General features: G+C 28.0%; 42 protein-coding genes and 1 pseudogene (1 of these 43 running past the window's edge). 30 read left to right on the top strand and 13 right to left on the bottom strand.

All coding sequences use genetic code 11. The features are described 5' to 3' along the window. The 11 genes from infB to BLA33_RS00165 all read left to right on the top strand — a co-directional run. Positions 1-1,372, top strand: the 3' portion of a protein-coding gene (infB, locus tag BLA33_RS00215; RefSeq protein WP_075226293.1) for a translation initiation factor IF-2. 1,115 nt of this gene lie to the left of the window's left edge; only the last 1,372 of its 2,487 coding nucleotides appear in the window; its start codon lies off the left edge, out of view; its stop codon occupies positions 1,370-1,372. Positions 1,373-1,395: 23 nt separating this feature from the next. Next, complete coding sequence (gene rbfA / locus BLA33_RS00210) at positions 1,396-1,758, top strand: 30S ribosome-binding factor RbfA (protein WP_029346647.1); 363 nt, start codon at positions 1,396-1,398, stop codon at positions 1,756-1,758. 2 nt (positions 1,759-1,760) lie between these two features. Further along, on the top strand, positions 1,761-2,609 hold the full coding sequence (truB, locus tag BLA33_RS00205) for a tRNA pseudouridine(55) synthase TruB (protein ID WP_029346646.1): 849 nt from the start codon (positions 1,761-1,763) through the stop codon (positions 2,607-2,609). Between the two features lie 169 nt (positions 2,610-2,778). Further along, positions 2,779-3,045: a 30S ribosomal protein S15 gene (rpsO, locus tag BLA33_RS00200; protein WP_004793474.1), complete on the top strand. Its 267-nt coding sequence runs from the start codon at positions 2,779-2,781 to the stop codon at positions 3,043-3,045. Positions 3,046-3,059: 14 nt separating this feature from the next. After that, positions 3,060-5,225 carry a polyribonucleotide nucleotidyltransferase gene (gene pnp / locus BLA33_RS00195; protein WP_029346645.1) on the top strand — a complete coding sequence of 722 codons (2,166 nt, stop codon included), beginning with the start codon at positions 3,060-3,062 and terminating at the stop codon, positions 5,223-5,225. Between the two features lie 7 nt (positions 5,226-5,232). Then, the gene (locus BLA33_RS00190; RefSeq protein ID WP_029346644.1) at positions 5,233-6,744 is read left to right on the top strand and encodes a ligand-binding sensor domain-containing protein; all 1,512 of its coding nucleotides are present in this window, start codon (positions 5,233-5,235) and stop codon (positions 6,742-6,744) included. Further along, positions 6,719-8,008 carry an LptF/LptG family permease gene (locus BLA33_RS00185; protein ID WP_029346642.1) on the top strand — a complete coding sequence of 430 codons (1,290 nt, stop codon included), beginning with the start codon at positions 6,719-6,721 and terminating at the stop codon, positions 8,006-8,008. The genes BLA33_RS00190 and BLA33_RS00185 overlap by 26 nt, the downstream gene beginning before the upstream one ends. Continuing rightward, entirely contained in the window at positions 8,005-9,072 is a 1,068-nt protein-coding gene (locus BLA33_RS00180; protein WP_075226292.1) for an LptF/LptG family permease, read from the top strand. Before BLA33_RS00185 ends, BLA33_RS00180 begins: the two co-directional genes overlap by 4 nt. A gap of 29 nt (positions 9,073-9,101) precedes the next feature. Beyond that, positions 9,102-10,229 carry a tRNA guanosine(34) transglycosylase Tgt gene (gene tgt / locus BLA33_RS00175; protein ID WP_075226291.1) on the top strand — a complete coding sequence of 376 codons (1,128 nt, stop codon included), beginning with the start codon at positions 9,102-9,104 and terminating at the stop codon, positions 10,227-10,229. Further along, positions 10,222-11,742 (top strand): murein biosynthesis integral membrane protein MurJ, encoded by a 1,521-nt coding sequence (murJ, locus tag BLA33_RS00170; protein ID WP_075226290.1) that lies wholly within the window; start codon positions 10,222-10,224, stop codon positions 11,740-11,742. The genes tgt and murJ overlap by 8 nt, the downstream gene beginning before the upstream one ends. Further along, complete coding sequence (locus tag BLA33_RS00165; RefSeq protein ID WP_075226289.1) at positions 11,739-13,145, top strand: HEAT repeat domain-containing protein; 1,407 nt, start codon at positions 11,739-11,741, stop codon at positions 13,143-13,145. The genes murJ and BLA33_RS00165 overlap by 4 nt, the downstream gene beginning before the upstream one ends. Positions 13,146-13,170: 25 nt before the next feature. On the opposite strand, the gene coaBC is transcribed toward BLA33_RS00165, so the two are convergent. Beyond that, positions 13,171-14,343: a bifunctional phosphopantothenoylcysteine decarboxylase/phosphopantothenate--cysteine ligase CoaBC gene (gene coaBC, locus BLA33_RS00160; RefSeq protein ID WP_075226288.1), complete on the bottom strand. Its 1,173-nt coding sequence runs from the start codon at positions 14,341-14,343 to the stop codon at positions 13,171-13,173. 72 nt (positions 14,344-14,415) lie between these two features. Between coaBC and BLA33_RS00155 the strand changes: the two genes are divergently transcribed. Genes BLA33_RS00155 through miaA form a run of 9 tightly spaced genes read left to right on the top strand, consistent with a single transcriptional unit; the run spans position 14,416 to position 21,842 of the window. Then, positions 14,416-14,610 carry a DUF997 family protein gene (locus tag BLA33_RS00155; protein WP_075226287.1) on the top strand — a complete coding sequence of 65 codons (195 nt, stop codon included), beginning with the start codon at positions 14,416-14,418 and terminating at the stop codon, positions 14,608-14,610. A gap of 59 nt (positions 14,611-14,669) precedes the next feature. Then, the gene (panF, locus tag BLA33_RS00150; RefSeq protein ID WP_233436592.1) at positions 14,670-16,004 is read left to right on the top strand and encodes a sodium/pantothenate symporter; all 1,335 of its coding nucleotides are present in this window, start codon (positions 14,670-14,672) and stop codon (positions 16,002-16,004) included. Between the two features lie 12 nt (positions 16,005-16,016). Further along, positions 16,017-16,964: an RluA family pseudouridine synthase gene (locus BLA33_RS00145; protein ID WP_029346640.1), complete on the top strand. Its 948-nt coding sequence runs from the start codon at positions 16,017-16,019 to the stop codon at positions 16,962-16,964. Then, a complete protein-coding gene (locus tag BLA33_RS00140; protein WP_029346639.1) occupies positions 16,939-17,880 on the top strand; it encodes a hypothetical protein in 942 nt (313 codons plus the stop codon). The genes BLA33_RS00145 and BLA33_RS00140 overlap by 26 nt, the downstream gene beginning before the upstream one ends. Next, complete coding sequence (gene murC, locus BLA33_RS00135; RefSeq protein ID WP_075226285.1) at positions 17,870-19,276, top strand: UDP-N-acetylmuramate--L-alanine ligase; 1,407 nt, start codon at positions 17,870-17,872, stop codon at positions 19,274-19,276. The genes BLA33_RS00140 and murC overlap by 11 nt, the downstream gene beginning before the upstream one ends. 10 nt (positions 19,277-19,286) lie before the next feature. Next, on the top strand, positions 19,287-20,153 hold the full coding sequence (locus BLA33_RS00130; protein ID WP_029346638.1) for a YicC/YloC family endoribonuclease: 867 nt from the start codon (positions 19,287-19,289) through the stop codon (positions 20,151-20,153). Further along, positions 20,150-20,686, top strand: a complete 537-nt coding sequence (gene cmk, locus BLA33_RS00125; protein ID WP_004792457.1) for a (d)CMP kinase — start codon at positions 20,150-20,152, stop codon at positions 20,684-20,686. The genes BLA33_RS00130 and cmk overlap by 4 nt, the downstream gene beginning before the upstream one ends. 48 nt (positions 20,687-20,734) lie before the next feature. Further along, positions 20,735-20,935, top strand: coding sequence for a DNA-directed RNA polymerase subunit omega (locus tag BLA33_RS00120; protein ID WP_004792432.1), 201 nt, complete (start codon positions 20,735-20,737; stop codon positions 20,933-20,935). Next, the gene (miaA, locus tag BLA33_RS00115) at positions 20,922-21,842 is read left to right on the top strand and encodes a tRNA (adenosine(37)-N6)-dimethylallyltransferase MiaA (RefSeq protein ID WP_075226284.1); all 921 of its coding nucleotides are present in this window, start codon (positions 20,922-20,924) and stop codon (positions 21,840-21,842) included. The genes BLA33_RS00120 and miaA overlap by 14 nt, the downstream gene beginning before the upstream one ends. Before the next feature lie 141 nt (positions 21,843-21,983). Here miaA and BLA33_RS00110 read toward each other — a convergent pair whose 3' ends face one another. After that, entirely contained in the window at positions 21,984-22,355 is a 372-nt protein-coding gene (locus tag BLA33_RS00110) for a hypothetical protein (RefSeq protein ID WP_029346637.1), read from the bottom strand. 80 nt (positions 22,356-22,435) lie between these two features. Here BLA33_RS00110 and BLA33_RS00105 point away from each other — a divergent pair, with 80 nt between their 5' ends. Continuing rightward, complete coding sequence (locus BLA33_RS00105; RefSeq protein ID WP_029346636.1) at positions 22,436-22,981, top strand: hypothetical protein; 546 nt, start codon at positions 22,436-22,438, stop codon at positions 22,979-22,981. On the opposite strand, the gene BLA33_RS00100 is transcribed toward BLA33_RS00105, so the two are convergent. The 4 genes from BLA33_RS00100 to topA form a co-directional block, all read right to left on the bottom strand. Further along, positions 22,974-23,756 (bottom strand): phosphodiester glycosidase family protein, encoded by a 783-nt coding sequence (locus BLA33_RS00100; protein WP_029346635.1) that lies wholly within the window; start codon positions 23,754-23,756, stop codon positions 22,974-22,976. The two genes, BLA33_RS00105 and BLA33_RS00100, sit on opposite strands and share 8 nt — an antisense overlap. Further along, positions 23,749-24,264 carry a hypothetical protein gene (locus BLA33_RS00095; protein WP_029358694.1) on the bottom strand — a complete coding sequence of 172 codons (516 nt, stop codon included), beginning with the start codon at positions 24,262-24,264 and terminating at the stop codon, positions 23,749-23,751. The genes BLA33_RS00100 and BLA33_RS00095 overlap by 8 nt, the downstream gene beginning before the upstream one ends. A 127-nt stretch (positions 24,265-24,391) precedes the next feature. After that, positions 24,392-26,863, bottom strand: a complete 2,472-nt coding sequence (locus tag BLA33_RS00090; RefSeq protein WP_029346634.1) for an ATP-dependent RNA helicase — start codon at positions 26,861-26,863, stop codon at positions 24,392-24,394. 2 nt (positions 26,864-26,865) lie between these two features. After that, a complete protein-coding gene (gene topA, locus BLA33_RS00085) occupies positions 26,866-29,415 on the bottom strand; it encodes a type I DNA topoisomerase (protein ID WP_075226283.1) in 2,550 nt (849 codons plus the stop codon). 74 nt (positions 29,416-29,489) lie between these two features. Between topA and BLA33_RS00080 the strand changes: the two genes are divergently transcribed. From BLA33_RS00080 to BLA33_RS00070, 3 genes and pseudogenes are all read left to right on the top strand, one after another. Continuing rightward, positions 29,490-30,731, top strand: coding sequence for an exonuclease SbcCD subunit D (locus tag BLA33_RS00080; protein WP_075226282.1), 1,242 nt, complete (start codon positions 29,490-29,492; stop codon positions 30,729-30,731). Then, the gene (locus BLA33_RS00075) at positions 30,718-33,558 is read left to right on the top strand and encodes an AAA family ATPase (RefSeq protein WP_075226281.1); all 2,841 of its coding nucleotides are present in this window, start codon (positions 30,718-30,720) and stop codon (positions 33,556-33,558) included. The genes BLA33_RS00080 and BLA33_RS00075 overlap by 14 nt, the downstream gene beginning before the upstream one ends. Positions 33,559-33,591: 33 nt before the next feature. After that, positions 33,592-34,529, top strand: a pseudogene (locus BLA33_RS00070) (ROK family protein). A 3-nt stretch (positions 34,530-34,532) separates the two neighbouring features. On the opposite strand, the gene BLA33_RS00065 reads toward BLA33_RS00070, so the two are convergent. From BLA33_RS00065 to BLA33_RS00050, 4 genes are read right to left on the bottom strand one after another with little or no spacing between them, the layout of a single operon-like run. Next, positions 34,533-35,354, bottom strand: coding sequence for a hypothetical protein (locus BLA33_RS00065; protein WP_075226280.1), 822 nt, complete (start codon positions 35,352-35,354; stop codon positions 34,533-34,535). After that, the gene (gene ileS, locus BLA33_RS00060; RefSeq protein ID WP_075226279.1) at positions 35,348-38,476 is read right to left on the bottom strand and encodes an isoleucine--tRNA ligase; all 3,129 of its coding nucleotides are present in this window, start codon (positions 38,474-38,476) and stop codon (positions 35,348-35,350) included. The genes BLA33_RS00065 and ileS overlap by 7 nt, the downstream gene beginning before the upstream one ends. Positions 38,477-38,490: 14 nt before the next feature. After that, positions 38,491-40,710 carry an AAA family ATPase gene (locus BLA33_RS00055; protein WP_075226278.1) on the bottom strand — a complete coding sequence of 740 codons (2,220 nt, stop codon included), beginning with the start codon at positions 40,708-40,710 and terminating at the stop codon, positions 38,491-38,493. 22 nt (positions 40,711-40,732) lie between these two features. Then, entirely contained in the window at positions 40,733-42,442 is a 1,710-nt protein-coding gene (locus BLA33_RS00050; RefSeq protein ID WP_075226277.1) for a phospho-sugar mutase, read from the bottom strand. A gap of 148 nt (positions 42,443-42,590) precedes the next feature. Between BLA33_RS00050 and uvrB the strand changes: the two genes are divergently transcribed. Genes uvrB through BLA33_RS00035 form a run of 3 tightly spaced genes read left to right on the top strand, consistent with a single transcriptional unit; the run spans position 42,591 to position 50,858 of the window. Beyond that, a complete protein-coding gene (gene uvrB, locus BLA33_RS00045) occupies positions 42,591-44,585 on the top strand; it encodes an excinuclease ABC subunit UvrB (RefSeq protein WP_029346633.1) in 1,995 nt (664 codons plus the stop codon). 16 nt (positions 44,586-44,601) lie between these two features. Beyond that, the gene (uvrA, locus tag BLA33_RS00040; protein ID WP_075226276.1) at positions 44,602-47,454 is read left to right on the top strand and encodes an excinuclease ABC subunit UvrA; all 2,853 of its coding nucleotides are present in this window, start codon (positions 44,602-44,604) and stop codon (positions 47,452-47,454) included. Continuing rightward, positions 47,409-50,858, top strand: a complete 3,450-nt coding sequence (locus tag BLA33_RS00035; RefSeq protein WP_075226275.1) for an LPS-assembly protein LptD — start codon at positions 47,409-47,411, stop codon at positions 50,856-50,858. The genes uvrA and BLA33_RS00035 overlap by 46 nt, the downstream gene beginning before the upstream one ends. A gap of 8 nt (positions 50,859-50,866) precedes the next feature. Here the strand turns inward: BLA33_RS00035 and BLA33_RS00030 are convergent, their stop codons facing one another. The 3 genes from BLA33_RS00030 to BLA33_RS00020 are packed head-to-tail and all read right to left on the bottom strand — an operon-like array spanning position 50,867 to position 53,629. Beyond that, the gene (locus BLA33_RS00030; protein WP_075226572.1) at positions 50,867-51,424 is read right to left on the bottom strand and encodes a hypothetical protein; all 558 of its coding nucleotides are present in this window, start codon (positions 51,422-51,424) and stop codon (positions 50,867-50,869) included. Continuing rightward, positions 51,393-51,995, bottom strand: a complete 603-nt coding sequence (locus BLA33_RS00025; protein ID WP_029346632.1) for a ribonuclease H family protein — start codon at positions 51,993-51,995, stop codon at positions 51,393-51,395. Before BLA33_RS00025 ends, BLA33_RS00030 begins: the two co-directional genes overlap by 32 nt. A gap of 8 nt (positions 51,996-52,003) precedes the next feature. After that, the gene (locus BLA33_RS00020; RefSeq protein ID WP_032989175.1) at positions 52,004-53,629 is read right to left on the bottom strand and encodes a hypothetical protein; all 1,626 of its coding nucleotides are present in this window, start codon (positions 53,627-53,629) and stop codon (positions 52,004-52,006) included. A 188-nt stretch (positions 53,630-53,817) separates the two neighbouring features. Between BLA33_RS00020 and arcA the strand changes: the two genes are divergently transcribed. From arcA to BLA33_RS00005, 3 genes are read left to right on the top strand one after another with little or no spacing between them, the layout of a single operon-like run. Next, on the top strand, positions 53,818-55,053 hold the full coding sequence (gene arcA / locus BLA33_RS00015) for an arginine deiminase (RefSeq protein WP_029346630.1): 1,236 nt from the start codon (positions 53,818-53,820) through the stop codon (positions 55,051-55,053). A 55-nt stretch (positions 55,054-55,108) separates the two neighbouring features. Then, complete coding sequence (argF, locus tag BLA33_RS00010) at positions 55,109-56,092, top strand: ornithine carbamoyltransferase (protein ID WP_029346629.1); 984 nt, start codon at positions 55,109-55,111, stop codon at positions 56,090-56,092. Between the two features lie 43 nt (positions 56,093-56,135). After that, the gene (locus tag BLA33_RS00005) at positions 56,136-57,560 is read left to right on the top strand and encodes a YfcC family protein (RefSeq protein ID WP_075226274.1); all 1,425 of its coding nucleotides are present in this window, start codon (positions 56,136-56,138) and stop codon (positions 57,558-57,560) included. Positions 57,561-57,671: the final 111 nt, after the last annotated feature.

Below are 57,671 nucleotides of genomic sequence, written 5' to 3'. Positions count from 1 at the left end.
TAATGGTCGAGAAATAACATTTTTAGATACCCCTGGCCATGAAGCTTTTACTATGATGAGAAGTCGTGGGGCTCAAGTTACAGATATTGTTGTTCTTGTTGTGTCGGCAATTGATGGTGTTATGCCTCAAACCATTGAGGCTATTAATCATGCAAAAGAGGCAAATGTTCCGATTATTGTTGCTATAAATAAGATTGATTTACCAGATTCAAATCCTGATAAGATTAAGCATCAGCTTTCAGAATACGACTTGGTACCTGAGGATTGGGGAGGGGACACTATTTTTGTGTTGATTTCTGCTCTTAAAAATATAGGAATTTCTGAACTTCTTGATATGATTCTTTTGCAGTCCGATATGATGTTATTAAAGGCAAACCCATCTAAAAGAGCTATTGGGAAAGTACTTGATGCCAAGATTGATTTGGGGCGAGGAATAGTTTGTTCTGTTATTATTGAGGATGGAACCCTTTATATAGGAGATTCTTTTGTAGGTGGAGCGTGCTATGGTAAAGTTAAGGCATTAATTAGCGACAAGGGTGTTTCTGTTAAGAGTGTTGGCCCTGCTAAAGCTATTAGTGTTTTAGGATTTTCTTCAATGCCTCAAGCTGGGGATCCTTTTCAAGTAACTAAAACTGAAAAAGAAGCAAAATTGATCAGTTCAAAAAGACAGGATCTTAAAAAATATGAATCTTCTAAAAATGTAAAGAAAGTTACCATGTTAAATCTTTATGATTCAATCAAGGAAGGAGCACTTAAAGAGCTTAAAATAATTTTAAAAGCAGATGTTCAAGGCTCAGTTGAAGCCTTAAAAAATTCTCTTGAAAAATTAACAAACGATGAAGTTAGAGTAAGAGTTGTGCATTCATCAGCAGGTGTAATAACTGAAACAGATATTAGCTTTGCTTCAGCAAGCGATGCTATTGTTATTGGATTTCATGTAAGACCTACTTCAAAAGCCCAGATACTTGCAGATCAGGAAAAGGTTGAGATTAGAAAGTATAATGTTATTTATGATGCTATAAGTGATGTTAAGTCAGTTCTTGAGGGCATGCTTGAACCAGATGTTGAGCAACAATTTATTGGTTTTGCTGAAGTAAGGGCTGTAATCAATGTCCCTAAAGTTGGGGTAATAGCTGGTTGCTATGTTTCTCGGGGACTAATAAAACGAGATGCAATTACTAATGTGATGAGAGATGGTTTACAGATTCATTCTGGCAAAATTTCATCTTTAAAGCGATTTAAAGATGATGTTAAAGAAGTTGCTGAGCAATATGAGTGTGGTATTATGATTGATAACTATGCTAATATTAAGGAAGGAGATATAATTGAAGCATTTGAGGTAAAAAAGATAAAAAAAACTTTTAAAGCTTAGTATTGCTTTATTTATATGTGTTTATGTATAAGAGTATAAAAAAGTTTAAACTCGAGAGTTTTATTGCTCAAGAAATTGGCAATTTAATAGTGAGTAGGGGAATTAAAGATCCCAGAATTCATTCATTTTTAACCGTGGTTAAAGTAGAATTTTCAAAAGATTTGATAAATGCTAAAGTGTTTATGGGTTCCATCAAGGAAGGTGCTTCTTTGGACAATGCAGTTAAAGCCTTAAATAATGCTAAGGGATTTATTCAAAGTCAAATTATTAAGCGAATTAAAGTTAGAAGTACTCCTAAATTATTATTTGTTAAGGATGATTCTCTCTCTAAATCATTTTATGTTAATAAAATAATTGAAGGATTAAATACTGCAAGAGAGAATTAAATTTGGAAAATGGATTCCTTTTAATTAACAAAGAACAAGGCAAAACTTCTTTTGAAACTCTTTTTCCTATAAAAAGATATTTTAATACAAATCATGTTGGGCATGCTGGCACACTTGATAAATTTGCAAGTGGAATTTTAATTGCTCTTGTAGGGAAATATACGAAGCTTGCAAGCTATTTTATTTCTTTGGATAAAGAGTATGTAGCAGAATTTAGATTTGGATTAGAAACGGATACTCTTGATCCAAATGGAATAATAGTTAATAAAACGGATTATATCCCTAGTTTAGAGGATATAGATTTAAAGCTTAAAGACTTTGTGGGTGAGATTTATCAAAGTCCCCCTAGATTTTCTTCTGTTCATATTAATGGTATCAGGGCTTATAAACTTGCTTTAAATGGAAAGTTTTTTGAAATTAAAAAACGAAGAGTAAATGTCTATGATATCCAAAGATTAAGCTACGACTTTAGTTCTTCTTCACTTAGTTTGAAAATTACTTGTTCAAAAGGTACTTATATTAGGAGTATTGCAAGAGATTTGGCTTATTCTTTAAATTCTTGCGCATATGTTAGTAATTTAAAAAGAACTAAAGTAGGTATGTTTAGATTAAAAGATTCTACATTGTGTAAAAATTTGAGTAAAGCCTCCTTGATTAGTTTAGAATCTTTAAGCAGCTTTGAAAGGGTTTATATTGATTCTAGTAAAATAAATCTTGTTAAAAATGGGGCTTACATTGAAGTTCAAATCAATATTAATGAATTTAAGATTTTAAAATCCAGAGAAGGTGAAATATTAGCGGTCATTGAAGGAATAGGTTTTAATAAATATAAATATGTTATTATATTTTAATTTTATATTTGTTTTTTTAAAAAATTTAATAATTTATTATTAAAAATAACCTAGCAAGGTAAATTGTTTTTGTGATTTTTAAGAAAAAATATTATAATCTATCATAGTAAGTTTAAATTATAGCAAGAGGTTTGTTAGAGCTTTGCTATAATGGTATAGGAGTTGCTTTATGATAGATAAAAAGCAAAAGCAAAAAATAGTTTCTGAATTTGGGAAAAATGAAAGTGATACTGGTTCTGTTGGAGTTCAGATCGCACTTATTACAGGTAGAATAAAGTATTTAACTGAACATTTAAAGACAAATAAAAAAGACCATAGTTCAAAAAGGGGGTTGTTAAAGTTGGTAGGGCAAAGGAGAAGTTTATTGCGCTATTATCAGAAGAAAGATTTAGAAGCTTATAGAATATTGATATCTAAACTTGGTCTTAGAAAATAAAAAGAGGTTGAATTTTGAGGAAAATATTAAAGTTGAAAATAGGTAGAGACGAGTTAGTGTTTGAGACGGGATTTATGGCTAAACAGGCTAATGGATCGGTTCTTGCAACTTATGGAGGATCTTCAGTTCTTGCAACTGTTTGTTGTTCAAACAATATTAGAGAAGATTTAGATTTTGTTCCACTTTCTGTTGAATATAATGAAAAATATTATGCAGCCGGTAAGATTCCAGGAGGATTTATTAAAAGAGAAGGAAAGCCAAAGGATAAAGAAATACTTGTTTCCAGATTAATAGATAGACCAATGAGACCTCTTTTTGATAAAAGATTTGGTCGAGAGATTCAAGTAATTCCTACGACTTTAGCTACAGATCAGCTCAATCCCCCTGATATTGTTGGAATGAATGCTGCTTTTACGGCAGTTTTTTTATCAGATATTCCGTTTAATGGTCCAATTGCAGCTGTTAGAATGGTTTATTTAAATGGTGAGTTTATAGTAAATCCTTCTTTTGAAGAGATTCATGATTCTGATCTTGATATTGTTGTTGCTGGAAGTTTAAATGGAATTACAATGGTAGAAGGTGGTGCTAATGAGGTTAGTGAGGATATTTTACTGTCAGCAATAGACGGTGCACATGAATATATTAAACAAATTTGCAATGCTCAAAAAGAATTTTTAGAGATTGTAGGGGAGAAGGAAAAACTTCCTTTAGCTTTTGAAGAAAAAATATTTGAATTTAAAGAGGAGCTTAAGGATTTTATTTATACTGATCTTAAAGACGCTTGTTTTGTTAAGGGAAAGCTTAATAGAGATAAAGCTATAGCTTTACTGCGAAATAAATCTTATGAGCATTTTTCTTCTCTTGAGAAATTGACTGATAGTAATGAGTCTCTTTTTTATAAAGCTTTTGATGATTTTGAGAGAGAGATTGTTAGAAATTCTATTCTTAACGATAAAATTAGAACAGATGGTCGAACTCCTAATGAGATAAGAGATATTATTGCAGAAGTTGATATTTTGAGTAGAACGCATGGATCTGCGCTTTTTACAAGAGGAGAGACACAGGCTTTAGCAGTAACTACTCTTGGCACGAGCATTGATGAACAAATAATGGATGATATTGATGGCGACAAGCGTCTTAATTTTATGCTTCATTACAATTTTCCCCCATTTTCAGTTGGTGAGACCGGTAGGCTCATGACTGGTAGGCGTGAGATTGGTCATGGTCATTTAGCCCAAAGAGCTTTAGAATCAATGGTTCCTGGAAAAAACGATTTTCCTTATACTATTAGGGTAGTTTCTGAAATTTTGGAATCTAACGGATCTTCTTCAATGGCTACTGTTTGTGCTGGAAGTATGTCTTTAATGTCTGCAGGAGTTCCTGTTAAAAGACAAGTTGCAGGAATAGCCATGGGGCTTATTAGTGAAGGAGATAAATATGTAGTTTTGAGTGATATTCTTGGAGAAGAGGATCATTTAGGTGATATGGACTTTAAAGTGGCTGGTACAAAAAATGGAATCACTGGATTTCAAATGGATATTAAAATTGAAAATGTTACTAAGCATTTAATGAGGGATGCTCTTGAGCAGGCAAGAATAGGTAGGATGCACATACTGTCTGTCATGGATACTGTAATTTCAGATTCAAGAGTTGGTATATCTAAGTATGCTCCCAAAATTGTTCAACTGCAAATTGATATTGATAAGATATCTCTTGTAATAGGATCTACTGGAAAAACTGTTAAGGCTATAACAGATGAATTTGAAGTTAAGGTTCAAATTGAACAAAATGGGAAAATTATTCTTTTCGGTGATGATGATTTTAAGATGCAAAAGGCTAAAGAAAGAATAGAGAGTATTGTAAGGGAACCAAAGGTAGGTGAAATTTATGAAGGAATCGTTAAAAAGATTAATAGCTTTGGAGCTTTTATTGAACTTACTCCTACAAAGGAAGGATTTTTAAGTACTCGATTGAAATCTAGAGACAGCAAGTATGGTTCTGGAAGATTTGGGACTGGCAATAGATATTCCAAATTTGGTGGTGGAGATAATATAAGGGGTAATGTAGGGTTGGTTCGCCCTCCAAAATTAGAAGAAGGTCAGCGAATTAAAGTTAAAATAATTGATATAGATAAATTTGGAAAAATTGATCTTGAAGTTGTTAGAGATAAAGATTATTAAAATTAATATGAAATTTGTTTTGAATAATTTATTTAAAGGTTGTCTTATATGCTTTGTCTTATTTTTTTCCTGTCTTACTACAAATAAATCTATTCAAGATTCTCATATTAGTGATCTTGGAGAGAAAAAAAAAGAAGTAGTTATTGTTGGTGATGACAGTGTTCCTAATGAAATCCCCTTTAAAAGAGACTATTTAATGGGATTAAAAGACAATGAATCTTTTTTTCTTAGCAATGCTTTTTTAAAAGAAAATAATTTTTATTTTAAAAAAGCTAGGGAAAGTTATGCCCAAAAAAATATTGGTTTGACTAATTATTATTTAAATAAAATAGTAGCTAGTGAAAATCAGCATGGCAGAGAATTATTAGCTAAGGCAAATTTGTTTTTTGGATATGTGAATTATGAGAATGGTTTTTATGATCTTTCTGAATATAATTTTGACCTCTTCTTAAAAGATTATAAATATTCTCACGCTAGTTTAAGATCAGCTGAATTGAAATATCTTATTAAAGAAAAATCAGATGCAATTTCTGTATTTAAAGAGATTGATGAATTTTCTATCTCAGGTTATGATAAAGAGATTTATGATTTTTTAAGTAATAAACTTGGGGTAAGCCATTTAAACTTAGAATCTTTAGGATTTCTTGATAATAGCGTTTTTGATATATTTGTTTTTAATGGAAATATATTTGTAACTAATATATTGGGTGGGCTTTTAAGGTATGATATTAAAAAAAATAACTATAGAGTCTATCTTAAAGATAAAAAAAGCATTTTTTTAAATGGTATCAAGGGTTTTTCAGATTATAATGGAACAATTTATATTGGGGGAAAAAATGTTATTTATTATACAGATGATATTGATGGTGATTTAAAGCAAATAAATGTTCCTGATAATGCTGATTTTAGCAATGTGCAAGTTTTGCTTGGTGTTAAAAATGGAATATTTGTTGGTACTTTAAATTCTGGGTTATGGTTTTATGATTTAAAAAAGTGGAAAAATATACCGCTTGGATCTAATAAAATTTCTTCAATGTGCTTTGACAATTTAAAAAATTTATTGTTAGTTGGAACGGTTGACAAGGCTATTTATAGCATTAATGTCGATAATTTAGAGAAGATTGAACATTTGGATTTTTTTAGCAAAAATGATAATGAAAAAAATATTAATTTTATAAAAAGATATAAAGACAGTTATTTTATTGGAACATATGGCGGGGGTCTTTTCGAATTAAATTTAAATAAAAATAGCTATAAAAAGCACGTTATTGCCAACAATATTGACGTTAATTATTTTATGGATATGGAGATTAAAGATAAAAAGTTGCTATTTGCAACCTTTGATCATGGGTTATTGATTTATGACTCTGAAAATGAGAATTGGGATTATTTTGGACCTAATAATGGACTTCTTAATTTGAATTTAATAAAAGTTTCTAGGTTTGAAAATTATGTCATACTGGGCACCCTTAATAACGGTTTGGTTTTTGTAGATGAAAATATTAAAAAACAGTTATGAGTCTTACATAATTACTGAATTTTTTAAATATTTTTTAATTACTTTTTTATTTTTCTTTTTCGTATTTTTTATAAATCAAATTTTATTCTTTATGAGAATACTTCTTCAAAATTATGTTCCCTTTTTAAAAGCTTTTATTTTTATCATATATTCTCTTCCTATGGTAATTGCCCTTTCTCCCCCTTTTGCTTCTTTGATTTCAGTAATTCTCACTATTCATAAATTCAAGATTAATAATGAAATTTTAGCTTTTCGTTCAATTGGGATATCAATTTTTGATTTGATTTTCCCATTTTTTAAATTAGGAGTAGTTATTGTTTTTATATCTTTCATATCTAATGATATTTTACTTCCACTTGGATCTATTGGTAGGTTAAAAATTTTTAATGAAATAAAAGAAGAAGTTCCCCATTTAGTATTAAAACCCTATTCAAGTAAACAATATGGAGATTTAATTTTTGTTTCTGGTGAGAAATCGGAAAATGGTTATAAAAATGTAACTTTTTTTGATAACACTAGGCTTAAGGGATTTGATAGAATATTTATGGCAAAAAATCTTGATATTAGAAAAGAAAATTTTCAAGTTTATTTTATTTTAAATGATGTTATATCTATTGCTTTAACAGATAGCGAGAGTGGATTTTATGATTATTTTTATGCAGATAAGATGAAATATTCAATCGATCAGGTTACATTTAGTGACAGTTTTTTATTAAATCATGTAACTCCTTCGCAAATGAGCATGAGAGATGTTATAAAATTAATTAAAAAGCAAAATAATTTAATTGCAGATTCAAATATAAGAAATAATCTAGAAGGGGACTTTTTAAGTTTAAATTTTTCAAATCTTTATTTAAATCATTTATACAATCAAAACTATTATATTGATGAGTCTTATGTCTTTGAAAATTTAAACTACATGCATAATTTAAATTTAAATTTTAAACCCTATCAAGATAAAAGCATGAAGCAGAATTTGGCTTTGTTTAATCTTGAATTTTATCAAAAAATTAGTTTGCCACTTTCAGTTTTATTTTTCATTTTTTTAGCTTTTTCAATGGGAATGTATTCTAATAGGAAATATTCTATTATTCTTGAGCTTGTAATTTCAATTATTATTTGTGTTTTTTATTGGGTAATGTTTATTGGTGGAAAAGTTTATACCGTTCAGTATGCACCGAATCCCATTATTGTTACCATTTTGCCTAATTTGATTTTAATTATTGCAGGAGCAATTCTCTTTTTGAGATTATTAAAAAAATGAAAATAGATAAGCTTTTTGTAAAAAGCATCATTCTTACTTTTTTATCCATGAACTTGCTTTTCATGATTTTAATTATACTTGGTGATTTATTTGTTAATCTTCTCAGTTATCTTGAAAAGAATATTGGCTTTAAAGATATTCTTTATATTTATTATTTGTATTTGCCAAAAGCTTTCTCAGATGGAGTAGCTTTATCTTTTCTTTTTGCTATTTCCAATCTTATTGGTAATCTCTCTATGAGAAATGAAATAATAGGTCTTTTTAGTTGCGGAGTTTCGCTTACCAGGATATTAAGACCAATCATTTTGATTAGTTTATTTATTTCATTTGTTCTTTTCTTTTTTGATAATTATTTAGTAATAGATACTGTAGCAAGAAGAGATCTTCTTATTAAGAATAGCATTGGTAATAGTGGATCTAGTGATAAAACTATAATAATTAGAGATCTTGCTAGAGAAATTTATAATATTAAATCTTACGATATTAATGAGAATGCTTTTTCCAAATTAATGATTATAATCAAAGACAGTAAAGATGAGTTTCAAACAAGGTATGATATAGATAAAGCTGAATGGAAAGATAATAAATGGAGGCTTTATGGTATTAGAGAGTTTGTTAAGGTTGGTAAAAAAATCAAGGAGAATGCCTATGATATTCTTGATGGGACAGGAATTATTAAGCTAGAGCCTGATTACATAAGAACTGTGATGCTGTCATCAAAGGCATTAAATTTTACTAAACTTATTAATTGGATAAGTTTTCTCAAAAGTGAACATTTAAATTATTCTGATGCATTGTTCGATTTGTTAAATAGAGTATTCTTTTCATTTAGATTAATCCTTCTTAGCTTTACTGTTGGGTTTATTGCTCTTGCTCTTAAAAAAAATATTTTTATACTCAGTTTATTAAATAGCATTGCATTTGCTGTTGTTTATGTCATTTCTATTGTAATTTTTAATTTTTTAGCAGATCTTGGTTATTTACATATATATGTGGCAAGCTCTTTTACAACTGTATTTTTTTTGATTATCAATTTTCTTGTTTATAGGATTGTTAGGAAATAATATATATAATAATTGTTTAGGATATTTATATGTTTAGCGTAATTAAGAATGACAAACATTCTAATGCAAGGGTTGGATTTCTAAATCTTCCTCATGGTAGAGTAGATACCCCTTGTTTTATGCCAGTTGGTACTTTAGGAGCAATGAAAGGCTTAAAGCATGCTGTTCTTGAGAAGTTAGAATGTAATTTAATGCTTGCAAATACGTATCATTTATATTTAAGGCCGGGCATTAAAACTATTGAAAAATATGGTGGTCTTCATAATTTTACAACTTGGAATAAAAATTTTTTAACCGATTCTGGTGGATTTCAGGTGTTTTCTCTTTCTGGTCTGAGAAAAATTGATCTAAAAGGTGTGCATTTTAAATCTCATTTAGATGGATCTTATCATTATTTTACTCCTGAGGGAGTATTTGCTATGCAAGAAATTTTTGGCAGCGATATTATTATGCCACTTGATATTTGTAGTTCTTATGGGATTGATTATAATGAAGCCAATTTATATACAAATATTACAACCAATTGGGCTCGTAGCACATTCAAGGCTTATAAAAACAAAAAAGAGGGATACAACGGGCTTTTATTTTTAATAACTCAGGGAAACTTTTTTAAAGATTTAAGACAAAGAAGCATTAATGATATATTAGAATTAGACAGTCCAGGTATTGCTATCGGAGGCATTTCTGTTGGAGAACCAAGAGAAAAATATTTAGAAATTCTTGAATATAGTTCTTTATTGATACCAAAAGAAAAACCAAGATATGTAATGGGCATTGGTACTCCCCATTACATACTTGATGCTATATACTATGGTATTGATATTTTTGATTGTGTGAATCCTGCAAGAATTGCTAGACACGGATCTCTTTTAACAGATAATGGAATAATGCGCATTGGTAGAAAAGAGTATAAAGATGATACTTCTCCGGTAGAAAAAAATTGTGGCTGTACTTTGTGTACAAGATATTCAAGGGGATATTTAAGACATTTGATAAAATCTAAAGAGCTTTTTGGAATAATTTTGGCAAGTGAGCATAATATTCACTATATGTTCCGATTGATTTCAAAGATTAGAACCGCAATTCTAAATGATAATTTTTTAAACTTTAGAACTTCATATTTAAAAAAGTATGAAGAGGGAAATTTTGATGAATAAATATGTTATTTCTACAGTTTTGGTCATGATTTCTACCTTTTTTTCAAGAATAATGGGGTTTGTAAAGGTAAAGATTTTCTCTTATTATTTTGGCGCAAATCTTGATGCTGATATTTTTAACTATGTTTTCAATATTCCTAACAATTTGCGCAAAATTCTTTCAGAGGGCGCAATGACTTCAGCTTTTTTACCTGAATTTACATGTGAAAAAAATAAATCGCACGAAAAAGCTGTTTCTTTTTTTAGAACCGTTATAACCTTTAATGTTATTGCTATTGGTTTAATTGTTTTAGTCATGATTATTTTTGCAAAGTCTATTATGTATTTTTTGTCTTATTATAGGGGAGAAAACTTAATTTTTGCAAGTTCTGTATTTAGTTATTTGGTATTATATATTTTACTAATAAGTTTATCATCAATCTTTATATCTGTTTTAAATTCATATAAAATTTTTTTTATTCCTTCATTTTCACCTATTATGTTTTCTTTTGGAATAATATTGAGCATATTTTTATTTTATGGCCGTTTTGGAATATATAGTGCTGTTATTGGCGTAATTTTTGGGGGTTTTTTACAATTTCTAATTCCGTTTGTAAATTGTCTTATGATTGGTTTTGTCTTTAAGCCAACATTTTATTTTAGAGAAAAGGTATTTTTAAATTTTTTAAGTAGATGGGTTCGTATGATTTTTGGATTTTCTATTTCAATTGTTACTCAGCAGATTGCATTTGCATTAGCATCTACCCTTGACATAGGAAGTGTTTCTATTCTTAGTAATGCTATAGTTTATTATCAGCTTCCTGTAGGAATTTTTTATATTTCTATTGCAACGGTAATTTTTCCTAAAATGGCAGAGTATGCTGTTGTGGGAAATAATATAAAATTAAATACCCTTTTAGTGGATGGAATTAAAATTTTATTGTTAATTTTTATTCCGGTGTCTTTTTTGATGTTTATTTGGTCTGATTATATTTTAAATTTATTGCTTATGGGAGGTAAGTTTTCTATTTATGATACTCAAAAAACAGTGGATGTTTTGAAATGTTTTCTTTTAGGCCTACTTTTTTATTCGATGTTTAGTTTTTTTCAAAAATATTATTTTTCTATTCGTGATGCAAAAACACCATTTTATTTCAGTGTTTTATTTTCTATTCTTGATATTTTATTTTCTATTTTTGGTATTAAGCATTATGGTTTGAATGCTTTGGCATTGGCTCAATCTATTTCTTTTATGATTTGTGTAATTGTTTTTTATTTTATAATACTGAAAAGTGGAGTTAAAATTGATTTAATTGAAATTTTATTCGTTCTTCTAAAGTCAATTATTACACTTTTTCCTTTGTATTTAATTTATTTCTTTTTTGAAAAGTTTCAGTGGGATGTGGGTTTTAGTTTTAAAAATCTTTATTTTTTAATTACGGCAGGAATTGTTAGTATTTTTACTTTATTTATTTGTTATTATATTTTAGGAATAAATAAACTTTTTAGGTTTATTAGGAAGGATGTTTTATGAAATACTTAAATTTTTTACTTTTTTTTCTCATTTTAAATGTATATGCTCAAAATGTCAACTCTCCAACTCCTCCAAATCCTCCTTTGTTGCCCAAAATTACAGAAAATAGGCTTAAGATAGAAAATTCTTCTAAGGGTGAGAATTATTCTAATGTTGGTTTAGATGTCAAGTATGTTAATGATACAATTCTTTATGGACTTGATAGCCAGGTTATAAACATTATAAAAGCTCTTAAAAAATCAAGCGACAGTCAATATAATTCTCCTCTTAAAAAAAGACTTGACAAAACCTTTAATGTCGATATTAAAAAGGAAATACTTGAATTGTTTATTTCTCTTAAGTATTCAGGAGGCATTGATACAGCAAATTATATTCTTGAGAATTATGAGAGCAAAAGATATTCAAGTGCTTTATTTGGCTTAGCAATTTCGTATCTTAAGGAGTTTGATGATAAGGAAAAATTAAAAAAAACTCTTATTGAGATTCTTGAAAATAAAGAGGGTAATGTGGTATCTATTGCGGCCTATTATCTAGGAGAGCTTAATTCTCTTGAGTATTCTAAAAATATGATGGATGTTTTTGAAAAATATTCTGGAAATGATGGTGCTAGAAGAGAAATACTTATTGCTCTTGGAAAAATGGCTGCTTTTGATTATCAAAATAGAATTTATGAAATTTCGTTAGATAGTTACGAGAGTCCATCAATTAAGGCTGCTGCGATCGAAGCGTTATCATATCTTTCTCCAGATAAAGTGACTATAAATGCTGATTTATATCTTCAGAGTAATAACAACAACTTAAATGTTAAATTAGCTATTATTGCTTCTTTATCTAAAGATCCTTCTTTGAAGTCCAAAGAGATTTTACAAGGATTTTTAAGAGATTCTGATGATAATATTAGATTTAAAGCTATTAATGCAATTAAAGGACATAAGGATTCTTCAGCAAGAGATATTTTGATTTATAAGGTTAAAAGCGATCCATCTCTTAAAGTTAGGGAGGCTTCTGCTAAGGCTTTAATTGATATGGATCTTGGGGGTATTGAAATTAAAAACATAATGTTTGATTTCAAGATTGATAATAGTTTTAAAATCTCAATGTTTAGCTACCTTTTAGATAAAGATCCTCTAAAAGCATTGTCAATTGCTTTAGAAATTGTTAACAAAGAAAATGTTAATAGGCCTTCAAATGTTTTAAAAGGCATTGCTTCAATGTTGGCTGGTAAAAAGGGTAATTTTGATAATTTTTATTCTAAAATAATTGACAGTAAAAATATTGATTTAAGGCATTTTGCATTAAAAGGAGCTATTTATAATAAATCTTCATCACTTTCTGATAAACTTAAAAAAATTAAAAGCGAAACGAACTCCGAATATATTAAGATGCTTTTAAAAGATTATTAATTATTAATACACTGCTAAAACAGTCTTAGTACAAAATTTTTAAAATTTCTTTAGCTACTTCTGATTTTTTCATTTCTGGTAACTCTTTTGTGCTTTGCTTATTTATTATATAAACTTTGTTTAAGCTTGAACCAAAATATTTAAGTTCATTTGCAATAATAAAGTCTAAATTTTTCTTTTTTAATTTTTCTTTAGCTTTTTGAATTAAATTTTTAGAATCCTCAGCGCAAAATCCAACAACAATTTGGTTTTTAAGCTTATTATGTCCTATGTGTTGGATTATGTCAGGATTTTTTACCAACTCTACATACAATCTGTTTTTTTTACTTTTCTTAATTTTACTATTAAAAATGTGTTTGGGCCTAAAATCGGCAACAGCTGCAGTTCCAATTATTATTTCAAATTTATTATATATTTTGAGAACTTCCCTATACATTTCCATTGCAGTTTTTATTTTTATAATATTGGCCCCTTCAGGTCCATTTTCATTGGTTGGCCCTGTAATAATTGTAACCCGAGCTCCTAGCTTTATAGCCTCTTTTGCCAAACAAAATCCCATTTTCCCTGTTGATGTATTTGAAAAATAGCGAATTGGATCTATTAATTCTTCAGTTCTGGATGCTGTTATAAGTATTTTTTTATTTTTTAGGCAATCTTTTTGATTAAATTCGTTCAATATTGTTTTTATAATTTTGTCTTCATTTTTAAGGCGCCCTAAAGCATTTGATGAGCAAGCCAAAAATCCTTTATCAGGCTCAATGAATTTATAATGATAAGTTTTAAGCTTTTTTATATTTTCTTTTAAAATAGGGTTTGAATACATTGCGCTATTCATTGCTATTGCAAAGTAAGTAGGAGCTGTGCTTGCAGATATTATTGTAGTTAATGCATCATTAGCAATTCCTGATGCAATTTTAGATATTGTATTGTAAGTAGCAGGAATAATAAGAATTAGGTGAGCCCATTTTGCAATTTTTATATGTTCAACCTCATTATGGTCTAAATCCCATAAATTAGTAATTATTTTGTTCTTAGAAATGGTTTCTAAAGTTAATGGAGTAATAAATTTAGTTGCATTTTTTGTCATTACAACTTTGACGCTGTATCCTAATTTGACCAAACTAGAAACTATGTAAACTGACTTGTAAGAGGCTATACCTCCACATATACCAATTAATATATGTTTATTTTTATGCATATAATGTATATTATAATATACATTATATTTGAATTTATAAATTTTGATATTCTTTTGCTAAGGTTGTTTTAGATGAGAAATAGGATTCTGTACGCTATATTATTGTATATTTGTATGTTTTTTTTATGGTGTTGTTGTGCCTATTTTATAAATACATCAGCTACTATATTTAATATTCCTTTATGGTTTTTTTTATCAGGAATTTTGTTTCCCAGCATAAATTTTTTTTTGGTTTGTTTTTTTATTTTAGTAATTAGTAAGACTTGATACATTATTAATAATTTTTTATTTTTATATTTTTAAAAAAAAGAAATAGAGGTAATTTCTTGTTATTAAATAAATACTTTCTTGCAAATAGAAATATTAATTTTATTGTTATGGCCTTGCTATTTTCTTCCAACTATATTAGTGCTAGTAGTTTTATTTCTGGTCCTTCTGCTGTTTATAAGTATGGGCTATCTTTTATATTATTAGCTATTATACAAATTCCTACAACTTTAATTGCTTTTATTATTGTTGGCGAGAGATTAAATCGTGAATCGAAAAAAATTAATGCAATAAACATTATTGATTATATTAGATATAGATATGAAAGTGATTTTTTGGCATTAATAAGTGGATGTGTATTAATTTTTTTTTTAATGTTTTTGATTTCTGCACAATTAATAGGTGGTGCTAAACTTATAGAAGTTTTTTGGGATATTAATTATGCAGTTGGTCTTTTGCTTTTTGCCCTATTAATTTTTATTTATGTATTTTTTGGTGGATTTAAGGCAGTAGCTTATACGGACTTGATTCAAGGATTTTTAATGCTCGTTTCATCTGTTATTTTGTTTTCCAAAATGTTAGATTTGGGAGGTGGTATTAATAATTTGTTCAAGACAGCAGCGTCTAGTTTGGATAAAAACCTATTACTACCTTCGAATGTTGATCTAAAACCACAATATATAATTTCTTTTTGGATATTAATAGGGATAGGAATATTAGGTCAACCCCAGATTATTAATAATTTTATAGCATTTAAAGATGGGAATGCTATAAAATTATCGCTTCCCATTTCTACTTTTATTATCAGCTTTTTAATTGTTTTGATGCATTTAATAGGGTTTTTTGCGATTATTCTTTTTCCAGATTTGCATCCAAATGATAAAGTTGTTTTAAATGTAGCTTTAAAAGTTTTAAATCCTTTTTCTTGTTTTATTTTTTTTATAGGGCTTTTATCTGCAATAATGTCCACAATAGATTCAAATTTACTATTAATAACATCTGTTTTAATAAAGTCAATATTTATTTATAAAAAAGATTTAAAAGAAGATTTAAAGGTTGGTAGAGTGATAATGATTTCCAATGTTTTTTTTATTTTAATAATACTTATATTTTCTTTCTTTCCTCCCAATTTTTTATTCTTTGTTAATATTTTTGCTTTTGGAGCTTTAGAAGTTTCATTTTTTCCTATCATTGTTTTTGGACTTTATTTAAATTTTGCAAGCAAAATAGCAGCATTTGCTTCTATGTTTTTGGGTTTGATATTTTATTTGTGTATTTTATGCTTTGGTTTTAATATTTGGTTTTTTCACCCTGTTTTTCCATCATTTTTTGTCTCTATATTTACATTTTTAATAGTTAATTTTTTTTGTAAAAAATATAGCAAAGTTTATTAGGATGATTATTTCTTGCGTTTAGATAAGTATATTCTTTTAGAAGTTCTTGATAATGATAATGGCAAGCGATTAGATTCAATTTTAATTAAAATTTTAAATTTTTCTAAAGCTAGAATAATAAAATATATTAGAAAAGGTGATATTAGACTTAATGGTCTAAAACCATCTTTTTCATATAGAGTTTGTAAAGGTGATAAAATTTATTTGTATAAATCTTTAGTTCAAAATTTGCATTTAGCTATGGGTGAATGTTATAAAAGCAATATTGATTTTCAATGTATTCGAAAAAGAATAATTTATGAGGACAGTGATTTGCTTGTTATGGATAAGCAAAGAGGCATTTTGGTTCATGGAGGCAAAAACTCTCTTGATTTTTTAGTGAATTCTTATCTTTTAAGGGAAGATCTAAGATCTTTAAGCTTTAAGCCTTCGGCAGTTCACAGGCTTGACAGGAATACTTCTGGTATTATTATTTTTGCAAAAAATATAAATGTTGCAAGAAAGTTAAGTGCGGCATTTAGTAGTGGTTCTGTAACTAAAAAATATTTTGCAATACTTTTAGGTGAGGTTAAGTCAACTGTTATTTATAAAAATCATTTATTTAGAAATCAAAGGCTGAAAAAAACTTTTGTTTTAGAGGATAAAGATTCCATTAATGCAATTACAAAGGTTAATCCGATATTGTCTTCTAAGAGAGCTACTCTTGCGGAGATTGTTATTGAAACGGGTTTTACTCATCAAATAAGGTCTCAGTGTTCGTTTAACGAACATCCTTTGATTAATGACAAGAAATATTATAATAAATTCAAGAAAAGTGATTACTTTTTACATGCTTTTTTGGTAAAATTTAATGAAACATTCTTTAAAAAGAATGAATTTTATGCTAAGCCTAGTTTAGAATTTTTAAAGCAAGTAAAAGATATTTTTGGCGTTTATGAATTTTCAGAATTTCTCAAGTAATATTTTTTTTAAAAAAATATTAAGCAAGTTTAAAAACTTTGCAACTAGTATTAAGCATAAATTTGTTAGGGTTAAGGTGTATGCATTGGTAGGATCTGCTGGAACTGGTAAGAGTTTTAGATCACATTTGGTAGCAGATAAGTATTCAATACCTTTAATAATTGATGATGGTGTGTTGATTAAAAACATGAAAATTATTGCCGGGAGTTCTGCTAAGTTTGAAGATAATGTTTTTAGGGCAGTAAAGCGATCTGTATTTGAAGATGATGCTCATTGTAGCGAAATGCTTGAAGTTCTTGGAAAAGAAGAATTTAGTAAAATATTAATATTAGGAACAAGTCTTAAAATGATAGATAAAATAATTTCAAGACTTTTATTGCCAAATCTTTTTAAGATTATTTACATAACAGATGTTTCAACCAGGCAGGAAATAGAAAAAGCAAGGATTTCAAGGCAAATGGGGGAGCATGTTGTACCAGCAGCTGCTTTTGAAATAAAGTCTGTTAGACCTAATTTGTTATTAAACCCAATTAAAGTTTTTTTCAAAAGCGGATGGTTCTTTGCTAAGAAAAAAAATTATATTCGATCTGTTGTAAGGCCTCATTTTTATGAAGAAGGGGCTTTATCTATTTCTAAGAGAGCTGTAAGGCAAATTATTGAACATTGTGTTTCTGAGTATGATAGAAGTTACATTGTTTATGATCTTAAAATCAAAAAAGATGGGAGCAATTACCTTTTTAAGCTGTTTTTAAACATTCCTCTTGGAAACAACTTACTTAATAACACAGAAATGCTTAGAACTTATATTATTACTAACGTGCTTAAGTATACAATAATTAATATATCATCTATTGATATAGTTATACATAAATTTTATGACAAAAAAGATTATTTAGAAGAGAGTTATGAAGGTTGATTTTGACAGTTTGAATAATATTTTTTTTGTAGGAATAAAGGGAAGTGGAGTTTGTTCTCTGGCTTGTTTTTTAAATTCAAAAGGGTATTTTGTAGAAGGGGTAGATGTTCCTGATAAATTTTATACTGATAATATTTTAAGTAATAATGAAATATTTTATTATGAAAATATTTATGAGTTTTCATTAAAAGAGCTTGATAGATCTTTTGATTTAATAGTATATTCTTCAGCTTATGATAAGAACGGTTTGCAAGTTTTGCTTGAAGCAAAAGAATTGAATATACCTATTTTATCTTATCCTGAGGTTCTTGGTGAGCTTTCTAGAAAGCACTATAGTATTGGAATTGCAGGTTCTCATGGTAAAACTACCACTACGGCGTTTTTAGGTATTCTTTTTGATAAATTAGGATTAAATCCTAATGTTATTGTGGGATCAAGTGTTAAAGATTTTGGAGATAATTCTACAATAGCCGGCATTAGCGATATTTTTATTGTTGAGACTTGTGAGTATAAAAAACATTTTTTACATTTTAGTCCTAATATGCTCATTTTAACCAATGTTGACTATGAACATGTTGATTTTTTTAAAAATTATGAGGCTCTTGAAGACGCTTTTTTACAATATATTAATAATTTGAAGAAAAATGGAATATTAATAATTAATTCTGATGATAAGAATTTGCTTAAAATTAAAAGTCAAATCAATAGAGAAGATATAAATATTTTTAGCTTTGGATCTAGAGATTTGTCCAATTTTCAAATAAGTAACATTGTAGTTAAGAATGAATATTTTTGCTTTTCTTTTTTAGGCTTGCACAATATTGAACTTAGGACCGTTTTATTTCATAATATATTAAATTTTTCGGCAGCGCTTTTAGCTTTAAATCTTTTTTTAGAAAGTAATGGAAAATCAATTTTTGATTTTGAAGAAGTAGTAAAGAGAGTTGCAAAAAATTATAGTGGTATAAAAAGAAGGTCTGAAGTTATTAAAGAGAAAAAGGGAATAATTTACATGGATGATTATGCTCATCATCCTAGGGAAATTAGAGATACTCTTTTTGGTATTAAAAATTTCTATAAGAACAAACGTATAATTTTGGATTTTATGCCTCATACCTTCACAAGAACAAAAGAATTTTTTGATGATTTTGTTGAAGTCCTTAATGTTGCTGATATATTAATTTTGCACAATATATATCTTTCTAACAGGGAAAATTTTAATCCAGATGAGCTTTCTTTTAAATTGTTTTTAAATATTAAAAAAATAAATAAAAATACTTATTTTTTTAAAGATGTTAAAGATTCTATTAACTTTATAAAAAGTTTACTAATATCTGGAGACTTGTTTATTACAATGGGTGCTGGCAATAATTTTATTTTACACGATTTTCTGTAAGGGTATTATAGTGAAAAGCATGACGGGATTTTTTCATTTGGAAAAGATAATTGGCAACTATATGTTTAGTGTTAATTTAAAATCTTATAATGGAAAATTTTTAGAATTTAAACTTAGACTACCAGAAATTTTTACTAGTTATGATCTTGATATAAGAAATTTGATTTCAAAATATATTAGCAGAGGCAATGTTTTTTTAAATGTAGGATATAAAGAATTGGTTCCTAGTATGAATTTTACAGTTAATCCTAATTATATTGAGGCTATTTCTAGACTTAGAGATTCTTTGGCACATACTGATCTTAATATAAAAAACGAACTAAGTTTAGGCGATTTCTTATCGTTAAAAGGAGCTTTGATAATTGATGAGGATACTGAACATCAAGAAGAGATTTATGGGCTATTTAAAGATGTTTTAGAGGAAACCTTATTTCATTACAATAATGCCAGAAGTTTTGAAGGAGAAAATACTAAATCAGATATAGTTGCAACCCTTGCGCTAATAGAGCGAGATCTTAAAATTGTTAAGAATGCTTGTAATGATATAAATGTTAGATTATTTGCAAGCATTAAAGAAAATATCTCTAAATTAATGGGTGAATTTAGAGATTTAAACATTGCAGAAGAGGCAGCTAAAATGGCAATTCGTCTAGACATTAATGAAGAGATCATACGCTTAGATTCTCATATAGAAGTTTTTTATAAAAATCTTGAATATGAGATATGTGGCAAAGTTCTTGAATTTCTTTCTCAAGAAATGCATAGAGAAATAACAACCATGAGTAATAAGGCGATTGATCTTGATATTAAAAATTTGATTTTGAATATGAAGTTAAATTTAGAAAAAATAAAAGAGCAAATAAGGAATGTTGAATGAAAATAGCACTTTCTGGTAAGAGCGGTTGCGGTAATACTACTGTAAGTAGCATGATTGCGAAACATTATGGTCTTGAGTTTATTAATTACACTTTTCATGATATTGCAAGAGAGCATAATATTCCTTTTTCAGAGTTTTATGAGAAAGAGATAATAGGAAGAGATGATTATTATTGGGATAGGTATCTTGATAAGAGATTGTCTTTACTTTCCCAAAAAAACAATACAGTGCTTGCTTCTCGTCTTGCTATTTGGATTTCTAAGAGCGCTGATTTAAAAATATATCTTTATGCTAAAATGGAAGTTAGAGCTGAGAGAATAATGACTAGGGAGGGGGGGATGTATTCTGATGTTTTAAGCAGTACTTTTAATAGAGATGAAAATGATAAAAAAAGATATTTATCTATTTACAATATAGATATTGATGATTATTATTCAAAGACCGATTTAGTAATTGATGTTACAAATATTAATTCAAATGAAGTTTTTGAATTAATTCGAGATGAAATTGATAAAAGAAACTTAAAAAATTAGCTAAACTTATTTAATATATTTAATATGTTTAGTTTATAAGGAGATTAAATGACTAAAGTGCCTTTAAAAAAAATACAAGATTTTGATGGAAATTTTTATGAACTTGTTGTTGCGACTATAATACGCACAGAGCAAATCATAGACAATATTTCTTTAGCAGAACATGCTGTTTTTGATGATAAAATATTAGGACAAGCTTTTAATGACATTTTGACTGGTAAATTTAGCTATTCAATTGAAGGAAGATAGAATAGTTTTTATTTTTGGCCCTACAGCTGTGGGCAAAAGCAATATTTTGTTTCATTTTCCAAGAAATAAGGCGGAAATTATTAATGTTGACTCTATTCAAGTATATAAAGAGTTTAATATAGCTTCTTCAAAGCCAAGTAAAAATTTAATGAAACATATAAAGCACCATTTAGTAGATTTTTTAGATCCCGAAAAAGAATATACTCTTGGGATTTTTTACGAGCAAGCTTTAAGAATAGTAAAAGAAATAAGACAGAAAAAAAAAATTCCTATATTTGTAGGGGGTACTGCTTTTTATTTTAAACATTTAAAGGATGGATTTCCCTCAACACCTTTGGTTACTTCTGAAATAAGAATTTATGTTAATAATCTTTTAGATCTTAAAGGCAAATCCTATCTTTTAAGAGAATTGAAAAATGTAGATCCCGTAAGATTTAATATGTTAAATAAGAATGATATTTATCGTATTAAAAGATCGCTTGAGGTTTATTATCAAACAGGAATTCCTATTAGCCAATTTGAAAAAAAACAGAATAGCGAATTTGAAAATATTCTGATTATAGGTCTTAAAAGATCTTTTGAAGATTTGAAAACTAGGATATCAATAAGAATTAATGAAATGCTCAATAGCGGCCTACTTTCCGAGATTAAAGATTTGTTTAGTAAAGGTTATAATGAAAATACGCCGGCTTTTAAAGGGATAGGCTATAATGAGTTTTTGTTATGGGAAAGTAGACCTTGTTATAGTTTAAATGATATAATAAGTTTGATAAACAAAAATTCGTTTTTATATGCAAAAAGGCAAATGACCTTTTTTGCCAAAATTTCTAATGTTTTATGGTTTCATCCAGAGGATGATTTAGATAACATTTTGAATTTAATTTTTAATGTTGATAAGGAGATTTAGGGAGTGCCTTGCGGAAGAAAAAGAAAGTTAAAAAAAATTTCTACTCATAAAAGGAAGAAAAAAAGAAGGAAAAATAGACATAAGAAAAAAAATAAGTAATTTGTTATATTGATCGGACTTTTTTCTAGTTATGTAGTGGATCTATTTAGAGCGTTCAATTATTAGATTGTTGACTATATTTATGTCTTTGCTAAAGATATAGCTTTTAGTTCCCTTGTAATTTACTAGGATCCAGTTCCCTTCAATTCCATAGCGTTCTGTTTTTTCTAGTGTTTTTTCAATTTTTACGACTTCATCTTTTCTAAGTAGAATTGCGTAATCGTAATCCAATTCGCTACTTTTCTTAGTGCTTTTACTAAGAAAAGCATAATCTTTTATTATTATACCTGTTTTATTGCTAAAGCCGAGAATGCTACTTTTGGGTAAGTTCAATTTTTGAATGAGAGGAATTTTATTATTTTTATTGCAAGCTAAAAGAATTAAGGTTATTAAATATAATGTTTTTGTATTCATAGTTTCCTTGATTTTTTATATACTACTTTAGTATGCTACTATAATAATATAGTATTTTTTAGAATTTTTAAGGATTGTTAATGAAGAAATATCTTTTTTTTATTTTATTTCTCATCTCTTCTAATAATTTTATTGTTTCTTATCCACTTTCTTTTGGCGGAGGTTTTTTTTATCAATTTACTAATTATACTGATAAAACAAGCTCCACTAAATTTGCTCCAAATTTTACTAGGTCAGATCATGGGATTAATTTTAATTTATTTTTTGATGCAAATTATGCTCTTTTTGAAATGTCTTATAAAGAGGCTTTTGTTACTACTCATAATGGAAGATATTTCTCGTTTGGGCTTTATGGAACATATCCAATGATTTTCAAAGAGCAGATTAGAATGCTTTTTCCATTAATTGGGTTCAAATATACCTTTGATTTGAGTTCTAATAACTGCAATCTCTTTTTTTTAAGTATGGGACTTGCTGCTGATCTTTTTATCCCTGATTTTGAGGGTTTGTACATTAGGCCTTTGTTTATGCTTTCTATTTCTCCATTTTCTAATTATAAAAATTTTTCTGGGTTAACAACTGAGATTATGCTTGGATTTAATATTGGTTGGAGATTTTCTAATTAGGAAGTTTTATTCCTAAATGAAATGGGACAGATCTTTCTTGTCCAAAGATGTTTGCAGTGAAGTTTAATTTGTGAGGAGTGTTATTTGATTTTACAACAAGAGTGCTTGAGCCTCCTCCATCTAGATTAATGGCGTTAGTCATACCATAGCTTAATGCAAAATCAATAGCCTCATTAAGAGAAGCTCCTTTGCTATTGTTGACGCCCCTTCCTTCTATTGTAGCAAGAAATAAATACTTGTTATTTTTGTCAGTTCCTATTATTGTTCTTGGATGTCTTGTTTCTTTGAAATTTTTTTTATAATTTCCATTGTTAATTAAAACAAAAAATCCGCTAAATCCGTAATTGGAGGTTTTTATTTCGTCTTCTTTGGGATTTAATATAATTTTATTGTGTTTTATTACAATCTCTCCATAGTTAGTTATTTGTTTTGAAATCATTTTGTTATTATATATGTATAGTCCTTTTGGGAAAAACATGTTTTGTTTAACTTCGTATGGACTTGTATTAATAGCAATGTCAACATTCTTGGAAATTAAGAAACTGCTTGTTGTCTGGCCTTTAAAGTAGTAATTATTCAGCTTTTTGTCGTAAATAGGTTTTGATATAGTGAATTTAAGATCTTTATTTTCAATCTTCACTAGAACATAATTGCTATTTATAAAATAACCCCTAATAATTTTGTATTTGGCTTTTTTAGTGATTGATTGGGACAACATTAGTCCTGACAAAATACTTAAAATTAATATTGGTAGTATTAATATTTTTTTATTCATTTCTTTTTATTTTATAAGAATAAATACTTTTGGGATAGTTTTTTAGTATTAGGTTTTTGATTTTTGTTGCTAATTGTTTATTTTTAAACTTTATAAGACTAAATATTTGATAAATTATTTTTACATCTATATTTTTTTCATTATTTAAAATTTTTTTTATTTCTTCTTCATTAATATTATCTTCATTTATTCTTAATTTTAGTGAAATGATTTCGTTTTTTATTTTTTGATTTTTAATCTTTTTTTTGTTTATTTTGTTTAAAAAATTATTAGCTTCTTTATATTTTTTTATTTTTAGATAGTATTTTGTAATTAGCAGGTAATATTGTTCTAAGTCAAAATTTTTAATTTTATTTATTATTTCCAATTCTTTTGGCAAGTTGTTAGTTAAATCATAAAGCATGTATAGCTTTAATAAATTTTCCGTATTTTCCTTATTATTGCTATGTAATTCAAAAGGAGCAATTACTAAAAATAATAAAACATAAAAAAAGGATAACCATTCCATAATTTATTATAAACTTTGTTTTGAGAATAATGAAAATAATTTTAAATTATATTAGCATTACTGCTAACTTTTAATAATATTTGATTATTATCTTTTCTATTATAATAAGACTTTCAAGGGCTAGGTTTTAGAAAAAGTAATTTAATTTTTTGTAAACTTTATTTATTAATTTCTTTATAAAATGTAACTTTTGTATGTATTCTTTGTTTTCTATTAGGCTTTTTATGCTTTCCATAGATTCTTCTATTGCCATTATGAAATTTTGTTTGGGTTTTAGTCTAAAATTTCCCAAGTGATCTGTTTCTAATGATAAAAAAAGAGCAATTTTTTTTGAGGGAGAGCTTATAAATTGCATTGTGCTCTCTAAAAGATTTTTCATCTTTTCAGGTTCATCAATGCTTACATTGTTTGTTTCATATTTTTTTATACAATGCCAATTTTTTCCCATGCCTTTCACTATTTCTATAATTTCTAAAAATTTTTTATTACTGAAAACTGTTACATTTTTATGTATCAATTGTATTTTAATTTTTTTCAAATCTTCATTATTTTGAGTATTTAATTCGTTTTTCGAAATCATTTCTTTTAGTACTTCTAGGCTAATTTTTATTACATAGATGTTATTTTTGAACTCTGCTTTGAAAATTTTTTTTCCTATTTTGATTTCATTGATAATTTTTGTTTGTTTGGTATTTGTTATTTGGCTCTCTTTGGTGTGCATGTTTTTATGTTGAAACTCTTCATTAAGGTTAATATCATCAATCCATTCTTTTTTTAAGACGCCGATGGATCTTGCATACATTTTTGTAGTTTCTATAATTTCTCCTGCAACGAAATATTTAACAGAATCGGTACTAATAAGTGATCCGGGATGAATTATTACGTTTTGGGCTTTGATGGTTTTATATTTCTTTTTTGAAGTTTTAAAGCAAATATAATCTCTCATTCCCCTCATTATTGATTTTAAATATCCTTCGTTATCAAGAACACCTTTTTGTATTATTGGTATATTTAATTTGCTAACAATGTTTTCAAGTTGCATTTGCACATTTACTATTTCTTCAAGTCCTTTTAGATCTAAATAATTTTCCTTTGTGAAAGCCTCTTTATTTACAGCTTTTTTAAAATCTTCAAAGATATTAATAAACCCAATTAAATCTCCCATTGGATTTTTATATTTTAAGTGAGCTTGTCTGGCTTCCATCTCTTCATTTTGGGGTAGTAAAAAAATACCACTTGTGGACAAAAATGACAAACCTATTGTAGTTTGATAGATTGCCTGTGGGTAATTTATCATTGCTTCAACTAATGCTCTTGAATGTGCTGGCACTAATGGGAATAGTATCATATATTTTCCAATTTCTGTAAGTTCGTTTTTATTGTTTATGGCATCTAGAGATTTTAATATGTTGCTTGCGGTTTGAATCGAATGCTTTGATGGTTTTGATATAAAGTCAAAGTGAGTAAAATCCCTGATTCCAATATCTGCCATTCTTAGTATTACCTCAGATAGGTCTGTTCTATATATTTCTTCTTTTTGATAATCTTCTCTTAGTTGATAATCTTCTCTTGTGTAAAGTCTGTAGCAAGTTCCTTTTGAAAGTCTTCCTGCTCGACCGGCTCTTTGAGTTGCTGATGATTTTGAAATTGGAACTTCTTGAAGCGAATAGGTATGAGTTTTTGTTTGGAATTTATTTGTTTTAACTTTTCCGCTATCGATTACTATTTTAATATTTTCAATTGTGATTGAAGTTTCTGCAATGTTTGTTGACACTATTATTTTTCTTTTATTTTTAGGAGTAGCTACAAATATTTGCTCTTGAGCTTCTTTAGACATTCGACCGTATAAAGGGCATATTATTAATTTTTTTTTTGAGTTTAATTCTTGCAATTCTTTTATAGTTTCTTTTATTTCTTTCTCTCCAGATAAAAATATAAGAATATCTCCTGCTTTTTTTTCTTTTATTGCGTTTGAGACAATTTCTTTTATTTTTAATATCATTCCTTTTGATGTGTTTAAAAGAGGGGGATTGTATATTATTTGTACTGGGTATGCAATAGTTTCAATGCTAACAACTGGTGCATTGTTGAAATATTTTGAAAATATTTTTGTGTTTATTGTAGCAGATGAAATGATGATTTTAAAATCGTCTCTTTTTCTTGAAATGTCTTTAATAAGACCTAATATAAAATCGATGTTTAAACTTCGTTCGTGTGCTTCGTCTATTATGATTACGTCATATTCATAAAGCAATGTATCTTTTTTTAGCTCTTGCAGTAACACTCCGTCAGTCATTAATTTGATTTTGGTTCTTGGACTTGTAATTTCTTCAAACCTTATTTTATAACCAACTTCTTCTCCAAGGTTTACACCAATATGCTTGGCAATATATTCAGCTATTGATATTGTGGCTATTCTTCTTGGTTGAGTTACTCCAATTTTTCCTAATTTTGCAAAACCCGCTTCATATATTATTCTTGGTAGCTGGGTGGTTTTTCCACTGCCTGTTGGACTTTCAACAATTAAAACATTATTTTTTTTTAATACTTTGATTAATTCATCTTTGTATTTATAAATTGGGAGTTTGAAATCATTCATATTCATAACAAACTGAATACATACTTCTCATTTATTTCGTCAAGATTAATGTTATCAGGCAAATCAATTTTCTTTCTCTTAATTTTAGCATAAAATTTGTCGTTTTTTTTGTAAATATATATTTTGTTGCCAATTTTGTTTTTAGAAAATGTGATCGTTTTAACGATTATGCCCACTTTATTAACTCTTTCATTGAGTAAGCTGATAGCTCTATCTAGCGTTATATCATATGCTTTTACATCTTTTTTTAGCGAGCAAGCAATACTTCCGCTTTCAGTTTTAATATAATCTCCAAAAACGCCAGTTGCAGCAATGATTTGTTCATTAGTTTGAGGATGCTTGCCGATCGGTTTTGGTAGTGAGAGCAATTTTAAAGCAAGCTCTAATGTTATGTTTTCAGGATCAATTTTTTTAGTTGATGCTTTTTTTGCTTTTATTATTTTTAATTTTTTAGGTTTCCCCTTTTTTGTATATTCTTGAGGAGCGTAAGTATCTTCTCCAAGTTGTACAATGTTTCCATAAATTGTATTTTTGAAAATTACATTAAGTCCTGTTAAAGGATCAACACCAAGTATATTTGGTTTTAGTTCTTTTTCATTTATTATTTTTTCTATTTCATCTTTTTTGTACAAATTTTCTAATGGAGTTGTTGCGTTGATTGAGTAATTATGTCCTTTGAATATTAAATAAGGCCCATATTTGCCAATGTTTATTGTATAATTAATGCTATTATCTTTATTTTCTACGTTTTGACTTTCAATAACAGTTCTAAATTCAGAGGAATTAATTTTAGGCTCTAGTTGCATTACTGTATTTTTTAGCCCTTTTTTTCCATTATAGAATTTGCTTAGATATTTTATTTTATCTAGCTTTCCTATTGCTATTTTATCTAATTTTTCTTCCATATTAGAGGTGAAATTTAGCTCAATTAGTACTGGAAAATATTTCTCAAGAAGATTTATTACAGCAGCCCCTTTTACGGTTGGTATTAATGTGTTGTTGAGTTTGAATGCATATTCTCTTTCCAAAAGTGTTGATATAATTGTAGAATAGGTGGAAGGACGACCTATTCCTTCTTTTTCCATTTTTTGCACAAGAGATGCTTCTGTGTATCTAAATGGAGCTTTTGTTTCGTGCTCGCTTGTTTTCATTTTAACTATATCAAATATATCTCCTTTTTTCATTAAGTCAAAATTTATGTTAAGATATTCATCTTTTTCTTTAGTATGCTTAAGGAATCCATCAAAAATTACTTTCGTAAAACTTGATTTGAAAATTAAGTGTTTATACTTAAAAGTCAGTTTTATATTTTCTTTTATTGCATCTTTCATTCCAGAAATAATGGTTCTATCCCATATTATTTTGTAAATTTCTTTAGCAGTTTCGCCTTCTATTTCTATGTTTTCGTTTGGAATAAACATTTCAGAAGGCCTTATTGCCTCATGTGCATTTTGAGCCATTTTTTCTTTTTCATAAATTCTATCTTTTTCCTCTACATATTCTTTCCCGTATTTGTTTTTTATTATTTTTGTTATTTTGTCTCTTGCAATTTTAGCAATATTATGAGAGTCTGTTCTCATATAGGTAATGTATCCGTGTTCGTAAAGTTTTTGAGCGTGTTGCATAATCTGCTTTGTTCCAATTTTAAGGCGCTTATTTATTTCTTGTTGAAGTGTGGATGTAGTAAATGGCTTTGGAGGAGATATTTTTATTTTTTTAGTTTCTATTGAAATTAATTCAATTTTTTGTCCATTTTTCAATTCTTTTTCAAGCTCGATCATTAAATTTTGGGTTATTATTATTGTCTTGTCGCTATTTTTAAGTTTTCCAGTTTCGTTTATAAAGTCTTTACCCTCTGCTATATTCTTACCGTCAATTTCTTCTAATTTTGTTTCAAATAGTAAATCTTTTTTGTCGTGTTTACATTGAAGTAAAATTGAATAATAATTGGCCTTTTTAAAATTTATTCTAGTTTTTTCTTTTTCTATTAACAATTTTAATCCAACAGATTGTACTCGCCCAGCAGAAAGTCCATAAGCTACTTTTTTCCAAAGTAACGGAGAGATGGTATATCCGTATAGTCGATCTAATATTCTTCGAGCTTCACCGGCATTAACAAGGTTTATATCTATATTTCTAGTATTTTTTAGTGATTCGGTTATTGCAGTTTCTGTGATTTCGTGAAATATCATCCGTTTATAATTTTTAATTTTTAATACTTCTTTTAAGTGAAATGCTATGGTTTCTCCTTCTCTGTCTTGGTCGGTTGCAAGATATATTTCATTGATTGTTTTTACCAATTTTTTTAGTTTTGATACAATTGGTTTTTTATTGCTAGGAATAATGTAAATTGGATTAAATCCATTGTTATAATCTATAGAAATATTTGCCCATTCGTATTTTTTATATTCTTTGGGAACTTCTTTTGCATTATTTGGCAGATCTACTATATGTCCAATGCATGCTTCTACTAGGAACGAGTCATCAAGAAACTTTTTTATTGTTTTAGCTTTTGTTGGTGATTCAACTATTATCAATTTTTTATTTTGCATAAATTCCTTATGTTTATATATTGTATTATAATATATAAACATAATTTAAGAATTAAAAAAAGTGAGAGTATTTTGTGAGCAATTATAAAATTTTGCATACTTCAGATTGGCATATTGGAAAAAAAATTGAAAATTTTTCAATACTTAAGGAACAGAGAAAATTTCTATCTTTTCTTTTAGAATTTATTAAAAAAGAAGAGATAGATCTTTTGCTTGTTGCTGGAGATGTTTATGATTCCAAGAGGCCCGGATTTGAAGAGCAAAAATTAGTAAATAATTTTTTTTACGAGCTTTCTTTTACTTCTTGTAAATGGTGTGTGGTTATTTCTGGAAATCATGACAAAAAAGATTATTTAAGTATTAATAAAAAACTTCTCTCACGGTTTAATTTTTTCTTAATCACAGAATATGATTCTGATGAGCAAATAGTTTTCTTAAAAGATAATGAAAATCTTAAGTTTATTGTTGTTTGCCTTCCACACATAAATGAAAGGCTTATTTTGGGGCAAAATTTTGACAATATTTTTGGATTAGAAGATCAGTCTTCCAGCAAACTATTTCTTGAAAATTTAGAAAATGCTTACAGAGAAAAGATATCAAGTTTATCTAATTTTTTAGAAACCAAATATAAAGGAATTCCTAAAATATTAATGGCGCATTCTTTTTTTGGCAGCAGTAAAAAGATTGATACTTTGGGGGGTAGTTATATTATCCCTTTTAATGTTTTTGGAAATGCTTTTTCTTATGTTGCTCTTGGGCATGTTCATAAATTCATGAAACTAAAGGATAATATTGTTTATTCAGGATCTCCTATGCAATATTCATTTAATGAGACTCATGATAAATATATAAATGTTTTGCATTTTAATCACAATAAATTAATCTTACAAGAAGCATTTCCTGTGCCGATTTTCAATAAATTAATCTTTGTTAAAGGTTCTTTGAATGAAGTTCTTGACTTTTTTACTAATTTCAAGAAAGAAGAGTCTTTTACTATTTATTTGAAAATCGAACTTAATGAGGCGGTTGATACTAGTGCTGAGGAGACTATTTATGATCTGGCAAAGCTTAATTTTATAAATTTAGTTTCTATTTCCTATTCTTTGCTCTCAAGTCAGGATTTACAAGACGATTCCAGCTTTATTGGAGAACTCGAAGTGCTTGAAATGGATGAAAAATATTTTTTTGAAAAAAAATTGAAACGAGATTTTGAGAATGGTGTTATTAAGGATATTAAATTTAAGGAAGAAGAGCTTATTTCTCTTTTTAACGAGGTTTTAGCTAAAGGATATTTGGGCGAATATGAGGATAAATAAGCTCATATTTAAAAATATTGCTTCTTATAAAGGTGAGCATGAATTAAATTTCGATACTCTTTTTTTAAGGCAATCAGGTATTTTTTTAATTTCTGGCAATACCGGATCAGGCAAAAGTACTATTTTAGATTGCATAACTTTGGCGCTATATGCTCGTGTTTATAGGCTTGGAAAAAAAATTGTAGATATTATATCAAAAGGGGAGACTAGTGCTTACGTTAAATTAACATTTACTATTTCTGGGAAGATTTATGAATCTTTTATTGAGCTTAATGTAAAAAATATAGAGACTCCTAAGAATATGTTGCTTAGTTGTTTTTTTGATAATAGAATTATTGAGGGCCGAACTGATGTTTTAGAGCATATTAAAAGTCTTTGTCGATTAGACTTTAATCAGTTTTGTCAAACTGTAATTTTACCACAAGGTAATTTTCAAGAATTTTTAACATCAACTCCTAAAGAGAAAACCGCAATAATTGATAATATTTTTAATTTAAAAAAATATGATAATTTGGAATTTTATTTAAAAAGTGACTTTGAGCTTACAAAGTTTACTATAGATAAATTATTAAATTCTGAATCTTATGAAAAATCAATCCTTGATTATGATGAGAGGGAATATAAATCTCTTAAGGATTATTTAGATTTAGTTGATATTGGTCGATTAGAAATTGATCTTGAAAATATTAGAAGAGCTATTTCTTTGTGTAATCAGGCAATAGCTTCCAATGAGAGATATTTAGGCTTGGAAATTGAAATGTCTTCTTTAGAGGATCAATTATCTTCTCAGATTGAATATCAAGATTCTTTAGAGATGGACTATTCTCTTCAAAAGAAATTAAAAGAAAATTTGGACTTGGATCGAGAAATTTATTTGTGTTCAGATTTTTGGAATTTGAAAAATCTTGTTGCTATGCAAGGCGAATTATTTAATGATAGCAAATTGCTTGATTTGGAGCTTTTAAAAGTGATAAACAATTTAAAAGAAATTAAAGATTTGGATAGTAATAATTTTAATTATATTAAAGAACTTTACAATAAAAATTGTAATATTTTTAATTTGAGATCTGTTAAGAATGATCGTCAAAGCTTGATTTTAAGAAAAAATAGTCTTGAAAATAAAAAAAAATCATTATTGAAGTCTCAAAGTAAGAAAAATGATGAGATTAAAAGTATTTCTTCTGAGAAATCTAATTTCGATTTTGATAAATATGTTTACTATGAAGCATTGAAATTATTCCAAACTTTTAACGATGAGATTATTTCAAAATATAGAGATAGGTTGGAATTTTTATTACAATCTACTGACAAAGAAGATTGTAATAAAAATAAGGAAAAAAATATTATTAAGATTGATTTGTATAAAGAGTTGTTAAAATACCTTAATGATAAAAATTTTTCTATTGAGAGCGATAAAGAGAAGCTAAAATATATTGAGATTGAATATAAAAATTATCAGCATAAAGATAAATTGTCGGTTTGTAGTTTGAAAGAGCTTTACATTTTAAATTCAAAACTTCATTTAATACAAAATCAAATTGATGAACTTAAATATCAGCTATCTTGCAGACAAGAAGAAATCTCTAAGCAAGAGATTAATGCTCTGGAATTTAAAAAGAATAATGCTGAAATTTTAAGATTGATTGGAAAAAAATTATTTGATAAATACATAGATTATTCTGACAGAGAAAAAATTTTAGCATTTGAAAATAAATTGAAAAGGCTTGAACAATTTAAGGTTAAGGAAAAAGATTTAAAAATTGAGATTTCCTTAAAAAATCAAAAGTTTGATCAAAATCTTTTAAAGATTAAAAGTTTATTATTAAAACTTAATTTAAATTTAAGTTTTAGTGACTATTCTTCTTTAGAAAGAGAATTTAATGTTATTTTGGCTAGGCAGAAAAATATAGAAAATGAATGGAATGGGCTTGTTTTAAATCTTAAAGATTTAGAAGATTTAAAAATTAAAACTGAAACCCAAATTAAATTTATAAAGGAATCTATATTGACTTTAAAAGCGAGATTAAACGAAGAGAAAAATAGTTTTATTAACATAGTCTCAAATTTAAAAAGCGTTTTTTTCAGTTCATTTTCTTTTGAATCAGAAACTGTTTTGGAACAAATTAATAAGAATAGTCTTTATTTCTTACAAAAATTAAGTTTATCAATTAGTTCTAAGCTTGAATTTTTATCTAGAGATATCGAAAAGTATAAAATAAAGCTTTTAAATTTTGAAACTCTTCAAAAAAAGATTAATCAACAAAAAATTAATTTAGACGCGTTAAGAGGAGAATTAAATCTTGCCAAAGAAAGGAAAGACAAGCTAGATGTTTTAAGGAAGGTGGTTATTAGATCTTCTGGATTGAAATATTATGTTCAAACTTTTTTAATTAATGATATTTTAAGGCTGGCAAATGAAAAGTATTTAAGGTGGATTTTTCCTGATTTTGAGCTTAAAACTAACAAAGAGAGCAAGGAGTTTGATTTTTTAATTGAAGACAAAAAAGATGTTAATAAAATAAGAACGGTAAAAACTTTATCTGGAGGCGAGAAATTTCTTGTATCTTTAGCCTTGTCTTTAGCTTTATCTGATAAAATAAGAGATAGTGAGTTAAAAATAGAAGCTTTTTTCCTAGATGAAGGGTTTGGAAATCTTGATGAAGATACTTTGGCTCAAGTTATGCCTAAGCTTTCTAAGTTTCAAATGATGACCGGACGACAAATCGGTATAATTTCCCATGTTTCTTATTTGAAGGAGATGATTAAAGCACAAATAGTGATAAATAAGATTTCTAAAATTTCTTATATTGATATGGAAAATTTATGATCATTTATGTACAATTAAGCTTTGAGGATAAATATGAAACGTTATTTGGCAATTGATATTGGTGGAACTAGCACTAAATATTCGCTTGCAGATTCAAGTGGTGTTTTTTTTGATAAAAATGAAATAAGCACAGGTGCTACTTCTGATGAACAATTAAATATTTTAGTTAATCTTATTGATTCTTACAAAAAATCAAATGATATATCGGGGGTTGCAATTTGTATTCCTGGATTTGTTGATCTTAAGGGGAATGTCATTAGAGTAAATGCTATTTCTGGCTTTGTTAATTATCCTTTAAAAGAAAAGTTAGAATTTTTAACTGGGTAAGTATAGAGATTGAAAATGATGCTAATTGTGTAGCCTTAGCAGAAAAATTTAAAGGTAATGCTATTGATTCTAATGATTTTATTGCTATAACCCTTGGCACAGGAATTGGTGCTGGAATTTTTACAAATGGCAAACTTTTAAGAGGAAATTCTTTTATGTCCGGAGAGGTTGGATTTATGATTACTAGAGGCATTAGCAATAATATTCCTTTTAATTGTAGATGGGAAGCCATTTCTTCTGTTTCAGCTCTAAGGAAAAGAGTTGCTATGCGCTTAGAGAAGCCTTTAAAAGAGGTTTCAGGAGAGTATGTTTTTAATCTTGCTGAGAATGGAAATATTCATGCCAAAAATGAAGTTGACAGATTTTTTGAGAATTTATCATTTGGTATTTTTAATTTAACTTTTATTTTAAATCCTGAAAAAATTTTGATTGGAGGAGGAATAAGCGCAAGGCCTGATTTAATAGATAGAATATATGAAAAATTGGAAAATTTATGGTCTTTAGAAATGGCTTTTATTAATAATAATAATATAAAAAATCTTGTAACACTTGAGCCTACTAAATTTAATAATGAATCTGGTAAAATTGGAGCTTTGTATCATTATTTTACTTGCAAAAAGCAAAATAATGACTCTTTTTATTAGGGGTTAGGTTTGAATATTTGAAGCTAGTTTTGCTATAAAGTTTTCAACGCTAGATTTTTGAATATTAAATTCTATTTCTACTGTGTTTTGGTCTTTTGTTGTAGCCTTTATGTGGCTTGATATTGTGAGATTAGTAGTGCTTGTCAAGATAGTTGGAATTAACTTTTTTGACAATATTTTTAGTATTGATGGGTTATTTGTTTTGAGCAAAGATTTAAAAATATATTCGTTTTGATTTAGGCTGTTTATAGACAGAGTTCCACTGCTAAAAGGGATTAAGTTTTTGCTTGCTATTTGGTTGGGGAGCAGTAATGTTGAATCTTGAATCCAAAAAAACATTTCATTTTTTTCTACTTCCTTAATGTATTTTGTTGTTAGTATATTGTTTTCTTTCAAGGTTTTATCTTTTTGATTTATTGTAATACTGGTTCTAGCTCTGTTTGGGGTAATATATACGTTTAAATTTTTAAGTTTCCATTTTGGACTTGTAAATATATTCCCTATTGATTCTGTATTTCTATTTTTATGAATTCCCCAGAAAATATCTTTTGGGAAGTTACCCATTATTAGTAGAGCAAAGTCGTTATTTTCTTTTTTATAGCTAAAGTATAAATCGCTTATAAGTCCTAGAATGGATTTATATTTAGGACTTAAAGAGTTGTAAATAGATCTGTTTTTAATTAAATTTACATGGGCATATAAATTCGCATCGGGCAAAAGTTCCATTAAGTAATTTAGGTTTTGTTTTGGAGGACTGTAAGACAGACTGGTGCATCCTACCATGAGGCATGAAATGGCAATTATTTTTGTTAATGTTTTTAACATTTTTCAATTCCTATTATTGTAAATATGTCATCGTCTAGGTTTATTTTTTTTTCTAGTTTACTTTTGTTTAATATGATATTTAAAGCCAATGTTTCAGTTTTAATATATTTTTCAAATTTATTTAGTATTTCTTCCAATGTTGCATTATTTTCTATGTATAAATTTATTCTATCGCTAACATCAAAATTTTTTTCTTTTCTTAAATTTTGTACCTGTCTTACAAATTCTCTTGTAAGTCCTTCTAAGTATAATTCTTGTGTTATTAGTGAATCTATTCCTATTGTAATAGATTCTTCATTGATTACTTTTAAGTTATCTTTTTCTTCTCTTTCTAATATTATATCATTTAATGATAAGTAATACTTTGTATTATCTACTTTTATTTCATGAGATATTCCATTTATTATTTTTATTATGTCTTCATTTTTTAGCTTGCTAATTTCAATAGATACCGTTTTCATATCTTTTCCAAGCTTTTTACCAAGTTCTTTAAAGTTTGCTTTTGCTTTGTAATTTATAAGCTCCTCTTCGTTAGATTTTATTTTCATTTCTTTTGCATTTATTTCATCTAATATTATTTCTTGCATCTCTATTAGCATATTTTGTTCATTTTGATTTTTTGTGACAACATATATTGTGCTAATAGGCATGCGTATTTTTATATTGTGTAATGATCTGAGTGATCTTGCCATTGAAGTTATTTTTCTTGCGAGATTTATTTTCTCTTCAATTGTTTTGTCGATGAAATTTTCATTTGCTTTTGGATAATCGTTAAGGTGTATTGATTGCTTGTCTTTATCGGTTTTTAAATTTTGATAAATCTCTTCTGTTATAAATGGAATAAAGGGCGCAAGCAAAATCATTAAAGTTTTGATTGCATAATATAATGTTTCGTAGGCATCATTTTTATCTTTATCGTTTTCTGATTTCCAAAATCTTCTTCTAGATCTTCTTATATACCAATTATTTAATTTATCTATAAATTCAAGTAAAGATTCTATTGATTTTGTTAAATTATATTTGTCTATTTCTTTATTTAGTATTTTTTTTAGGCTTTCAAGTTCGCTTATGATCCATTTGTCAAGATTATTGCTTTTGACTAAACTGAGATTTTTTGCAGGTTTAAATTTATCAATTATTGCATAAGTTGTAAAAAAGGAATAAGCGTTCCAAATGGGTATTATTATGTTTTTAAGAACATCTCTTACTCCATTGTCGCTATATTTTAAATCATCAGCCTTGACTACAGGGCTCATTATTAAATAAAGCCTTAAGGCATCGGCGCCGAAGGTGTTTATTACTTCCATCGGATCTGTATAATTTTTAAAGGATTTTGACATTTTTCTTCCATCGCTTGAAAGCACAAGTCCATTTACAATGACGTTTTTGAATGCTGTGTTTTCAAAAAGAGAAGTTCCTAGGATTGTAAGAGTATAAAACCATCCTCTTGTTTGATCTAGGCCTTCTGCAATAAAGTCAGCAGGAAATGTGTTTTTAAAATTACTTGCATTTGCAAATGGATAATGATTACTTGCGTAAGGCATTGCTCCAGATTCAAACCAGCAATCTAGAACTTCGCTTGTCCTGATAAATGTGCCACCGTCTTTGCTTGGCCAGGTTATTTTATCTATTTTATCTTTATGTAAGTCTTCGATTTTTTGACCAGATAGCTCTTCAAGCTCTTTTTTTGATCCAACGCAAATTTTTTTTCCTGTTTTTGAGCATATCCAAATTGGAATTGGATTTCCCCAAAATCTGTTTCTGCTTATTGCCCAATCCTTTGCATTTTCTAGCCATTTTCCAAATCTTCCTTTTTTTAAATGAGCTGGCATCCAATTAATTTTTTCATTGACTTCTAAGAGTTTGGTTTTTATTTTTTCTACATTTACAAACCACGAGCTTATTGGTCTATAAATAATTGGGTAGTTTGTTCTGTAACAAAATGGATACCTGTGAAGATAGTTTTCTCTTTTGAATAAAAAATTGCGTAATTTTAGGTTTTCTATTATTTTTTTGTCAGCATCTTTTACAAAAAGTCCTTTAAAATCTTTTACCCTATTTGTAAATTTACATTCAGCATCTAAGGGATCTATTATATCTACATTTGTGTGTTTTTTAAGTACTCTGTAGTCTTCTTCTCCAAAAGGCGCAATATGAACAATTCCTGTTCCATCGTCAGTTGTAACATAATCGGCTGTGTGGACTTTGAAAGCTCCTTTATCTTTTTGTTCTAAAAAGTAGTTAAAAATAGGTTCATATTCTATGCCTTGAAGCTGGCTTCCTTTGAATTTTTCTATAATAGTATATGCATTTTCATCATCAAAATAGCTATTAATCTTTTTTGATCCAAGTATTAAAACCTCTTCTTTTTTTTTGTCAAAAATTTTAGAATACTCTATTTCTTTTCCTACCGCAATTCCAAGGTTTGAGGGCAATGTCCAAGGGGTGGTTGTCCATGCTAGTAGGTATTCGTTTTTATCTTTTATTTTAAATTTTATTGTTAATGAAGGGTCATTTACTTCTTTATATTCTCCAAGATTCACTTCGAAGTTTGAAAGTGGAGTTGCAAGCTTTGGAGAATAGGGGAGTACATAATAACTTTCGTAGATTAACCCTTTGTTATAAAGATTTTTAAATACCCACCACACAGATTCCATGAAGCTTATATCCATAGTTTTGTAGCCTTTTTCAAAATCTACCCATCTTCCAAGCCTCAAGATTATATTTTTCCATTCTTCTGTATATCTAAGTACTATTTTTTTGCATTCTTTGTTAAAATTTTCAATGCCATAATTTTCTATTTCGTATTTGCCAGAAATTCCCAATTTTTTTTCTACTTCGTATTCAACAGGTAGTCCGTGAGTATCCCACCCAAAATTTCTTTTAACATATTTACCTTTCATTGTTTGATATCTTGGAATTATGTCTTTTATTGTGTTTGGAACAAAATGTCCAAAATGAGGAAGTCCTGTTGCAAAAGGTGGTCCGTCATAAAATGTAAATTCTTCACATCCTTCTCTTTGCTTCATTGATTTTTCAAAGATCTTGTTGTCAGTCCAAAATTTTAATATTTTTTCTTCTATTTTAGGAAAATTTGCCTTGTTTTCTACTTTTTTAAACATATTATAATTCTCCTTTATTCTATTATTATTTTTTCTTCTTCTAAATAAATTGTTATTTTATTTATGTTTTGATTATCAGCTATTTTGGTGATAATATCTTCTTCTATTTTTTCCTTTATTGCAGCAATTACGCTTCTTGCTCCTGAATTTTTTTTATAGTATTTTGTAGTTATGAATTTGTCAATATCTTTTTTTATTTCTATTTCAATTCCTTTAGAGTAAAATTTTGTTTTAAGTGCATTTAAGTAGTTTTTACAAATTTCTTCTACATTGTCCTTTGTAAGGACATTTAGGATGATTTTTTTTTGAATTCTGTCTAAAAGAGATAACTTAAATCTTTTTTCAAGATCTTGTTTTATTTCTTCTTTAATATTTTTTGTTTCTGTGCTTTTTTGTTGATTTTTATTGAATCCAATATTCTTCTCTCCAAGAAGCATTTTAGATCCAATATTTGTAGTCATTATTATAATTGTATTTTTAAATAGTATTTTATCTTCTTTGCTATCAATAAGTTCTCCATTTTCAAGCATTTGACTTATTAAGTTTAATATGGAGTCGTGGGCATTTTCAATGTTTTCAAGCAATATTAAAGTTTCAAATGAATGTTTTAATTTGTTTGTCAGAATGCCTCCATCAGAGTAGCCCACATATCCTGGATTTGTGCCGATTAATTTTGAAATAGAATTTTCTTCTCTATAATCTGACATATCTAGTTTTAATACTGAATTTTGATCCTTAATAAATTTTTTAGATAGTTCATCAGTTAAAGTGGTTTTTCCACATCCATTTGACCCTATTAGCAATATTGAAGTTAAGGGCTTAGAATCGTCATTTAGTCCAAGTTTGACTTTAATAATTTCTTTGATAAGCTCGCTTACTGCATGTTTTTGTCCTATTACTTTTTGATTGATTTTGCTCTCTACTTCTTTTAATTCTAAAATTTCTTCTTTTATGTTATTTGTTGTTTTAATAGATAATATTTCACTTATTGCTTTTTGTATATCATCCGATGTTACGATATTGTCTTTTGTAGGTTCTTCCTTTTTAATTGCGCCGGCAATGTCTATTAGATCTATTGCTTTATCTGGAAATCTTTTATTTATTAGATATTTGGATGAAAGTTTTACTATATTTATAAGCGCGCTTTTTTCATAGATCACTCCATGATAGTCTTCGAAATTTTTTGCAATATTTTTGATTATTTTTAGCGTATCTTTTTCATCAGGCTCTCTTACAGTAATTGTTTGAAATCTTCTGGCGAATGCTTTGTCTTTTGAAATATATTTTCGGTATTCATTATAAGTAGTTGCTCCAATAATTTGTATTTCAGCCCTAGAAAGTGATGGCTTTAATATATTTGATGCATCAAGAGCTCCTTCGGAGTTTCCAGCTCCTATTAAAGTGTGTATTTCATCAATAAATATTATTGTGTTTTTATTTTTTTCAATATACTTAATTATATTATTTAAACGGTCTTCAAACTCACCTCTATATTTTGTTCCCGATACCAAGTTTGAAACTTTAAGCATTAAAATTGTTTTGTCTTGTAGTTTGCTACTTATTTTTTTTTGTACTATGCTTGATGCAAGTCCTTCAACTATTGCTGTTTTTCCTACGCCAGGCTCACCTATTAGTATTGCGCTATTTTTATTTCTTCTCAAGAGTATATTGGTAAGAGCTTTAATCTCTACTTCTCTTCCAATCAAAGGATCTAATTTTTTATTTTTTGCAAGTGCTGTTAAATTTTTGACATACTTTCCAATTTCAAATTGTTCATTTTCAAGTCGTATTTCTTCATCAAATTCTTTGTAGGTTTCAATTAATCTTATTTTATTTTTTTCCATGTATTCTAATATATTTTGATCTTTAAAGTCGAAGCTAGATTTACTTAGTTTGTACTTTTTTAGAAGTTTTTTATTTTTCAATATTTGATAAAAAATTTCTTTTGATCCTATTAAGGGTTTAGATTTAAATTCCTTTTTAGCTTCTTTTATGAGAGTAAAGATTTCTTTATTGATTTTTGGAATAATTATCTCATTTTTTTCTATTAAAATTTTCTCTAATTTATCTATTTCGCATATAGCTTCCTGTTTAATGCTTTTTAGAGTTTTTGTATCTATAAATTTTATTTCAGATTTTTTAGGAGTGGTAATTATAGACATTAATAGGTGCCAAATTGAAACTTCTTTATTTTTATTTTTTCTTGCAATTTCTTTTGAATCTATTTCTACCAAATTTATTAAATTTTCTGTTATGTTAATATTTTTTTATCTCCATCTTTATTGCATTTATTATACCAAATATTTTATGTTTTTCCTTATACTCAAGCTTTACAGATATGTAAAATTTAATTTTTGGCTCTGTTCCAGAGGGTCTTACGGTTATTACAATTTCGTTTTCAAGTATAAATTTTATTGCGTTTATGGGATATTTATATTCTTTTATTTCTGAAATTTCTTTTTTGAAGTTAATCTTTTTAAGAGTTTTATAGTCTAATTTTTCAATTATTTTGATTCCTGCGAATTGCATTTTTTGTTCTTTTCTTAGCTTTGACATTAGTGCTTCTCTTTGAATTTCTCCATTAGCCCCCTCAAAGTTTTTTTCTATATTAAGTTCTTCATAATACCCAAATTCTTTGTATATCTTTTCAAGATAATTCTTAATTGTTTGTTGCTTAGCTTTTAAATCAAGTGCTAAAGAACAAATCCCTTTTATGGCTGAAAATGCGTCCTTATCTCTAACTTTTTTTCCTATTAGATATCCATGACTCTCTTCGCATGCAAAAGCAAATTTTTTATTCGGTTCATTTTTTTCCATTTCATCAATTAAGCTTCCTATCCATTTAAATCCTGTGTAAGTTCTAAAAATTTGAGAACCATATTTTTTTGCAATTTTTTCTAACATTTGTGTTGTTACAAACGATGATATTACAAATGTATTTTTAGGATTTATTTCTTTTGAGAGTATATAGTTCATTAAAATGCATGATATTTGATTTCCGTTTAAAAATATCCATTCGTTTTGATCTTTAAATGCAACTCCTATCCTGTCAGCATCTGGATCTGTTGCAAGGGCAATGTCACAATCTTCTTTTTTCGCAAGCTCTATTACTTTAAGCATTGATGTTTTTTTTTCTGGATTAGGATAGGTTATTGTTGGAAATTCCGGGTTTGGCACTATTTCGCTTTTTTCTAAAAAAAGCTGTATTTTGCTATTTGTAAAGAGTTTTTTTATTATGGTTCCACCAGTACCATGTAGTGCTGTGTAGGCTACTTTTAAGTTTGTTTTTTTGCTATTCTTCTCAAAATCAGGGAATTCTTTGTTTATTGTTTGTACGTACTCTTTATCTATCTCATTATTTAGTTCCTTGATAATCTTTTTTTCAATACCTTCTTTTATGGTAATTTTATTTATTATGTTTTTTACTTTTTTAATTTCATTGGTTATTAGTGTGTCATGAGGTGGCATTATTTGTATTCCACCTTTCCAGTATGCTTTATAGCCATTGTATTCTTTTGAATTATGACTTGCTGTTATCATAACACCAACATCACAATCAAATTTTCTTATTGTATAAGATAGCTGGGGAGTGGGTCTTAAGCTTTTATATATATATGTTTCAAAATTATTTGAGGCAAAAATTTGAGCAGTATTGTAAGCAAATTCTTTTGAAAAATGTCTTGAATCATAACTTATTGCAACTTTGGGGTTTTTATTTATTTTAAGTACATAGTTGCATATTCCTTGGCTTATTTTTTTTACATTATAAGTGTTTATGTAGCATGTTCCAGCCCCAATGATCCCTCTCATTCCAGCAGTGCCAAATTCTAGATCTTTATAAAATCTGTTTAGAATTTCTGTCTCATTATTTGTTTTTTGAATTTTTATTGCTTCTTCTTTAAAATATGTATCTTCTTCAAGAAGAATGTAATTTTTTAGTTTTCTTTTGGCTGTGACTTGTTGCATTAACTATTCCTTTTATTTTATTTTATTTTATTTTACTTAAACAAAGATTAATTAAATTATATTGATTTATAATGAATTATATACTTGATATAGTATTTATTATTAGATAATTTATAAGAATGTATATTAAATTTTGGTCGTTAAATTAATGATGGATTTTTTTTTGAATTCAGAATATCTTCCTGCTGGTGATCAACCTAAAGCAATAAAAGAGATTGAAAATTCTATTTTGCTTGGGAATAAGTATCAAACATTAAAAGGTGTTACAGGAAGTGGAAAGACTTTTACAATTGCAAATATAATTAAAGATCTAAACAGGCCCGCTTTGGTTGTCAGTCATAATAAAACATTGGCAGCGCAACTTTATAGAGAATTTAAAGATTTTTTCCCAAACAATGCTGTTGAATATTTTGTTTCTTATTATGATTATTATCAGCCAGAATCCTATGTGCCTTCAAAAGATTTATTTATTGAAAAAGAAGCTACTATTAATACTGAGATAGAAATCAAGCGAATAAGGACTGTAACGTCTCTTGTCAAAAGGCGAGATGTCATTGTTGTTGCCACTGTATCTTCAATTTATGCTCTTGGATCTCCAGATTTTTTCAAAAAATCAGCACGAGAATTTTTTGTAGGTCAAAAAATTTCTATTAAAGAAATATCAGATATTTTTGTAGAACTTTATTATGAGAGAACTTTAATGAATCTAGAGAGAGATAAATTTTCAATCAAAGGAAATATTATTGAAATTTGGCCTAGCAGTGAGCACGGAGAGTTTGCTTATCGAATTTGTTTAGATTTTGATGAAATTGTTGAAATATATAGGATTAGTTCATTTTCTAAAAAAAATTTAGGAACCACAAATAGTTTTACTCTTTTTGCTAAATCTTATTTTGTAATTCCTTATAAAAACGTATTAGAAGCGATACCTAAAATATCTTATGATTTAAATCTTCAATGTCAATATTTTAAAGATAATGGCAAGCTTGTAGAAGCTGAGAGGCTTAAGCAGAGGGTAGAGTATGATTTGGAAATGCTTAGAGAGACAGGATTTTGTTCGGGCATTGAAAATTATTCTAAATATTTGAGTGGAAGTGAAATGGGAAGACCTTATTGTCTTTTTGATTTTTTTCCGAAAGATTACTTATTGTTTGTAGACGAATCTCATGTTACATTGCCGCAATTTAGGGGGATGTATAATGGAGATTATTCTAGAAAATTAAATCTTGTTAACTTTGGATTCAGACTTCCTGCAGCGCTTGAAAACAGGCCTCTTAAATATGATGAATTTGACGCATTAATTAATCAGGTTGTGTTTGTATCTGCAACTCCAGGTCTTGAAGAGAATTTGAAGAGTAGCGTGGTTGTTGATCAAATAATTCGTCCCACAGGTCTTGTTGATCCAGAGATTATTACCAGGCATTCTGATGGTCAAATGGAAGATCTTTATAGCGAGATTCAAAAAAGAGTAGCTCTTAAAGAACGGGTTTTAATTACTACTTTGACAAAGAAAATGTCTGAAGATTTGACTGAATATTTGGTAAGTCTTGGTGTAAGGGCAAAATATTTACATTCAGAGCTTGACACTCTTGAAAGAGTAGAGGTTATTTCGTTGCTTAGAAAATCTGAAATTGATGTTATTGTTGGCATTAACTTACTTAGAGAGGGCTTAGATATTCCAGAAGTATCTCTTGTTGCAATATTAGATGCTGATAAAGTGGGGTTTTTAAGATCTACTACTTCATTAATACAAACAATTGGTAGGGCTGCTAGAAATGCTAATGGACTTGTAATAATGTATTACGACAGAATAAGTGTAGCTATGCAGGAGGCAATTGAGGAAACTAATAGAAGACGCCAAATTCAGATTGATTATAATAAAAAAAATAATATTACTCCTAAGACAATTGTTAAGAAAATTCAAAATATTTTAGAAAAAGAACTTAATAATAAAAATAAAAATATTAACTATGACCTTGAAAAAATTATTTCAGGCGAGAGATTGTCTAAAAAAAAGCTTATTAATAAGCTTAAATTTGAACTAGAAGAAGCTGTTAATGATGAAAGGTTTGAAGATGCAATTGTTTTAAGAGATAAAATAAAAGAGCTTAGTAGCAAAATTGGTGTGGCTCGTAATAAATAAAAGAGAGGTGTAATCTTTGATAAAAAATTTGGAAAAAAAAATTATCGTCAGGGGAGCAAAAGAACATAATTTGAAAAATATTGATATAGATATTCCAAAAGATGGTTTAGTTGTAATATCTGGCAAGAGCGGCTCTGGTAAATCTTCTCTAGCTTTTGATACTATTTTTGCAGAAGGGCAAAGAAGGTATATGGAGTCCGTTTCAGCTTATGCAAGGCAATTTTTGGGTATAATGAAAAAACCCAATGTTGATTATATAGATGGGCTTTCTCCTTCTATAGCTATTGAACAGAGAACAATAAGTAATAATCCTCGCTCTACTGTTGGAACAATTACCGAGATTTATGATTATTATAGGCTAATCTTTGCTAAGATAGGTAAAGCATACTGTCCAAATGATGGTAGATTAATAGAAGAGCAATCTTTAGATAAAATAGTTAATACTATTTTAAGTTATGCCGAAGGATCTAAAGTTATACTTTTTGCGCCAATTGTAAGAGGTTCTAAAGGTTCTCACAAAAAGGTTTTAGAAAAAATATTAAATCAAGGGTTCAATAGAGTCAGAATAAATTCTGAAGATTATTTAATAGAAGATGCACTTAATTTAAATTTACATAAAAATAAAAAACATACCATTGAAATTATAGTTGATAGAATCAAGCTTGGTAATAATGTTCGAGTTAGACTCGCAGAATCTATTGAAACTTCTCTTGCTGTTTCTAATGGATATTTACGGGTAGAGATTGAGAATGATTTAGAAAAAATAGATAAGCTTTTTACAGAGCATAATAGTTGTCCTTTATGTGGATTTTCGCTTCCTTTTATAGAGCCCAGGCTTTTTTCATTTAATAGTCCATTTGGTGCTTGCAGTGAGTGCTCTGGTCTTGGTGTTACACTTGAGTTTGATTTTGAGAGTATTTGTCCTGATACAAGTCTTTCTTTTAATGATGATGCTTTTATTACTTTTAAAACGAGCTCATCTTGGTCTGTGGCTATTTTTAAAGGACTTGCTAAGCATTATAATTTTGAATTAAATACTCCTGTAAAAGACATTCCAAACAAAGTTCTTAAACAGATTCTATACGGCTCAAATGAAAAAATAGATTTTATTTACCAGTCCAAAGAAATGGAAGCAAAGGAGATGGATGGAGGATTTCATTATTCCAAAAAGTTTGAAGGGCTTTTACCTCTTTTAAAAAGACGATATCTTGCAACAGAATCAGAGAGTACTAAAATTTTTTACGAAAATTTGATGTCTAAAAAAATCTGTAATTCATGCAAGGGTAAGCGGTTATGCGTTGGAGCTTTAGCTGTGAAAATCAATGGGAGAGATATTCAAGATCTTAGCAATTTATCTGTATTTAATTCTTATATGTTTTTTGAAAACTTACAGCTTGATGCGGTGGATGAAAAAATATCTAAAGAAATTTTAAAGGAAATTAAAAGTAGGCTTAAATTTTTAATTGATGTTGGTCTTTCTTATTTGTATTTAAATAGAATATCGGGCAGTCTATCTGGGGGCGAGGCTCAGCGTATTAGGCTTGCTACTCAAATAGGATCAGCACTTTCAGGCGTTATTTATGTTCTTGATGAGCCAAGTATTGGTCTTCATCAAAGAGATAACGAAAAATTAATCTCTACTCTTGTTAATCTTAAAAATCTTGGCAATACTGTAATTGTTGTTGAGCACGATGAGCAAACTTTGCGTACTGCAGACTATATTATTGATATGGGTCCTGGTGCTGGAATTCTTGGGGGAGAAATAGTTGCAAAGGGAGCCTTAATTGATATTTTAAATAGCAAAAATAGTTTAACTGGTCAATATTTGAGTGGCAAGTTTAAAATAGATGTTCCAAGCTCTAGAAGAAAAGCAGATAAGGGAGAAATTTTGCTTTTAGGCTCCAATAAAAACAATCTTAAAAATATAGATGTAAGTATCCCTTTGGGAGTTTTTACTGTAATAACAGGTGTTTCTGGTAGTGGAAAAAGTACTTTGCTCAACGAAGTGTTATATCCAGCTCTTGATAGCAGATTAAAGCTTAATGAAAAGTATTGTGATGGGTTTAAAGACATTATTGGATACGAAAAAATAGATAAAATTATTCAAATAAATCAAAAACCAATAGGAAGAACTTCAAGATCAAACCCAGCAACTTATGTTGGATTTTTTACAGAAATTAGAGAGCTTTTTGCTAAGCTTCCAGACGCAAAGTCAAGGGGTTTTAAAGCCGGTAGATTTTCTTTTAATGTTAAAGGCGGAAGATGTGAGAAATGTCAGGGAGATGGGTATCTCAACATTCAAATGCATTTTTTACCAGATGTTTTTGTTCCTTGTGATTTGTGCAAGGGTAAAAAATTTAATGAAGAAACTTTAGAGGTTAGGTATAAAGGAAAAAATATACATGATGTTTTAGAGATGAGTGTATTTGAAGCTAAAAATTTTTTCGAGAATGTTCCCAAAGTTAGTCATTATTTGAAATTTTTAATTGAAGTTGGGCTTGAATACATCAAATTGGGACAATCTGCAACAACTTTATCAGGAGGCGAAGCTCAACGTATTAAGTTGGCTTTTGAGCTAAGTAAGAAGAGCACAGGTAAAACCTTTTACATTGTCGATGAACCAACAACCGGATTGCATTTTGATGACATAAAGAAGTTGTTAGAAGTTTTGCAGCGGTTAGTTTCTAATGGTAATACAGTTGTACTCATAGAGCATAATTTAGATGTAATTAAACAAGCAGATTATATAATAGATTTGGGTCCCGATGGTGGATTGGCAGGGGGGAATGTCGTTGTTTCTGGTGTTCCTGAAGAGGTTGCAAAATGCGAGAATTCCTATACGGGAATGTTTTTAAAAAATCTTTTATAATATTGTTATTTTTTTTTACTTTTTCTAATATAATTTTTGCTCAGACTTCAAATGACAAAAATTCCAAAAAAAGAAGTAAGCTAACTTTAAGCCAAAGATCTTATTTAAGAGAACTTGAGCTTTCGACTGATGAAGATTTGAAAAAATGGGCCTTGCAAGAAGGCCTAAAAGAAATGGATGTTTTAAAAATACGAGAATTGCTTTTAAAAAAATTTGGAATAGATCCTGAGCTTTTTGTTAAAGGAAAAGGACTTGCTGGATCTGGTAGATATAAAATAATAATTGAAACTACAGACAATCTTGAAAATTTCACTTATGGACTTACTAAGGATGAAAGTATTATTTTTGAAGGAAGAGTTAATATTTTAGTTGAGGATACTAAAGAGAATAAAAAGCACAATATTAAAGGCGATAGAATAGTTCTTAATAAGAATTCTAAAAAACTTTATTCTATTGGGAATGTTGAATATATTCTTGATATGGATGCCAATGAAAAGCTTTATTTTTATGGTAATGAATTTTTTGTTGATTTTGATTCTCAAAATTTTCTATTAAAAGATGGCATTCTTCAAAAAAAAATGCAAAAAAATCAAATAGATCATATTCTTTCGTTTGGAGGAAAGGCTTTAAAAAAGATAGACAATGATGTTACTATTGTGGAGCAAGCTTTTGCAACAACTAGTAAAATTCCAGAGCCTTACTATTCGATCAAAGCTTCTAAAATATGGGTATTACCTTCAGGGGATTTTGGGTTTTTACATGCTATATTTTACATGGGAAGAGTTCCAGTATTCTATATTCCTTTTTTCTTTAGGCCAGGAGATAGTTTATTTTTTAATCCATCTTTAAGCTTGAATCCACGAAAAGGTTTTTCCCTTTTTAATACTATTTATCTTTTTGGCAATAAATCTTCAAGCGAAGATTCTTCTTTTTTGGATTTTGATTTCAATTCTGTTTATAATTCAGGCAAAAAACCTTATATAAGAAATGGATATTTAACTTATTTTTTTGCAGAAAATTTAGCATCTAGTCTTAGTAAAGATTATGTTAAGTTGATTTTTGACATTTATGCTAATCTGGGATTTTATTCCGGGATTGATTTTGATTTAAGTAATACCTTAGGGCATTTTAAAACTTTGGAAGGAAATTTTGGATTAGGTTTTACTAGGAATGTTTATAGTTATGATGGAGGATATTATCCTTTTAATAATAGAGCTTTAAAACAATCTCTTTTTAGTTTTTCTAATCTTAACAAGGGGGATATATTTGGATTTGAAGTTCCTTTTAGATATTTACTTAAATTTAAAACAGAATTTCTTTTAAGAGATGCACTTTTTTCAGTTTTTTTAGAGCACTATTCCGATCCATATGTTAATATTGATTTTAGAGATAGGATAGAGAGTTCTACATTTTTTTCTCTTTTAAATTTAGATAAAGATTCGGTTAAAGAGCAAACCAGTATTAGCACTTTTGATTGGAATTTGTCTTCTTTTTATAGCCGGAAGTTTGATGATAATTCAATTTTAGATTACAAATTAAATAATTTGGGATTAAGTTTCAAATTATCGGGCTATGAGAATCTTTATGTTAAATCTCCTTTAGAAAAACCAAAAGAGATTAATGATCCCACAAGAAAATGGTTTTATTTGGAGAGAATTTATGTCCCATATATCGATTTAAATTTCCAAAAAGACCTTTACAGTAATCAATGGACATTTTCAGCTGATACTAAAGAAATGATAATGCGCCCAGAAATTAAAAATCTAGAAGATAAAGATAATAATAAAAAGATCGTTAAGGAAAAAAAGACTCAAAAAATAAAAGATTTAAATAAAGATTTATATATTCCTCCAGAACCCATCATTTTAAAAAGTATTGATCAATTTGATTCTTTTTTTATTAGATTTGGTATTAATCCTTATTTAAGAAATAATGTTTTTTTTAATAATTATGGCATCACAAGTCCAAAGGACTTTAATTATGAAATAAAAAATTATTTATTTGATATAAAGAATAAAACGGATATAAAAATTCATGCTGATTTTTATAATCGTTTAATTACTTTTGAAAATTTATTATATCTTAATACTATTGAGTATAATCCTTTAAATAAAGATTTTAAAGTTGAAGATAAAGATAAAAAAAGTGAGCATTCTATTATTAATCAAATAAATTTAAACTTGCTTCCTTTTATTAGGTATCCCTTATTCTCTAGAAGTATTTTAAAATTTGAGAATAAGTCTACTTTGTATTCATTTAATAAAAAATATGATACTGATTTAAAATCTTTAGTTGCTAAGAATAGTAGTATTTTTTTGTCTGATCCGGACACTTTTTATCAATATTTAATAGCTTCTTTGATTTATGATTATAATTATTTTAACGCCGAGCTTTCAGGTGAATTAAAAAATAGTTTTGAAGATATTAAAGCTTCTTCTGAGCTTAAACTTTCTTTAGATTTTCCTTATTTGTTACAAGAAGCTGGAATTGGAATTAAATATTATAAAAAGTTTAAAGAAAATGCTATTAAAAACCCTGGAATTTCTACTGTTCAATCTTTATTGAATCCTTCAGAGCCTCAAAAACCATCATCACCTTATAAAAATTTAGAAATGTCTCCTGCTTTGTATTATAAAATTGAGCCAAGATATTTAAATTATTTTAAATTTAGTTTTTTAGCTGCTTATGATCCTTTGATAAATAGAGTTTCTGAACTTTCTTTTAAGCTTAATGTTTTTGATTTTCAGTTTTTATTTGCGATGAAAGATGACTTTGAATATAATTATGATCCTTTAAAAGGAGATTTTTCTAAGGTCGGAATTACAACTAAACTTGTTCCATATTCTTTAGATTCTCGTTACAAGAAGGAGTTCCATGTTTTAAATTTGTTTGACAAGAAGCTTTCTTTTACTTTAGGGATAGATGCTGGCTGGAAAATCAATTTGCAGAAATTTACGGATAATGAACTTTGGTCTGCATTGACTTTTAAATTTAAATATACAGAATTTTTAGAAATTTACTTTTCTACCTTTTCTGTCAATACTAAGACTTTTAGATACTTCAAAGGATATATGGATCAAATTGGTCTTGAGACCGTCAATATCTTTACTGATTTGTTAAAATCTTTCAATTTCTTTAATTCCCAAGACAGAAAAAATTCACTTTTTAAAATTAAAAAATTCTCATCAGGCTTTAAATTCAATTTTTATGATTGGAAATTTGTTGGCGAATATAATTTAGAGCCAGATTTGCTAAAAGGATCTGATGGTATTTATTCTCCTATTTGGAGAAATAATTTTACAATTTATATTTCTTGGAATTTTTTTGCTCCTGTAAAAGCATCATTTGAAAACAATAAAGATACAAACTATGAGCTTATTATTAATAGAAAAACAAAAAAATAATAAAGGGTTTATGTATTATTGTTAGCATTGATTTTTATAGTTCTTGTTATTAAAATGTTTATTGTTTTTTTTGTTTCCATCCCTATTTTTGTTATGTTGAGTTTGAAGATAGAGGGATATTCAATAGCTGAACTTAAAACATGGCTATTTTTGTTTTTAGAGGAAATTTTTAGTGGATATGCTTTAAATTTAAATGAAGTTTTAGGGCCAATAAAAAATTCTCTATATTTATTTTTATAGATTGTTTCATTGTCTATTGTAAGATCTTCTTTTTTTAGGACAATTTTATTGTTATTAATGCTAGTGTTTTGCCAATTTATTTTTACTACATCTAAACTATTGTTTGTAATTTGAATATAGATATATTCATTTGTGGCTTTAATTGCCCCTATGTCAATGTATTTAAAGGGAGATTCTAAAACTTTAAAATTAGTTTCATAATCGAGGCTGGGGCTTATTTTTATTGTTGCACAACAATAAAAATAAGCCATTGAAATCAGAAATATTGTTTTTATGTATTTTTTGGCAATATTTTTACTTAGTTTTGTGAAAACCAAGATCTGCAATATTTTCATTTCCTGGAATAAAAGAAATTTTTCCACCTTGTTCTTCAAATTTTTTCCTTAGTTCAACTGTTTTTTTGATTAAATTAATAGTAATTTGTTTTAATTTTTTGCTATTATAGATTCCTTTTGACCAATAGTCAATTATTAATTTGCTGTCACCAAATATGTTTATTATATTCTCTTTTAATGCTATTTTGAGTGCTGCATATAGGGCAAGAAGTTCTCCAAAATTATTGCTAATCCCTTGAAAATTTTTGACATAATGATTTCCATATTCATTAATCAAGGATTTGTCTAGGATTTTGTCCAATATTGAAATTCTTTTTTCGTTTACAACCCTAATTTCTACACCCTTTCCTCTTCCTGTTCCAGAATCAAAATATATTCCAATTGGATGATGATGAATAATTTTATTCCCATTATTCAATAGCCAATTTTGAGCTTGTTCTATTGTTTTAAAACTTTTTATTTTATTATTTTTTTCTTTAATAGTAGTTTTGCATTCTTCCCAAGATTTGAAAATAATTTTTTCATTACTATCGATTAAAATGCATGCATAATATTTGTCCATAAATAGTATTAACTTCCTGAGCACCAGAGGTTTGTTATATTGCAAGCTCTTCCAAAAATTTTTTCTTTCGATTTTTTCAATTCCACCGAATCTACTATTTCTTTGTTGTAACCAATGAATTTTTCTTTTAAGCTTGGTTTAATGAGCCTTTTTGGAAGTGCACTTGGAAGTATTCCTGTAATTGTATAAGACATGTAAAAATTGTAAGCGGCTGCATTTATTTCTCCAGGAGTAATTATTCCTGAAATTTCGTAATTTCTTGATACATTAAGTCCTGCTATTTTATATATTCTATCAACTACTAAAGAACAATAGGTTTTATTATGAATTTCTTCAAGATTAAATGAATCTGTCCATAAATTAGAGGAGATTAATGGAATCATATATCCAAAGTTATTGTCAATATATCTACTTCTTCCAAAATTAATAGCTTTTTGAATTGTTCTTGTGTCTGTTATTGGCGAAAATATTTTTAATATTCTTGATTGTACATATGTTGAAAGTTTTTCATATCCTGATCCTTGAGTGGATGCTGTATCGAATTTAATTTGATTGCTTGTAATTATTGATTTTATATCAAAACTGTCATTTCCATTGAATGCAATTTTTTTAGTAGCTTCGTATTTTTCTTCATCAAATATTCCTACATGTTGCCAAAAATAAAAAAACTCTGTCCAATCTATTTTGGGTTTTATTAGTATTATGTCGCCATTTGATAAAAGAGATCTTAAATTTTTAGGGGTTATTTCAATGCCTGTATTTGGGTCTATTATTTTTGGTATTAGGCCATATTGATTGCTATTATCGGAGTCAACAGTTGATCTTTTTCTCCTTCTGCTTCTACTTTGAGATGGTTGCTTTGAATAATATAGTTCATTGTGAAGATCTGCAATTTTTTGTTTTTCAATTATTGTTTTTATTGTGCTGTTTTCAATTTTTAAAAAGTACATAAATTGTTCAAAATATTTTTTATCTTTTATTTTTAATAATTGATTAGCTATTATATGAGGCGCAACATATTCTTCCCCATTTATTATTTCTTTTGTGATTGAGTTTATATTTTCTTGAGGAAAAAATGAATTAATATGGCTTAATTGTATGTATCCTAAATTTTTATCATGAAATGTTTGCTCAATTAAGTTTAAAATTTCTTTTTCTAGATGCATTTGTAATTCTATTAATTCTGTCAAATTTTTAGTATCTGAATTTGTATAATTAAAATTTATTTTTTTTTCAAAAGCAGTATCAATTTTAATTATTAGATTGCCATTGACGCTGCTTTGATCTATGAACTTTATCCATTCTGCCTCATTATTTAAATAATTTTTATAAGCATTTAAATAGTTTTTTATTTCTTCTAGTTTTTGTGGGTTTATTTTGATTTTTACTGCTGTTTGTTTTATTAAAAGGGAATTATCGCTATTGTTTAAAATTTCTTGGATACTAGATATTGGTATTCGATATTCTGTGCTAGAAGGATTCTTTATTAAAGAACTTTCCAGTGGTGTTTTTTGTGTTAATATGATTTCTGATGTGCTTAGATTTTTTGGCTTATTATTTGTAATCAAGGAACAAGAGAATAGTAAGATGTGCATAGTTAACATTAATATTAATCTATTAATTTTCTTCTTCATGGTAGTATTTTAGCATAATTCTTGTAAATGTTTTTTATTTAAATGCCTATTTTAAAACTTCTTTTTTTGTTTTTGGTAATTTTTTATACATTTATAATATTTTTTTAAAAACTTTAATAAATAATTGATATTTTTTAATATAAACTATAATATTTTAATATATGGCAATTTTCATAAAGGGGGAATCGATGGAGGGATATTTAAATCCAATAAATATATTTTCTGAAATAGGTCGTTTGAAAAAAGTTTTGCTTCATAGGCCAGGAGAAGAATTAGAAAATTTGACACCTTTTATTATGAAAAAATTTTTATTTGATGACATTCCTTACCTTAAAGTCGCAAGACAAGAGCATGAAGTTTTTGCAAATACTTTAAAAAATAATTCAGTTGAAATTGAGTATGTTGAGGATCTTGTTAGCGAGGTTCTTGCTTCTTCTGTAGAGCTCAAAGATAAATTTATATCTCAATTTATTCTGGAGGCAGGAATAAAAACAGATAATACAATTAATATTTTAAAAGATTATTTTTCTAGTTTAACTATTGATAATATGGTCTCTAAAATGATTTCGGGTGTTGTAAGTAAAGAGCTTAAAAATTATGTATCTTCTCTTGATGATTTAGTTAATAGTACAAGTCTTTTTATTATTGATCCTATGCCTAATGTTTTATTTACCAGGGATCCTTTTGCTAGCATTGGTAATGGGATTACAATAAATAAAATGTCTAATAAGGTTAGACATAGAGAGACAATATTTGCAGAGTATATTTTTAAATACCATCCCATTTATAAAGAAAATGTTCCAATTTGGTTTAATAGATGGGCAGAGACTTCTTTGGAAGGTGGAGATGAGTTTGTGTTAAGCAAAGATATTTTAGTTATTGGAATTTCGGAAAGAACAGAAGCGGAGTCTGTAGAAAAATTAGCTATTAGTCTTTTTGAAAATAAGACTTCATTTAACACAATTTTGGCTTTTAAGATTCCAAAAAATAGGGCTTATATGCATTTAGATACAGTTTTTACTCAAATTGATTATAATGTTTTTACAAGTTTTACGAGTGATGATATGTATTTCTCAATTTATGCTTTAACTTGTAATTCAAGTTCCAGTAAAATTCATGTTAAAGAAGAAAAAGCTAGACTTAGAGATGTTTTAAGCTTTTATCTTGGCAGAAAGATTGACATAATAAAATGTGCAGGTGGAGACTTAATACATGGTGCAAGAGAACAATGGAATGATGGTGCTAATATTTTGGCTATAGCTCCGGGAGAAGTAATTGCTTATTCTAGAAATCATGTAACTAATAAGTTGTTTGAGGAAAATGGTATTAAAGTTCATAGAATTCCGTCTAGCGAGCTTTCAAGGGGTCGTGGTGGTCCAAGGTGTATGTCTATGCCTTTAGTAAGAGAGGATATTAATATTTGAGCTAAATAAGCTAAATAAAGGTTTTAAAAACCGATTGTAAATGTTAGGGGTTATTATGTATAATTTACGAAATAGGAGCTTTTTAAATCTTTTAGATTTTACAAGCAAAGATATTAGATATTTACTTGATTTATCGATTGATTTAAAAAAATCAAAATATGCAGGAATTGAAGTGCAGAAGCTTAAAGGTAAAAATATAGTTATAATCTTTGAGAAAGATTCAACAAGAACTCGGTGTGCTTTTGAGATTGCAGCGTATGATCAAGGGGCAAATGTTACGTATTTAGGTTCTAAAGGCAATCAAATAGGCGTAAAAGAGTCCATGATAGATACCGCTAGAGTTTTAGGGCGTATGTATGATGCCATTGGGTTTAGAGGGTTTTCTCAACAGACTGTTGAATGTTTGGCGAATTATTCCAATGTTCCTGTTTACAATGGATTGACAGATACTGCTCACCCAACCCAAATATTAGCCGATTTAATGACAATAGAAGAGCATAAAGGAAGTTTAAAGGGGATTAAAATAGTATTTTGTGGTGATGGCAGGGGGAATGTTGCCAATTCTTTATTGAAAGGTTGTGCTATTATGGGGCTCGATTTCAGAATTTTTGCTCCTAAAGAGCTTTTTCCAGACTCTAATTTGATGCTTAAGGCTAAGTCTTTAGCTCTAGATAGTGGAGGTAAAATTACAATTGCAGATTCTAAAGAAGAAGCTGTTAAATGCGCTGATGTTGTGTATACGGATGTGTGGGTATCTATGGGCGAAAATAATTGGGAAGATAGAATAAATCTTCTAAGGCCTTATCAGGTCAATAAAGAGATTATGGATATGGCAAAAGATGATGCAATATTTATGCATTGTTTACCTGCTTTTCACGATTTAAATACTGTGATCGGTAAAGACATTTTTGATAAATATGGAATTAATGGAATCGAAGTTACAGAAGAAATTTTTGAAAGTAAAAATTCAGTTGTTTTTGATGTTGCTGAAAATAGAGTACATACCATTAAAGCTATTATGGTAGCGACTTTAGGATAACAGCAATTTATTTATATGAAATTATTTAGGAGGAGTGAATGTTATGATTAAAATTCCAAGTAGTTTTACAATAATATTCTCTTTAATTATATTCGTTACCATCTTAACATATATAATTCCTGCTGGTAAGTTTGATAAAGAATTTAAGCAAATAGGTGATGGATCTAAACAAGAGATAGTCGTTGCTGGAACTTATCAGCTTGTAGATAGAGGCCCCAGAGGATTTTTACATCCTATTGTTACTATTTTAACTGCAATGTCAAAAGGGATGGAACATGCAGCCGAAGTTATTATTTTTGTTTTAATTGTTGGAGGCGCTTATGGGGTTATTATGAAAACAGGAGCAATAGATGCAGGAATTTATTGTTTAATCAAGAAGTTGGGCCATAGAGATAAATTACTTATTTCTTTGCTAATGTTTATTTTTTCAATTGGTGGAACTGTAACCGGAATGAGTGAAGAGGCTCTTCCTTTTTATTTTGTTATGATTCCTTTGATAGTGGCTTTGGGTTATGATAGTCTTGTTGGAGCCGCTATTATTGCTTTGGGAGCTGGAGTGGGCACTATGGCTTCTACTGTAAATCCATTTGCTACAGGAATTGCATCGGCAATAGCTTCTATTAGTTTGCAGGATGGATTTTATTTTAGAGTTGTTCTTTATTTTGTATCAGTATTAGTTGCTATAATTTATGTTTGTGCTTATGCATCTAAAATTCAAAAGGATCCCTCAAAGTCGCTTGTGTATTCTCAAAAAAATGAACATTATGAATATTTTGTTAAAAAAAATGGAATTTCTACTGGAGATAATGCTGAAAATATTCTTGAACTTACTTTTGCTCATAAATTAGTTTTACTTTTATTTGGATTTATGATATTTGTTTTGATGTTTGGTATTATTCAGTTTGGTTGGTGGATGCAAGAAATGACAATGTTGTATCTTGGAGTTGCTATTATATCGGCTTTTATTTGTAGATTGGGTGAATCTGAGATGTGGGATGCGTTTGTGAAAGGTTCTGAAGGTCTAATAACAGCAGCTCTGGTTATTGGGCTTGCTAGAGGTGTTATGATAGTATGTGATGATGGTTTGATTACAGCTACGATATTAAACGCCGCTACTAATTTTTTATATAATCTTCCAAGACCTTTTTTTGTCATTTTGAATGAAATTATTCAAATATTTATAGGATTTATTGTTCCATCTTCATCGGGTCATGCTAGTTTAACTATGTCAATAATGGCGCCACTTGCTGATTTTTTGTCAATGCCAAGGTCTTCGGTTGTTATTGCTATGCAAACTTCATCTGGACTTATTAATTTAATAACACCTACAAGCGGAGTTCTAATGGCTGCATTAGGGATATCTAAATTAAGTTATGGTGTGTGGTTTAAATTTGTTTTACCGCTATTTATTATTGAATTCTTTATTTCTATTTTAGTTATTATAGCTAGTATTTATTTGAGTTTCTAGCAAGGGATTCTTGTTTTTTGGCTTTTTGTGTCTTTTTATTTGATTGATTTTTGAAGTTTTTATATACTATTAGATTATATGTATACATATAATCTAATAGTATATAAAAAC

The organism is Borreliella garinii (assembly GCF_001922545.1).
GTDB classification, from domain to species: Bacteria; Spirochaetota; Spirochaetia; order Borreliales; family Borreliaceae; genus Borreliella; species Borreliella garinii.
The sequence above is the reverse complement of the archived record's forward strand: the minus strand, read 5'-3'. Positions and strand labels throughout refer to the sequence as shown.

Bases quoted from the DNA above. Each gene is read 5' to 3' on its own strand.
- BLA33_RS00140 (WP_029346639.1), top strand. From the start codon at position 16,939: ATGAATTTTCAGAATTTCTCAAGTAATATTTTTTTTAAAAAAATATTA.
- BLA33_RS00155 (WP_075226287.1), top strand. From the start codon at position 14,416: ATGAGAAATAGGATTCTGTACGCTATATTATTGTATATTTGTATGTTT.
- BLA33_RS00035 (WP_075226275.1), top strand. From the start codon at position 47,409: ATGCGAGAATTCCTATACGGGAATGTTTTTAAAAAATCTTTTATAATA.
- uvrB (WP_029346633.1), top strand. From the start codon at position 42,591: ATGATGGATTTTTTTTTGAATTCAGAATATCTTCCTGCTGGTGATCAA.
- BLA33_RS00050 (WP_075226277.1), bottom strand. From the start codon at position 42,442: ATGCAACAAGTCACAGCCAAAAGAAAACTAAAAAATTACATTCTTCTT.
- arcA (WP_029346630.1), top strand. From the start codon at position 53,818: ATGGAGGGATATTTAAATCCAATAAATATATTTTCTGAAATAGGTCGT.
- BLA33_RS00105 (WP_029346636.1), top strand. From the start codon at position 22,436: ATGAAGAAATATCTTTTTTTTATTTTATTTCTCATCTCTTCTAATAAT.
- rpsO (WP_004793474.1), top strand. From the start codon at position 2,779: ATGATAGATAAAAAGCAAAAGCAAAAAATAGTTTCTGAATTTGGGAAA.
- murJ (WP_075226290.1), top strand. From the start codon at position 10,222: ATGAATAAATATGTTATTTCTACAGTTTTGGTCATGATTTCTACCTTT.
- BLA33_RS00075 (WP_075226281.1), top strand. From the start codon at position 30,718: ATGAGGATAAATAAGCTCATATTTAAAAATATTGCTTCTTATAAAGGT.
- BLA33_RS00180 (WP_075226292.1), top strand. From the start codon at position 8,005: ATGAAAATAGATAAGCTTTTTGTAAAAAGCATCATTCTTACTTTTTTA.
- BLA33_RS00020 (WP_032989175.1), bottom strand. From the start codon at position 53,629: ATGAAGAAGAAAATTAATAGATTAATATTAATGTTAACTATGCACATC.
- argF (WP_029346629.1), top strand. From the start codon at position 55,109: ATGTATAATTTACGAAATAGGAGCTTTTTAAATCTTTTAGATTTTACA.
- BLA33_RS00190 (WP_029346644.1), top strand. From the start codon at position 5,233: ATGAAATTTGTTTTGAATAATTTATTTAAAGGTTGTCTTATATGCTTT.
- BLA33_RS00165 (WP_075226289.1), top strand. From the start codon at position 11,739: ATGAAATACTTAAATTTTTTACTTTTTTTTCTCATTTTAAATGTATAT.
- rbfA (WP_029346647.1), top strand. From the start codon at position 1,396: ATGTATAAGAGTATAAAAAAGTTTAAACTCGAGAGTTTTATTGCTCAA.
- BLA33_RS00110 (WP_029346637.1), bottom strand. From the start codon at position 22,355: ATGAATACAAAAACATTATATTTAATAACCTTAATTCTTTTAGCTTGC.
- coaBC (WP_075226288.1), bottom strand. From the start codon at position 14,343: ATGCATAAAAATAAACATATATTAATTGGTATATGTGGAGGTATAGCC.
- murC (WP_075226285.1), top strand. From the start codon at position 17,870: ATGAAGGTTGATTTTGACAGTTTGAATAATATTTTTTTTGTAGGAATA.
- BLA33_RS00185 (WP_029346642.1), top strand. From the start codon at position 6,719: ATGAAAATATTAAAAAACAGTTATGAGTCTTACATAATTACTGAATTT.
- BLA33_RS00005 (WP_075226274.1), top strand. From the start codon at position 56,136: ATGATTAAAATTCCAAGTAGTTTTACAATAATATTCTCTTTAATTATA.
- BLA33_RS00065 (WP_075226280.1), bottom strand. From the start codon at position 35,354: ATGTTAAAAACATTAACAAAAATAATTGCCATTTCATGCCTCATGGTA.
- topA (WP_075226283.1), bottom strand. From the start codon at position 29,415: ATGCAAAATAAAAAATTGATAATAGTTGAATCACCAACAAAAGCTAAA.
- BLA33_RS00120 (WP_004792432.1), top strand. From the start codon at position 20,735: ATGACTAAAGTGCCTTTAAAAAAAATACAAGATTTTGATGGAAATTTT.
- ileS (WP_075226279.1), bottom strand. From the start codon at position 38,476: ATGTTTAAAAAAGTAGAAAACAAGGCAAATTTTCCTAAAATAGAAGAA.
- tgt (WP_075226291.1), top strand. From the start codon at position 9,102: ATGTTTAGCGTAATTAAGAATGACAAACATTCTAATGCAAGGGTTGGA.
- BLA33_RS00025 (WP_029346632.1), bottom strand. From the start codon at position 51,995: ATGGACAAATATTATGCATGCATTTTAATCGATAGTAATGAAAAAATT.
- BLA33_RS00090 (WP_029346634.1), bottom strand. From the start codon at position 26,863: ATGAATGATTTCAAACTCCCAATTTATAAATACAAAGATGAATTAATC.
- BLA33_RS00100 (WP_029346635.1), bottom strand. From the start codon at position 23,756: ATGAATAAAAAAATATTAATACTACCAATATTAATTTTAAGTATTTTG.
- BLA33_RS00095 (WP_029358694.1), bottom strand. From the start codon at position 24,264: ATGGAATGGTTATCCTTTTTTTATGTTTTATTATTTTTAGTAATTGCT.
- cmk (WP_004792457.1), top strand. From the start codon at position 20,150: ATGAAAATAGCACTTTCTGGTAAGAGCGGTTGCGGTAATACTACTGTA.